Below are 57,098 nucleotides of genomic sequence, written 5' to 3'. Positions count from 1 at the left end.
CGGCGGTCGGTCATGGACTGGCTTCTGGGTAATTAGCGGTTGGCCAATGGCTTGGCGGCTTTTTGCACCTGGTCCCACACCCGCAGGAAGTTGCCTCCCCACAGCTTGGCGATGTCGGCCTCGGAGTAACCGCGCTGGATCAGTTCGGCGGTGACATTGCGCACCTCGCCGACGTTCTCCCAGCCCTGGATGCCGCCGCCGTCGTTGAAGTCCGAGGCGATGCCGACGTGGTCGATGCCGATCTTGCGCACGGTGTAGTCGATGGCATCGCCCCAATCCTTGAGGGTGGCCTTGGGTTCTTCTTCAAGAATGGCGTACAGCCCCTGGGCGTACTGGCCGAATTTCTGCTCGGACCAGGCGGCGATGATGGCGTCGCCGGGCATCAAGGCCATGGCCAGGTTGGGCAGCGGCGGCAAATCGAAGCGCGCACGCAAGGTGTTGAGCTTGTCCTGGGTGGGTTGGCTCAATGGGCGCAAATAGGCCGGGAAGCCCACCACCTGCACCACGCCGCCGCTGTTTTTGATCAGTTGCAGTTCTTTGTCGCTGAGGTTGCGCGGGATATCCACCGAGGCACGCGGCGCCGAGTGCGAGGCAATCATCGGGGTGCGGCTCAATTGCGCGACTTGTTCCAGCGCCTTGGTCGACATCTGCGACACATCGATGATCACGCCCAGGTCATTGAGGCGGTGCACGGCTTGTTGGCCGATGGGTGACAGCCCTTCAAGTGCGTCGGTGGTGTCATTGAAAAACGGCAGCGGGCGTGACGAGTCGGACCAGGCGTTGTTGCCGATATAGCTGAAGCCGAACATGCGCATGCCGCGTGCGGCCCACAGGTCCAGCTGGTTGAGGTCGTCGCCCAGCGGGTAGGCGTTGAGCATGCTGATAAAGATCGCAAACTTGCCTTCGCCATGCAGGCGCCGCATATCGTCCGGGGTGTAGGCGATGCCGACCTGGTTGGGGAAGTCGCGCACCATGCCGGAGATGATCTTGTAGCGCACCTCCTGCTCGTGACGGGCCTCCTCGACAAAGCCGTCGGTGGGTTTGTGTGGTGCATTGGGGCCATTCCAGATTTCCGGCCAGCCGAAAATCGTCAGGGCCGCGCCCGACAAGCGCCCGCGTGCCGCCTTGGCGAGGTCAAACTGGCCGCTGCCATCCTTGTCGGCTTCGTTGCCGGCCGTGCCGAAATCCATGGGCACGGTGATATGGCTGTCGAACGACAACAAGCGGTCCTGCATTTCATTGGCCTGCTTGATCACCTCCAGCGGGTAGCCGGCATTGCCTTTGAACCAGTGATCCCAGACCAGGAAACCGGCCCCGGCGCCGATGGCCAGTGCCAGCGGCAGGCCGATATACAGCGCCTTTTTCGAACGTGGTTTTGTCATTGCCATCTCAGTCAGTTGAGGCCTTTGCTATCAGGGAAGAACGAGCCATAGCCGGGGAAATTTAGGCCTGGGCGCGGTACCGCTAAATTTCTCGCGGCCGTCAACGTTCTAGCTCTGATCAAGCTGTTTCCTAAGGTAGACAATGACCCTCTCTCGACGTGGCTTCGTCGCCGGCCTGGCGCTGACCGGCGCTGCCGTGCCCGCGGCCCTTTATGCCCACCGCGAGCTGACGCGTGAAGCATTCCCGATCACGCCGGGCGAGGCCACGGTGGACCTGGCCGACACCGCCGGCCAACACCTGGCCGATACCCTGCGCGGCGTGTGGAGCTTGCGCCTGGAAGGCCGCGATGCGGGCCTTAAGGGCTTGCCGCTGCAGGGCCTGCAGCTGTTGCTCGACATCGCCCCGCGCGGCCGTGGCTTGCGCGGCTATCTGGACACCGCTGAAAACCTGCGTGCCGAGGGCGAACCGCGTTACCGCGTGCTCGGTGATCTGCTGACGGGCGAGGGCGCCGTACTCTACTGGCGCCTGATCGACCGCGATGCTGCGCAGGGCGCACCGGCCTATGAGTTCAAGATGACCCTCGACGAAGTCTGGGCCGACTTCGCCAATGCCGGCAGCAGCACACTGAGCGGGCAGGTTCTCGACCTTGAACGCCCCCTTGCCCTGACCGAGCGCGACAACCGCTTTATCGCCCACAAGCAACTGTTCCCCGAAGCGCGCCAGCGTATCGGCCTTAACCCGACCTTGCTGGCCTGGCTGATCGCGCCTGAGCACCGCCTGTTCCACCAGCTGTGGCACGCCACCCGCGACCAATGGCACAAGCTGTCCGAGGAAAAACGTGATGCCCTGCGCGGTATCGGCTGGCAACCAGGCCCACGCGGCCAGGAGCGCGACGCACGGGGCAAACGCAAAGACCGCAACGGTTCGGGTATCGACTTCTTTTTCATGCACCGGCATATGCTCGGCACTGCGCGCTCCCTGCAAGAGCTGCCATCCTGGCCGCAATTTCCGGAGCCACAGCCGGCGCTGGAGCGCGACCGCCTGGGGTTTTTGCGTTATTTCGACAACCACGACGGCTTTGCGCTGCCGCCCTGTTGGTCGGCACCCGATGACAGCGACTACACCCAATGGGTCAGCGATATCAAGGCAGCCGAGACCTACCACAGCAACTTCCAGGTGTGGGAGTCGCAGTACCGTGACCCGCGTTACCTGGCCAAGCTGACCTTGGGCCAGTTGGGCTCCGAGATGGAGCTGGGCCTGCACGACTGGTTGCACATGCGCTGGGCATCGGTGCCCCGCGACCCGTCCAACGGCGCGCCGGTGCCGTTCGCCCGTGACCCGGCGGACTTTGCCGCGCGTTGGTACGCGCCGGAGAACGACTTCCTGGGCGACCCGTTCTCATCCCATGTAAACCCGGTGTTCTGGCACTTTCACGGCTGGATCGATGATCGCATCGAGGACTGGTTTCGCGCCCATGAGCGGTTCAATCCAGGCGAGGTCAGCCGGCTGCAGGTCAACGGGGTCAACTGGTTTGCCCAGGGCCGCTGGGTGGAAGTCGCTGACCCGTGGCTGGGGCCGGACACCCACGGTTGCAGCACCACGCCGGGGCTGCAGATGGGGCGGTCGATGGAGATGGACCCGGAGACCATGAAGCTGGCGCTGCGCATCACCTTCGCCGAAGACGAAGGATTGCAGGCCTTGTTCAAGCGCGTGCCGAAACGGCCCTGGTATGCACGCCACTTGAAGCTCAAGTAATGCCCGGGACGTTTGGCCACAGGTCTGCAACGAGGAACAAACGTTCGGCTTCTTCCCAGTCTTCTCCCGTCTGCACCAGTCGCACCAGCAACTGGGCCGGTGCCATCGGGTCCAGGTCTGCCAGCCAGGCTTGCATCTGGTCCGCGCGCCACACTTGATCCGCCGGGTAATGCGCCGGCGCCAGCCAGGCATGCCGAGGCAGGGGTTGCCAGCGCCCTGGCGGGCTCTGGCTGACGAAATCGCGCCAGTCACGCTGATGCAGCCAGCGCCCGCGCAGGTGCTGTGGGTCGACGCCCAGCGGGGATTCGGCGGTGCCGGGCCATGGATAGAGCAAATACCCGCCCAGCCACAAATGTGCATCGAACTGCACAATATCCAGCGCCGCCAGGGCTTCGCGGCTTTCCGGGCGGGCCGAAATCGGCAATTGATGCTGGGCCAGGTGCGCGAGCTTGCGGTCCAGCCGGTCATGACAGCCGGGGCCGAGCCATTGCGCGGGGTCCTGGCCGTTGCCGTCCTGCGGCCCCAAATACAGTTTGATCGCCAGTTCCAGGTGGTGCACACCGTCGCGGTCGCGCACCAGCATGTCCAGCTCACCCAGCGTATGCCCGGCGCGGCGGATCGGCAGGTTGGCGGCCAGCAGCTCCACACCCGGCGCATGCTGCACCGCAAATTGCCACAGGCGTTCGTAGTACAGGCCCAGGCGCCGCGTGCGCGACAGGCTGAGCCAGTGCTGCAAGGCGCTGCTGTCCTGGTCGAGGGTGCGTAACCACTGTTCGAGCCGGTGCGGCGCCTGCACCCAGTCGCTGCCGGCCAGCGGATGGCGCTGGGGCCAGGGCGTTTGCGCAAGCATCGGCGGGGCGAGCATCACCCACGCCAGGTCGCGCACCTCGGGGTGCCGTAATTGGCGGGGCAGGTTGAGCAGGGCGGGGAACACAGTCATGGTCCGAGCATAGCCTTTTAGAGCGCCTACGGGTGGCTGAGAACCATTGTCATCAAGGCCTTGAGGCGACAAAGGGTTTTGCCTGACGCGGCCTTTCGCCCATAATCGTTCTTTTTGCCAGACCCCACATCCCGCAGGAGCCCCATGGAGCAATTTCGCAATATCGGCATTATCGGTCGCCTGGGCAGTACTCAGGTGCTGGACACCGTCCGCCGACTGAAAAAGTTCCTGCTGGAACGCCACCTGCATGTGATCCTCGAAGACACCATCGCCGAAATCCTCCCCGGCCACGGCCTGCAAACTTCCTCGCGCAAGATGCTCGGCGAAGTTTGTGACATGGTGATTGTGGTCGGCGGCGACGGCAGCCTGCTGGGCGCCGCCCGTGCTCTGGCGCGGCACAACGTGCCGGTGCTGGGGATCAACCGTGGCAGTTTGGGGTTTCTCACGGATATCCGTCCGGATGACCTGGAAGTCGAAGTCGCCAAGGTGCTCGACGGCCATTACCTGGTGGAAAACCGCTTCCTGCTGCAAGCCGAAGTGCGCCGCCATGGCGAGGCCATCGGCCAGGGCGACGCGCTCAATGACGTGGTGCTGCACCCCGGCAAATCCACGCGGATGATCGAGTTCGAGTTGTATATCGACGGCCAGTTCGTGTGCAGCCAGAAGGCCGACGGGCTGATCGTGGCCACGCCGACCGGCTCCACTGCGTACGCGCTGTCGGCCGGCGGCCCGATCATGCACCCCAAGCTCGACGCCATTGTGATCGTGCCGATGTACCCCCATATGTTGTCCAGCCGGCCTATTGTGGTCGATGGCAACAGTGAGCTGAAAATTGTGGTGTCCAAAGATATGCAGATCTACCCGCAAGTCTCCTGCGACGGGCAGAACCATTTCACCTGCGCCCCCGGTGACACCATCACCGTGAGCAAAAAGGCACAGAAGTTGCGGTTGATCCACCCGCTGGACCACAACTACTACGAAGTGTGCCGCACCAAGCTGGGCTGGGGCAGCCGCTTGGGGGGTGGAGGCGACTGATGCTCGATCCCGCGCGTAGCTATGACCTGATCGGTGACGTGCACGGTTGCGCTCATACCCTTGAGCACTTGCTCGACCGGCTGGGCTACCAAAAACAGGCTGGAACCTGGCGCCATCCGACGCGTATGGCGGTGTTCCTCGGCGATATCATCGACCGTGGGCCGCGCATCCGCGAGGCGCTGCATATCGTCCACGATATGACCGAGGCCGGCCAGGCGCTGTGCATCATGGGCAACCACGAGTTCAATGCGCTGGGCTGGACCACACCGGCGCCGCCGGGCAGTGGCAAGCAGTTCGTGCGCGAGCACAACCCACGCCATGCGCGGTTGATCCACGAAACCCTGACCCAGTTCGAACACCATCCGGCCGACTGGCACGACTTCCTCGGCTGGTTCTACGACATGCCGCTGTTTGTCGACGCCGGGCGGTTTCGCGTGGTGCATGCGTGCTGGGACGAAGGCTTTATCCAACCGCTGCGCGCCACCTTCCCGGATGGCTGCATCGACCAGCACTTTTTGCAGGCCGCCGCCGTGCCGGGCAGTTTTGCCTGCAACGCCTTCGACCGCCTGCTGCGCGGCACCGACATGCGCCTGCCGGACGGTCTCACGCTGACCGGCGGCGATGGCCTGACGCGCTCGTTTTTCCGCACCAAGTTCTGGGAAGACGACCCGAAAACCTACGGCGATATCGTGTTTCAACCCGATGCACTGCCGGAGCCGGTGGCGCGCACGCCGTTGTCGTCGACCGAAAAAAATGCCCTGCTGCGTTATGGCGTCGACGAACCGTTGCTGTTCGTCGGCCATTACTGGCGCAGCGGCAAACCGGCGCCGATCCGTGACAACCTGGCCTGCCTGGACTACAGCGCGGTGCTGTACGGCAAGCTGGTGGCGTACCGACTGGACCAGGAAACACGCCTGGATCCGCGTAAATTTGTATGGGTCGACGTTGAGCGGCCTGAGGTGATTGCATGAGTTCCGTAGCTGTATTGCGCTTGCCGCTGAGTGTCGACCTGGGCGGTTTCGTCAAACTGCTGCAACGCATGCAAGTGCCCCATCGCGTCAGTGAAGAAGCAGGCGAGCAAGTATTGTGGGTGCCCGAGAACATCAGTGCCGACGTACAAGTGTTGTATCAACGCTTTCCCGCCGGTGATCCGGACCAGCAACTGGATATTCCCGAGCAGGCGCCGGTTAAGCGGCCAAGCTTTGTTCAGCAAGTGCGTTTCAGCCCGGTGACGGCGCTGGTGCTGCTGGCGAGCATGATTGTCGGCGTAGTGACCTTGCTGGGTGAAAACCTGCAGACCATGAGCTGGCTGACCTTCCTGCCGTTTCACGTGATGGGCGACTACATCCAGTTCACCCCGTTTGCCGAGACCATGGCGTCGGGGCAGTGGTGGCGGCTGGTCACGCCGATGCTGATCCACTTCGGCATCCTGCACCTGGCCATGAACGGCATGTGGTACTGGGAGCTGGGGCGGCGCATTGAAGTGCGCCAGGGCAGTATCAACCTGCTGGGCCTGACCCTGTTGTTCAGCCTGGTGTCCAATTATGCGCAATACGCCTATGGCGGCCCGAGCCTGTTTGGCGGCCTGTCCGGCGTGTTGTATGGCTTGCTCGGACATTGCTGGATCTTCCAATTGTTGTCGCCCAACCCGGCTTATCGCCTGCCGCGCGGCGTGCTGGCGATGATGCTGATATGGCTGGTGCTGTGCATGTCGGGGCTGATCTCGATGATCGGTTTCGGCGAAATCGCCAACGCGGCTCACGTGAGTGGCTTGGTCATCGGTTGCCTGACGGGTTTGCTGGGTGGGTTGTACAACCGCCGCAAAGCCTCTATTTGATAAGGAAGAGCCTTATGTCCTCTTTTGCTGAAATGATTGAAAACATCACCCCGGACATCTACGAGAGCCTCAAGCTGGCCGTGGAAATCGGCAAGTGGTCCGATGGCCGCAAGCTCACCGCCGAACAGCGTGAGCTGTCCTTGCAAGCGGTGATCGCCTGGGAAATCCAGAACCTGCCCGAAGAGCAGCGTACCGGCTACATGGGCCCGCAGGAATGCGCGTCGAAGTCGGCGCCGGTGCCGAACATTCTGTTCAAGTCGGATGCGATCCATTGATTGAAATTGGTCGCGGTGCAGTCAGCAAAATGTCGGCGCAACTCGGTGAGCCGACTGTTCAATATGCGTTTCGCCTGGGCGACACCGAGGTGCCGGTCAACCCGTTGATCGGTACCCACGTGCGGCTGGAGTATCTCGGTGCCATCCATTGCAGCCATTGCGGCCGCAAGACCAAGACCAGTTTCAGCCAGGGTTATTGCTACCCGTGCATGACCAAACTGGCCCAGTGTGACCTGTGCATCATGAGCCCCGAGCGTTGCCATTACGACGCCGGCACCTGCCGTGATCCGGGCTGGGGCGAACAATTCTGCATGACCGACCACGTGGTGTATCTGGCCAATTCGTCGGGCATCAAGGTCGGCATCACCCGCGCTACCCAGTTGCCGACCCGCTGGCTCGACCAGGGCGCCAGCCAGGCGCTGCCGATCATGCGCGTGGCGACCCGTCAGCAATCCGGTTTCGTTGAGGACCTGTTTCGCAGCCAAGTGGCCGATAAAACCAACTGGCGTGCTTTACTCAAGGGCGATGCGCAATCGGTGGACCTCAAGCAGGTGCGCGATGAGCTGTTCGCCTCTTGCGCCGAGGGCTTGCTGGGGTTGCAGGAACGCTTTGGCCTGCAGGCCATCCAACCGGTGACCGACATCGATCCGATCGAAATCCGTTACCCGGTCGAGCAATACCCGGCCAAGATCGTCAGCTTCAACCTGGACAAGAACCCGATTGCCGAAGGCACGTTGCTGGGGATCAAGGGCCAATACCTGATCTTCGACACCGGCGTTATCAACATTCGTAAGTACACGGCCTACCAGCTCGCCGTGCACCAGTAAAAAGGATGCTATCCATGCGCACCGAACAACCGAAGATGATCTACCTGAAGGACTATCAGGCGCCGGACTACCTGATCGAAGAGACGCACCTGACCTTCGAGTTGTTCGAGGACCACAGCCTGGTCCATGCGCAGCTGGTGATGCGCCGCAACCCTGAGCGCGGGCCCGGCCTGCCGCCACTGGTGCTCGATGGCCAGCAGTTGGAGCTGCTGACGGTCAACCTGGGTGACAAAGAGCTGACCGAGGCCGACTATCAGTTGACCGACAGCCACCTGACCCTGCACCCGACCCGCGAAACCTTCACGGTCGACACCAGCGTGCGTATCCACCCGGAAACCAACACCGCCCTGGAAGGCCTGTACAAATCCGGCGGCATGTTCTGCACCCAGTGCGAGGCCGAAGGTTTCCGCAAGATCACGTACTACCTCGACCGCCCGGACGTAATGAGCACCTTCACCACCACGGTGATCGCCGAGCAACACCGCTACCCGGTGCTGCTGTCCAACGGCAACCCGATTGCCAGCGGCCCTGGTGAAGACGGCCGCCACTGGGCGACCTGGGAAGACCCGTTCAAGAAACCGGCCTATCTGTTCGCGTTGGTGGCCGGCGATTTGTGGTGCGTTGAAGACAGCTTCACCACCATGACCAACCGCGAAGTGGCACTGCGCATCTACGTCGAGCCGGAAAACATCGACAAGTGCCAGCACGCCATGACCAGCCTGAAAAAATCCATGCGCTGGGACGAAGAAACCTACGGCCGCGAGTATGACCTCGATATCTTCATGATCGTCGCCGTGAATGACTTCAACATGGGCGCCATGGAGAACAAGGGCCTCAATATCTTCAACTCCAGCGCCGTGCTGGCCCGCGCCGAAACCGCCACCGACGCCGCGCACCAGCGCGTCGAGGCGATTGTTGCCCACGAATATTTCCACAACTGGTCGGGCAACCGCGTGACCTGCCGCGACTGGTTCCAGCTGTCGCTCAAGGAAGGCTTCACCGTGTTCCGTGACTCGGGCTTCTCCGCCGACATGAACTCGGCCACGGTCAAGCGCATCCAGGATGTGGCGTACCTGCGCACCCATCAGTTCGCCGAAGACGCCGGCCCGATGGCCCACGCGGTACGCCCGGAAAGCTTTATCGAAATCTCCAACTTCTACACCCTGACCGTGTACGAAAAGGGCTCGGAAGTGGTCGGCATGATCCACACCTTGCTCGGCGCTGAAGGCTTCCGTAAAGGCAGCGACCTGTACTTCGAGCGCCATGACGGCCAGGCCGTGACCTGCGACGACTTCATCAAGGCCATGGAAGACGCCAATGGCGCCGACCTCAGCCAGTTCAAACGCTGGTACAGCCAGGCCGGTACGCCGCGTCTGGCGGTGAGCGAGTCGTTTGATGCCGCCGCCAAGACCTACAGCCTGACGTTCCGTCAAAGCTGCCCGGAAACGCCGGACAAGGTTGAGAAACTGCCGTTCGTGATTCCGGTGGAGTTGGGCTTGTTGGACGGGCAGGGCGCCGCTGTCGCCTTGCGCCTGGCCGGTGAAGCGGCAGCTGGCGGCACGTCACGGGTGATTTCGGTGACAGAGGCCGAGCAGACTTTCACCTTCGTCGATATCGCCGAAAAGCCGTTGCCTTCGCTGCTGCGTGGCTTCTCCGCGCCGGTGAAACTGAGCTTCCCGTACAACCGCGACCAGCTGATGTTCCTGATGCAGCACGACAGCGATGGTTTCAATCGCTGGGATGCCGGCCAGCAATTGTCGGTGCAAGTGTTGCAGGAGCTGATCGCCCAGCACCAGGCGGGGCAGGCGTTGAAGCTCGACCAGCGCCTGATCGACGCACTGCGCACGGTCTTGAGCGATGAAAGCCTGGACCAGGCCATGGTCGCCGAAATGCTCTCGCTGCCAAGCGAAGCCTACCTCACGGAAATCAGCGAAGTGGCGGATGTGGAGGCTATCCACGCCGCCCGTGAGTACGCCCGCAAGCAACTGGCCGACAACCTGTTCGAAGCGCTGTGGCTGCGTTACCAGGCCAATCGCGAGCTGTCCAAGCAGACGCCTTATGTGGCGGCGGCCGAGCACTTTGCCCGGCGCGCCTTGCAGAACATTGCGCTGTCGTACCTGATGCTCAGCGGCAAACCCGAAGTATTGGCCGCCACCCTGGATCAGTTCGACACCAGCGACAACATGACCGAGCGCCTCACGGCATTGGCGGTGTTGGTGAACTCGCCGTTCGAAGCGGAAAAAGCCCAGGCGCTGGCGGTGTTTGCCGAGAACTTCAAGGATAACCCGTTGGTGATGGACCAGTGGTTCAGCGTACAGGCGGGCAGCACGTTGCCGGGCGGGTTGGCGCGGGTCAAGGCGCTGATGGAGCATTCGGCGTTCAACATCAAGAATCCGAACAAGGTGCGTGCACTGGTGGGTGCCTTTGCCGGGCGGAACCTGATCAACTTCCATGCGGCGGACGGCTCGGGTTATCGCTTCCTGGCGGACCTGGTGATCCAGCTCAATGGCTTCAACCCGCAAATCGCTTCGCGCCAGTTGGCGCCGTTGACCCGCTGGCGTAAATACGACAGCGCCCGTCAGGCGCTGATGAAGGCGGAACTGGAGCGCATTCGCGCCTCCGGCGAGCTGTCGAGCGATGTGTTCGAGGTGGTCAGCAAGAGCCTTGCCTAAGCTGGGCGCATAAAAAAAACGGCCTGTTCAGGCCGTTTTTTTTGTCTCAAATAACCGGTGGTCGCGGTATGTCTGCGCCTTGGTCGAGTGCGAAGCGCTCCGAGATAAATACTGCTGACGTTTTCTGACAGGAGGCTCTGCTAAGCTGCGGCACTTTTGGCTGTTTCGGCGGGGTCCACGTGTCGCGCACTACTCGTTTACTGACCTTGTTGCAGGCCCTGCGGGGCAAGAAGCGCCCGGTAACTGCGGCCGTACTGGCTGAGCAACTGGAAGTGTCCGAGCGCACGCTGTATCGCGATATCGCTGAGTTGACGGCCCTCGGCGCGCCGATTTTTGGTGAGGCCGGGGTGGGCTATGTGTTGCGCAGTGGGCTGTTCCTGCCGCCATTGATGCTCAACGCCGAGGAAACCGAAGCCATCGTGCTGGGCTTGCGTTATGTGGACCAGCGCGGCGATGACGTGCTCAGCCGTGCGGCGGCCAATGCCTTGGCAAAAATTGCCGATGTGCTCGACCCGGCGGCGCAGGAAGCCTTGCGTAACCCCACGCTGCTGCCAGGGCCGCCGGGGTTTGGCTACCCGGAAAACCGCGTGCCGCTGAATGTGTTTCGTGAGGCGATTCGCAACCAGGCCAAGCTGCATATCGATTATGCCGACGCCAGCCAAACCCAGAGCCAGCGGCTGATCTGGCCGCTGGCATTGGGGTTTCTCAATGAGGTGCGTGTGATCGTGGCCTGGTGCGAGTTGCGTGGTGCCTATCGTACGTTTCGCACCGACCGGGTGGCCGCAGCTGACGCCCACGGTGAGCGTTACCCTGGCCGGCGCAGCGACCTGCTGCGCGGCTGGCGCAAGTTGATGGACCACAACGATTCAGGACCCTTTACTCCTGACAAAAACTGACACAGGGCTGGCTTAGCATGGCGCCATACATCACTAAAAAGGAGCTGTGCCATGTCTTTTTCAGCGTTGGCCCCTGCCATTGCAGCCTACATAACCGCGACCAATACCGGCGACATCTCAGCGATTGCCCAGTGTTTTGCCGACGATGCCAACGTGTTCGATGAGGGTCAACATCAGGTCGGCCCTGCAGCCATTGCTCGCTGGATGGAAGACACCGGGCGGCGTTATCAGCCGCGCGTCGAAGTGATCAACGTGCAGCAGCGCACCGGCAAGGTATTGGTCAGCAATAGGGTCTCCGGCAATTTCCCCGCAAGCCCGCTGGAGCTGCGCTATACCTTTCGCCTGAACCAGCAGGGCAAGATTTCACGGCTGGATATCTCGCTGTAAGTCATACTGGCAGGCATGACTTTCGACTCGCCGCTCGCCGCCTACCAACACGCCATCGCCCAGCAAGGCTTCGTGCCCGACGACGCCCAGCGCCGCGCGGTACAAGCCCTGCAAACCTGCTTTGAGGCCCTGCACCAAGGCCGCTCGCCGATTCCCGGGGTATACCTGTGGGGGCCGGTGGGCCGGGGCAAGACCTGGCTGATGGACCAGTTTTATCAGAGCCTGCGCGTTCCCGCGCGGCGCCAGCATTTTCATCACTTCATGGGCTGGGTGCATCAGCGGTCTTTCCAGCTCAGCGGCATCCAGGACCCCCTGCAGGCTTTGGCGCGGGAACTCAGCCGGGAGGTGCGCGTGCTGTGTTTCGACGAGCTGTTCGTCAACGACATTGGTGATGCGATCATTCTCGGCCGACTGTTCCAGGTGATGTTCGAGGAGGGCGTGGTCATGGTCTGCACCTCCAACCAACCGCCGGACGAGCTGTACGCGGGCGGCTTCAACCGCGAGCGATTCGTGCCGGGCATCGAGGCTATCAAGCGGCATATGCACGTGGTGGCGGTAGACGGCGGTGAAGATCACCGTTTGCACCCTGGTGTGGGGTTGCAGCGCTATTGGGTGAATCAACCGGAGGCACTCGCTTCGGTGTTCAAGCAATTGAGTCAAGGGCAGGTGGTCAGCAGCGGGGCGGTCGCCGTCGGTTTTCGCTCGATCACGGCGGTACAGTCCTGCGATTCGGTACTCTGGTGTCGTTACGCCGATCTGTGCGAGCAGCCTTTGGCGGCGATGGACTTCATGCTGCTGTGCGATCGCTACAAGGCGATCCTGCTGGGCGAGGTGCCCAACCTGAGCGCGCAAAAACGCCCGGCGCGGATTGCCCGTGGCACCGAGGATGCGGCTCAACGTGTGGTGGCGGGGGATCGAGAGCTGCCTGAGTTGTCGGTACACGATGACAGTGTGCGACGCTTCATCGCACTGGTTGATGAATGCTATGACCGCAAGGTGCCGTTGTTTATCGAGGCCCAGGTGCCGTTGGCAAGCCTTTACACCGAGGGTTATCTGGAGTTTGCGTTCCGGCGCACCCTGAGCCGTTTACAAGAAATGCAACTGCAGCGGTTCGGCGCCTAGGAAATATCCCAGGCCAGAAGCGCTTGTTGGGCGGCACAAGCCTCGTCATTTCCGTCAGGTATTTGTAGCTAATCTCCTTCATCTGCGACTGGCTCCCCGCTTACAATCATCCTCTCAAAGGGAACAGACTCCCTTGTTGTCGTGATTGAGGAAGGAAATGGATACCCCAGACATCCTGGTGCTGCAAGCCAGCTACACCAACCCTGTGCACGCTGACGCCATTGGCTTGGTGCTCAACCATTACGCTGAAGACCCAATGGGCGGCGGCCACGCGCTGCCGGCCGACCTGTTGCTGCAACTGCCAGCCGAACTGGCCAAGCGCCCCCACGCATTCAGCGTATTGGCGTTTGTCGGCGGGGAGCCGGCGGGTCTGGTCAATTGCTTCGAAGGGTTCTCGACGTTTGCCTGCCGCCCGTTGATCAACGTGCACGATGTGGCGGTGATGAATCAGTTTCGTGGCCTGGGGCTTAGCCAGAAAATGCTGCTCAAGGTCGAGGAGATCGCCCGTCAGCGCGGTTGCTGCAAGATCACCCTGGAGGTGCTCGAAGGCAATGACGTGGCGCAAGCGGCCTATCGCAAGTTCGGTTTCGATGATTCGATTTTTGATCCCGCCCATGGCCGCATGCTGTTTTGGAGCAAAGCGCTTTAATCACGGCGATTAATATCGGCGGCATAAAAAAGGCGCCATTAACTGGCGCCAAATTAACCTTTGCCAAAGGAGCGGATTGGCACAGGGGCATGCGGATTAACTAAAGATTAACTCAGCTGTTAGGTTGTTGCTCCGCGCGGGACTGTTCGGTCTTAACACTCTTGCCGTCGGCCAGTGCGGTGTTATCCGTGGTGCCGTGAATTTGCTGCTGGGTGAATGCGAAGTTGTTGTAAAACTCCTTGGAGCGCTCTGAACCGCCCTCTGCGAAGGCTGCTACGGAGGTCAGGCTCATCAGGCCGGCAAGCATCAAGGTCGAAAGTTTCATGGCAGTATTCCCATTAAGAGTGATTGGTGTCTGATCGCTCCGTGATCCGATTCATGGCGCGACTATGCCGCCATCTTATTAAGTGGGAATTAACATGGAACTGCCCCGAAGTTAACGTTTTTGTTAACTTCGGGGGTTGCAGTTTACAGCTGCCAATCCAGTGCCAGAGTGATGGAGCGTGGGTCTCCCCAATACACACCGTTATAAAAGCCGACGCGCTCGTAATATTTTTTATCAAATAGATTATTGACGTTAACTGATGCGGAAACATGCTCGTCGAATTGATAGCGCGACATCAGGTTGACCACGGTGTAGGCCTGCTGGGTGATCCTGGCTCGTGTGGTGATCAGGTTGCCCTTGTCGTCCCGGGCGCCCGTCGGCCGATTGCTGAGGCCGTAGAAATCGCTCTGCCAGTTCACCGCACCACCCACGGTAAGGTTGCGCCATTCGCCTGGCAGCCGGTAGGCGCTGGAGACTTTCAGCAGGTTGAGGGGCTGTTCGGTATTGTTGCGTTTGCCCGTGCCGTACGTTGAGTGGGTGTAGGTGTAGCCGGCTGTCACATTCCAATCGGGCATGATTTCACCGGCGGCCTCCAGTTCGAAGCCCTTGACCTTGTTACCTTTTCCACCGGTTTTGTAGTACTCCTCACCCGTGACTGGATTGGGTGGCACCGAGTCGTCCAGCTCTGCGACATTGTCCTGACTGCTCCAGAAATACGCCGCCGCCAGGTTCAAGCGTTCGTCCAGCACGCTGCCTTTGAGTCCCACCTCATAGTTGCTGCCCACCACAGGCTCGAGGTATTTCTTGTTGGCATCCCGGTTGCTTTGTGGCTTGAATATATCCGTGTAGCTGGCGTAGACCGTGTAGTGCGGCGTCAGGTCATAAAGCAGCCCGGCGTAGGGGGTCCACATATCATTGTGGGTCTGGCGGGTTTTGTTGGCAGCAGTCAGTTGATCATTGGCGTTGTAGGCCGGTTCTGCGCTTTCCAGCGACCAGCTGCCGTAGCGGCTGCCAAGTACGGCGTGCAAACGATCTGTCAGGCTCAGGCGCGTGGCCAGGTAGCCAGCTTTCTGTTCCTTACTGCTGTGCTCACCCTTGAGGCCCGTGACGGTGTCGGGAAATTTGCCGATTCCGCCCATGTATTTCCAATCTGGAATAGTTTCGTAACCCGCAGGGTTTTGGCCTCTACGCAGAAAGGGTGATACATCGCGTTGGGCGGCTTCGCCATACCCCACCATCAGCGCGTGTTCGCGGCCCAATAGCGTGTAGCTGCCGGCGAGATTGAGGTCGATGGCTTCCATGGTTGATTTGCCGAGCATATGGCTGGACCAGGAATACATGCCGCTGCGATCTTCATTCGGGAAGCCCGCACCGCCGTAGTAAACCTTGCCGTCAGTGTCGCTTTGCCGATGGGTGTAGGCCGCCTTCAAATGCCAGTCACCGGCGAACCGATGGTCCAGTGTCGCGAAGGCGGTTTTGTCCGTCAGCGGCCACGAACTCCAGTCTGCCGCCATGTTGGTTGAGCGCGAGAGACCGGCCTTGCCGCCCTGGCTGTTCCAGTAGGGCACAGTGCCCCAGGAGGTGCCTTGCACATGCTTGTCCTGGTAATCAAACCCTACAGCCAGCACGGTATCGTCTGAAAGGTCGCCTTCCAGAATGCCGTAGCCCACCGACCGTTGCAGCCCGTAGTTGTCTCGGAACGATTTGCTGTCGCGGTAAGCCAGTACGGTGCGTCCGCGCAATCGCCCGTCAAATGCCAGCGGCCCGCCGACATCCACGTAGCTGTAATAGTTGTGATGGCTGCCGCCGCTCACGCCGGTTCGCGCCTGCCATTGGGCGGTGGGGCGCTTGCGCACCATATTGACGGTGGCCGAAGGGTCGCCTGCACCCGTGGTCAACCCCGTGGCGCCGCGTACCACTTCAATGTGGTCGTAAATGATGGTGTCCGAATCCGACTTCATGTAGCCGAAGGTATTGAGCATCCCGTCAATCTGGTAGTTATTGATGCCGTAGCCACGGGCGGAATAGTAGACACGGTCTGAATCATAATGCTGGACGTTGACACCTGTGGTCTGGCGCAGCACTTCGGTGAGGGTATTGAGGTTGAAGTCATCCATCTGCTGACGGGTAATCACCGAAACCGACTGCGGGGTTTCCTTGATGGACAGGTTCAGCTTGGTGGCCGTGTTCATCGAACCGGTGGTGTAGGCGCCAGTGTGTTCGGTGGTCGCGCCCAGGCCTTCGGCGGTGATGCTGGTGGCACCCAGCTCAAGGGCGCGTGGCGGGGCACGCTCGGGGTCGGTTTCAGCCAGCAGGTCCGGGCTCAGCGCGACGCTGAACAGGCCAATGGTTAGAGTCATGGAACGGGTAAAGGGCGCGAACATCGCAGCAGACTCCTTGTCGTCTTTGCGGCCTTCCAAAAGGGAAGGCCATGGCTCAAAGACGAAAGGAGGCGCGGGACTTTAGGCTTAAACGAGAATGATTGTTATCTTTCTGTTACAAGGCTCAGTCTATTTGGCAACCACTTCGGCGGTGTCCGACTTCTTCGGTTTGATCAGGCTGAAATCAATCAAACCCTTTTTCTGGCCGATGTAAGGGTCACCAATCAGTAACGGGCGCGGCTTGAAGCTGTCGTTGACCAGGCTCTTGCTGCGGTCCCATTCATCGAAGCTCAGCCCGGCCAGGTCGGCCCAGGTGTGGATCAACTGCGAACTGCTGTAAGGCCGTTGCAGGTCGCCGGCAAAGCTCCAGTCGTGGGTTTGACGCCACTTCGGCGAGGCGTAGGCCATGAACGGGATGGTGTACATCGGCGCCGTCGGCTTGCCTTCGTTACGGCCCAAGGTACTGTGGCCGGCCGAGTCGAACACATCTTCGCCGTGGTCCGAGAGGTACAGCAAAAAGCCGTTCGGGTCGGTCTTGGCGTAATCCTTGATCAGGCTCGACACCACGAAATCGTTGTACAGCACCGCATTGTCGTAGCTGTTGTAGGTCGGCAACTGATCATCGCTGATGCCGGCCGGTACGCCCTGGCGATCGGTGAATTTGTCGAAGGTCGGCGGGTAACGGTACTGGTAGCTCATGTGAGTGCCCAGCAGGTGCACCACGATGAACTTGCGCTCGGCGGGCTCGGCCAGGGCCTTGGCGAACGGCGCCAGCACATCACCGTCGTATTGGCGGGCGTTCTGGTTGCGGTTGTTGTTGAGGTACACCTGCTCGTCAGCCTGCTCGGAAAAGGTCGTGAGCATGGTGTTGCGCTTGGTCATGGTCTGCTGGTTGGTGATCCAGTAGGTCTTGTAGCCGGCCTGTTTCATTACGCTGACGATCGACGGCGTCTTCAAGTACAGGTCCGGGTTTTCTTCGTCGGCAAACGTCAGCACCTGTTGCAGCGCTTCGATGGTGTAGGGGCGCGGGGTGATGACGTTGTCGAACACCGCCAACTGGTCGCGCAGCTTGTCCAGTTCCGGCGTGGTGTTACGCGGGTAGCCGTAGAGGCTCATGCGCTGACGGTTGGTGGATTCGCCGATCACCAGCACCAGGGTCGACGGCTGGTCGACCATGGTGTCCTTGAGGTTCTTCAAGGGCGGAATTTTGCTGGCGCTGGTGAGCATGCCCTGCATGCTGTTGAGCTGTTCGGTGTAGCGGCGGTAGGCAACGATCATCTGCCATGGCACGGCCGGTTCGACGCGGCTTTCGAAGCCGTCGATGGCCAGTTCCATGGTCGGGTTGGTCGCAATCTGCTTGACCAGCGGGTAACCGACCACCGCCAGCACAATCGCGGTGGCTGCCAGCAGCGCCTGGCCACGCGGCAGGTAAACCGGGCGCAGGCGGGTCCACAGGAAAATGGCCACGGCGGTATGGGCGATGAACGCCAGCACGATCCACCACGCGAAGTACTGGGTCGCGTATTCGCCCGCTTCAGAGATGTTCGACTCGAACATAATGAAGATGACGCTTTGTGAAAATTCCTGCTGGTAGATAAAGAAATAACCCAGGCTGGCCATCGAGCAGGCCCATAGCACCACGCCGATCAAGCCCGCGAGCAAGCGTGTACGCTTTGGGAACAGCAGCATCGGCGCGAGCCAGAACGCACTCAGGAAGAAGGCTTGGCGAAAGCCACTGAAACCGGAGGTGCCGGTCAGTTGGATCAGGAGTTGGGTAATACCCGAGAAATACCAGAAAAACAGGAACAACCAGCCAAGACCGGCCCAATCAAAGCCTTTCGCAGACTTGGTGCTGCGTTTGAACATCGCCATCCAGTACTCCAACCCGATAATTGCTCAGTCGCTGCGCAGGAATGCACGCGACAGTGGGCCGCCGCGTGTGCGTGGCCCTATTCGGCGGGAGTATCGGGAGGAGGATGTGAAAACTTTGTGAGTTATTTCTGAAGGCTTCGTTCAGCTCAGGTTCAGCAAAGCGCAGGATGGGTGCCGGATGCCTGATTGACCTGTGCTTGAAGGTGTGCGCGCAGACGCAGAACCTCCTGCTGCAGTTGATCGCGTTCTTCTTTTAATTGGCGCAACTCATCGCGACGGACGCTGACGTAGAGGGTCTGTGGCGGTCGGGTCATCTGTGCTGTGCTCATTGCTTACCTCGCAAATAGCCGGTAGATCGCGGTGCCGGAACGCGTCAATCGAAGTTCTCGGCAACAGTCGGAAGCAATTCTGAATTCTTTTTAAGGTCAATGGAACTTTTTTATTTTTGGTGGTCGCTGTGACTTTTTCGGCGGTGATGCTGAAACGATGGCATTTTTTTGTCATGAAACTACACGGATCCGCTCTGGACTAACCCTCATTAGCCTCATTGCGCTATAAACTATGTCACACATTTATTTAGTAGTTAGGAGCATCAGCACATGCAACTGGGGATTATCGGACTAGGCCGCATGGGCGGTAACATTGCGCGGCGCCTGATGCTCAATGGGCATACCACCGTTGTATACGACCGTAACGAAGCATTCGTCAAAGGCCTGAGCGAGGAGGGCGCCACCGGCGTCGCCGACCTTAAGGCCCTGGTAGCCGGCCTGCAAAAGCCGCGCGCTGTTTGGGTGATGTTGCCGGCTGGCGCGCCCACCGAAGACACCATCAATACACTCAGTGAGTTGCTCGAAGACGGTGACGTGATCATCGACGGCGGCAACACCATGTATAAAGATGACATCCGTCGTGCCAAGGCTCTATTGGAAAAAGGCCTGCACTACGTCGACGTCGGCACCTCCGGCGGCGTCTGGGGCCTGGAGCGCGGCTACTGCATGATGATCGGCGGCGACGTCGAGACCGTGCAGCGCCTCGACCCGATTTTCGCCAGCCTGGCACCGGGCCTGGGCAGCATCCCGCGCACCAAGGACCGTTCGGCCTCTGCCGACAGCCGCGCCGAACACGGTTACATCCATGCAGGCCCAGCCGGTTCCGGGCACTTTGTGAAGATGATCCACAACGGCATCGAGTACGGAATGATGCAGGCCTTTGCTGAAGGCTTCGACATCCTCAAGACCAAAAACTCGGAGAACCTGCCGGAGCACGAGCGCTTCGATCTCAATGTTGCCGATATTGCCGAAGTCTGGCGCCGTGGCAGCGTGGTCTCGTCCTGGTTGCTGGACCTGACCGCCGACGCATTGGCTACCGACCCGAAACTGGACGGTTACTCCGGCTCCGTGGCCGACAGTGGCGAAGGCCGCTGGACCATCGAAGCCGCCATGGAGCAGGCCGTGCCGGTACCGGTGCTGTCCACCTCGTTGTTCGCCCGCTTCCGTTCCCGTCAGCAGAGCACCTACGGTGACAAAATGCTGTCTGCCATGCGCTTCGGCTTTGGTGGCCATGTGGAGACTTCCAAAAAATGACCGCTAACGGCAAGAAACCCAAGGCCGAACCCGCTCCACCCACTACCTTGTTTCTGTTTGGCGCCCATGGCGACCTGGTCAAGCGCCTGCTCATGCCGGCGCTGTACAACCTCAGTCGTGACGGGCTGCTGGGCGACGGCCTGCGTATTGTCGGGGTTGACCACAACGCCATCAGTGATGCCGATTTCGCCAAGAAACTTGAGGACTTCATCCGCACCGAGGCCGCCAGCAAAGTCCGGGGCAATGCCGAAAACGCCCTGGACCCCGAGTTGTGGGCGCAGTTGGCCAAAGGCATCAGCTACGTTGAGGGCGATTTTCTCGACGACAGCACCTACGCCGACATCGGCAAGAAGATCGCCGACAGCGGCACCGGTAACGCGGTGTTCTATCTGGCCACGGCACCGCGCTTCTTCGGTGAAGTGGCGCAGCGCCTGGGCAGTGCCGGTTTGCTTAACGAAACCGATGACGGTTTCCGTCGTGTGGTGATCGAGAAACCGTTCGGGTCGGACCTTGCCACCGCCGAAGCGCTGAACGCGTGCCTGCTCAAGGTGATGAGCGAGAAGCAGATCTATCGCATCGACCATTACCTGGGCAAGGAGACGGTGCAGAACATCCTGATCAGCCGTTTCTCCAACGTGCTGTTCGAAGCGTTCTGGAACAACCATTACATCGACCACGTGCAAATCACTGCGGCGGAAACCGTCGGTGTCGAGACGCGGGGTAATTTCTTCGAGAAAACCGGCACCCTGCGCGACATGGTCCCCAACCACCTGTTCCAGCTCCTGGCGATGGTAGCCATGGAGCCGCCGGCGGCGTTTGGCGCCGATGCGGTGCGCGGTGAAAAGGCCAAGGTCGTGGGGGCTATCCGCCCGTGGTCGTTGGAAGATGCGCGCGCCAACTCGGTACGCGGCCAGTACAGCGCTGGCGAAATCGGCGGCAAGTCGTTGCCCGGTTATCGTGAAGAAGCCAACGTTGCGCCCGACAGCAGCACCGAGACGTTTGTCGCCCTCAAGGTGATGATCGACAACTGGCGTTGGGTCGGCGTGCCGTTCTACCTGCGTACTGGCAAGCGCATGAGCATTCGCGACACCGAAATCGTGATCTGCTTCAAGCACGCGCCGTATGCGCAGTTTCGCGACACGGACGTGGATGAGCTCAAGCCTACTTACCTTAAAATCCAGATCCAGCCGAACGAAGGCATGTGGTTCGACCTGTTGGCCAAAAAGCCCGGGCCGGCCCTGGAAATGGCCAATATCGAATTGGGTTTCGACTACAAGGACTTCTTCGAAATGCAGCCGTCGACCGGGTATGAAACCCTGATCTACGACTGCATGACCGGTGACCAGACCTTGTTCCAGCGCGCCGACAACATTGAAAATGGCTGGCGTGCGGTGCAGCCGTTCCTGGATGCCTGGAAGCAGGATGACGCGATCCAGACCTACAAGGCCGGTGAAGACGGCCCGGCGGCCGCCGACGAATTGCTGGCCCGCGATGGCCGCAGCTGGCATAGCCTCGGATGAGTGATGCAGCGATTCATCCCATCCAGTTGGTGCTCAGTGATGTAGACGGGACCTTGTTGCATCCTGACCACAGTCTTAGTCAGCGCACCGCCGATACGGTCCGGGCGTTGCGTGACGCCGGGGTGTTTTTCAGCCTGGCCAGCGGGCGCCCGCCCAAAGCCATGCTGCACCTTATCGAAACGTTCGGTATTGATGTGCCGGTCGCAGGTTTTAATGGCGGTACGTTGATCAACCCGGATGGCAGCATCCTGGTTGCTCATCACCTGCCGGCAGAAGCCGCGCTGGTGGCCCTGGCGCTGTTTTCGGCCGAGCCGGACGTGGAAGTCTGGGTGTTCGCCGATGGCGATTGGCTGCGCCGTGACCCGCCTGGGCCGATGATGCAGCGCGAAGCCGATGGCCTGGGCTACGGGCCAGTGGTGGTGGAGAGTTTTGAGCCGTACCTGGACCGGGTCGACAAGATTGTCGCGGCGAGCAACAACACGCAGTTGTTGATCGAGCTGGAAGCGCAGTTGCAGCCCAAGGTGCAAGGGCTCGCACAGGTATCGCGGTCGCAGCCGGTGTACCTGGACGTCACGGCCATGCTCGCCAACAAGGGCGAGGCCTTGAAAACCCTGGCTGCGCACCTCGGCGTGCCGATGCAGCAAACGGCGGCCATCGGTGATGGCGGCAATGATCCGGCGATGTTTGCCGTGGCGGGTTTGTCGATCGCGATGGGGCAGGCGGAAGAAACCGTCAAGCGCCAAGCCAGTGTGGTCACCGGCAGCAATGTCGAGGACGGCGCAGCCGAAGCGATCGAGCGCTTTATTCTTGCGCCGCGATAAGTCGCTTAAGTTGTGATGCTCAACTTCCGATCATTGTCAGGCAATGATCGGAAGTTACTGCCGCCTCTTACTTGGGCATGGCCCACGACAACAACTGATGGCCATCTTTGTCGAGTTCGGCGCGCGCCTGCAACAACAAATCTTCCAGTTGAGCCGGATCGGTGTAGGTACTCGAAGACAGCTGTTTGCTGCCGATACGGGTGTTGGTACGGTCGATGACGCTCAGGCTCAGGGCGCCATTGCCATCGTGCCAGGCCACGCACTGAAAGGGCTGGAAGGCACGGTCTGCAATCAAAAGAGCTTCGTTGATGCGCAGCGGGGCGTTCATGTGGGTCTTCTCTCTAAATGCCCAGTCAGTTAAGTCCCGTCGGTTGGGCGAGCCAGACGGTGAGTTACTTGTACTGATGCACGATGGCAGGGTACGGGTCACATCTTAGAGCAAGAAATTTCAACTTTTGGTGATTGGCGTCATGTAAGCGGCTGTTTTGAAAGCGCATTGAGTGTGCGGGTGGTTGCGGATTTTTTTGTCCGCAGCGACGCCGAGGTGGCTTTGTGCCCAGACTTATAGCGAAACGATACAAAGGCTGCGTCAATAACTTGCTAGTGTGAGCGACAGGCTGCACAAACCGTTGTTTATAAATAACTTTAATAATTTGGCGCCAAGGAATAGTCATGGTTGTTACACCTGTCCAACGACGCTTGCTCGTAGTCGACCCGTGCGACGACTGCCACCAGCTATTGCCTGGGCTGCACGGTGCAGGGTGGGAAGTGGACAGCTGCGCGCTCGGCGCCGTGGGCGACAGATCGTGTGATGTGGGCTTGTTGCGCCTGCAGCCTTATCATCTGGAGCGCCCTGAGGCGGTGAAGGAGTTGATCAGCCGCAGCGGCACCGAATGGATTGCCGTGCTCAGCCAGGACGTTTTACGCCTGCAAAATGTCGGTGATTTTGTCTGCGAATGGTTTTTTGACTTCCACACGTTGCCGTTTGATGTGGCTCGCGTGCAGGTCACCCTGGGCCGTGCATTCGGCATGGCGCGTTTGCGCGGCAAAGGCCATGCGCTGATCGACGCGCAGGAACATGAACTGCTGGGCGACAGCCGGCCCATTCGTGAACTGCGTAAATTGCTCGCCAAGCTGGCCCCTACAGAGTCGCCGGTGCTGATTCGCGGCGACAGCGGCACCGGCAAAGAGTTGGTGGCCAAGACCCTGCATCGCCAATCCCAGCGTCATGCCAAGCCCTTTGTTGCGATCAACTGCGGCGCCATTCCCGAGCACCTGATCCAGTCCGAGCTGTTCGGCCATGAAAAAGGCGCCTTCACTGGCGCTCACCAGCGCAAGGTCGGGCGTATCGAGGCGGCCCACGGTGGCACGCTGTTTCTCGATGAGATCGGCGACTTGCCCATGGAACTGCAAGCCAACCTGCTGCGTTTCCTGCAGGAAAAGCAGATCGAGCGCGTCGGTGGTAGCCAGCCCATCCCGGTGGATGTGCGGGTGCTGGCGGCGACACACGTGGACCTTGAAGCGGCGGTTGAGAAGGGCACGTTTCGCGAAGACTTGTATTACCGGCTGAATGTCCTGCAGGTGATCACCGCGCCACTGCGCGAGCGGCATGGCGACGTGGCGATGCTGGCCAACCATTTCTCGCGCTTCTACAGCCAGGAAACCGGGCGCAGGCCGCGCAGCTTCAGCGAGGATGCACTGGTTGCCCTGGGCCAACACCCGTGGCCGGGCAATGTGCGCGAATTGGCGAACCGCGTGCGACGAGGCCTGGTGCTGGCAGAAGGGCGCCAGATCGAAGCCGGTGACCTGGGGTTGCAGGGGCAGCAGGCAATTGCGCCGCCAATGGCTACACTGGAAGATTACAAGCACCGCGCCGAACGTCAGGCGCTGTGCGATGTGCTCAACCGGCACAGCGATAACCTGAGTATCGCGGCCCGCGTGCTGGGCGTGTCCCGGCCGACCTTCTACCGGTTGCTGCACAAACACCAGATCCGCTAGGGCGGGTAAACCGAAAAGCCCCGCAACGACCCTTATCGTTGCGGGGCTGATCGTTCCCACGCTCCGCGTGGTAATGCCTCCAGGGACGCTCCGCGTCCCCATACCACTAAAAGTAATACGGGAATTTCAAGCTGAACGTAAAGTCCGGCGCATCATCCGTCATCCCAATCGACAGGTTCGGCACGATCGTCAGGTTATCCGACGCCGCAATCGTCATGCCCACGTTGAAATACCCGGCGTTGGCATCGCTGGACACCACCGATTGCCAGTCCTGGCCGCTCTGCTTGACCTTGCTTTTGCGTTGCACCAGATCGGACACCGAGAACGACATACTCATCTTCTCGTTGAGCGCGAAGGCCACCCCGACACCAAGCTGGAAGCTGTCACCCAGGCTGACTTTGCCAGGGATCTTCTGATTGAGGTTGGGGCTGATATCGCTGAACGAGTCTTCGAAGTTGTGGGTGTAGGAGAGCGAGCCGAACAGCACCGCCGGGTCGAAGGTCTTGACCAGGGAAATACCTGGCGTTACCGACCACACCCCATTACCGGTCGGCAGGCTTTCCGGCACGGCGAGGTTGTTGTTGCTGGCTTGCTCGATCAGCTTGATGCCGTAGGGTTCCTTGCCGGTGGGTGCCTTGACCCGCAGCGACACCACCGCATCCGGCAGGCTGGCGCTCTCATCGAGGAACTTGTAGGCGATGCCGAAGTTGACATCACCAATGGTCGGGTCGCGGCTGACGGAGGCTTCCGACGTATTCTTGGCATCGCCGCCGGCACCACCGGATTGGTACGTCGCTTCGCGATACACCACCGGCACGTTCAGGTCGAACTGCCAACGGTTGTCCAGGTTATAGCGGCCGGTGAGGTCCAGGGTCCAGCTGTCCGACTTGATCCGGTCCAGGTTGATATTGCCGAGGAAGATCGAGTCCAGCGCCAGAAAGCCGTTAAGTGACAATTGCCGCGCGTCGTAGCGGGCGTAGGTGAGCCCGGTTTCAAAGCTGAACTTGCCATTGCCGAAAAAGCCACTGGCTTCGTTGTACAAGTTGCTCACACTTTGGGCCGGAGCGGAATCGTCCTTCAGGCTTTGCCCGTAGGAGCTGCTACCCGCCGCACCACCGGACGCGGCGGCTGCACCGACGCCGGCCACCGCCGTACCGCCTTTTTGGAAGTCGGCAGGGGATTTGGCCAGGCGTTTGGGCGTTGGTGTTGCGGGCTGATCTTCGACTTGCCTTACACGTTGCTCCAAGACGGCCAGTGCTTTTTGCTGCACTTCATAACGTTGCTTGAGCTCCAGCAGTTCCTGTTTCAGTGTTTCGATATCGGCATCCGGCGCGGCGTACAGCACCGACGCGGGCAGGAGTGTACTCAAACAAATCACGGCACGTAACGATAAAGATCGATGCATGAAATAAGCCGTCCCTTTCTAATGCGTAAGTGTCGAGGCTCAGCGTAGTTCAATAACCGGAGGGGCGTAGGCCTTTGAGTTGATCCAGGTTGAGGTTCTGCGTGATGTTGTTCAAACCGTTGTTGCCCATGACCACATTAAGTTGGGTCATGTTGTTCACGAAGTTGCTGTTGCCTTGAATAACCGTGCCTTGCAGCACATTGCCGGCACCGATTTGCTGCACCACATTGCCTTGATTGTTATTGGCCTGGAGGGCCATTTGCAGTCCGCCGTTTTTAGCCGTGACCGTGACCTGGCCGGCGGCTGTGCCCCCCGTGATCGGCTGGCCGGCAATCAGTGCCTGGCCGGACTGCACGTAATTGGCCGGTGCCAGGCCGTTTTTCGTCACGTTGATATCCACGCCGTTGTTGGCCGTGTTGCCATCGCCCGCTGCGCGCACGCTTTGCGTCACACCCTGGCCGGTGCCGAGGCCGGCGCCGCCGACGACGGTGCCCTTGCCGTCAGGCTGTTTGATCACCCCGGTGCCGTCGTTACCGGTGATTTGCACGTAAAACTGTGGGGTGACGGTGGACGCGTTGACTTGCATGTTGGCGCTGCCGGTTACCGTCGCGCCGGCGGCATTGGTCCAGGTGCTGCTCATCACAATGCCAAAGCTGATAATCCGCCCGGGCATCACATAGCGCCCGCGCAACTCGGCCATTTCCGCGTCCTTGAGCTCGATCGGCTTGAATGCCGAAGAAGCATAGGCAGGTGCTGCGGCTGCCAGGCATATCACCGTCAGCCAGCGTCGAGTGTTCATCGTTTGCTCCTGGAGCGTCCTGCTCCTTATTGCGCTTCTAGAAGAAGTCGCTCTGGATAAAACCGAAGTCCATCAATTCACTGTCGCGTACCGGGCTGAACTCGTTGAACTGGTTCTTGGCCGTCAGCGGCGCGCGGGGTGTGAGCAAGGCGTTGGCCTTGTCGTAACCCTCACCAATCACCGCGAACACGATGCCGTTCCAGCCCTTGACGAAATCGTCCTTGGCATAGCGCTTGTTGCCCAGTACGGGGTCGCCGATATACACCCAGTCGTTGTCGGCCCGTTGCAGCACCACGAAGTGCTTGTAGCCGCGAATGTCCAGCAGCACCACCACCGGCACTTTCACGGTGACCAGCACTTCAGGCGTAATCCGGTAGCCCTTGGCGCGCATGTGGATGCTTTCCAGGTAGCGCTTCATGTCGAGCATCGAGAAGCCTTGGGTGCGCACCAGGTCCTGGTTGGCGTTGACCAGCATGCCCTTGATCACGTGGTCTTCATCCACGTCCATCCAATAGGCTTGGCGCAGGATGGTCGCCAGCGCGGCGGCGCCGCAGCTGAAATCGGTTTTCTGTTCCACCAGGTTGGCGAATTTGCGCTCGCGGATGCTTTCGACCTTCTTGTACACCACCGCGCCGTTTGGCATGACAACGGCCATTTGCGCCGCCCAGGTTGGGCCGGTGAGTGCGAACAAGAGGAGGGCAGCTGTGAGGCGCATGATCGTATGACCTGCTGGACTCTGGAAATAAAAAGGGCCTTGTTGCCAAGGCCCGATCTGGATCAGAAGCGAGTGATTGCTACGTTGTTCTGACCCTGGTTGTTGCTGCCCGACAGAACGTTGGAGTTCGAGACCCCGGAGCTGTAGTTCATCGAGTTGTTCACGCTGGCGTTGTTGACCACCGGTTTGGTGCTGCCCCAGCCGTGGCCGCTGGCCAGGTTGAGGGTCAGGTTGCCCGACACATCCTGCACGCCAGTGACGGCAGCAGCACCGCTGTCGCCATTCCCCGAAGCAATTGCAACGCTGTTGCTGCCTTGGTTGGAGGTGCCCGATGCGGCGTTCAACTGAATCACGCCTGAAGCGTGGTTGCCGCTGTCGTTAAGGGACGCGTTGTTTTTAGTGCCGCTGTTGGCCACAAAGTTACCGGTGTTCGATTGAGCGGTGCCGGTGGTGGCGAACACGAAATCCGCATCCCCGGAAACGATGGCAACGTCGTTTTTGCCTTGGTTGTTGTCGCCGCTCAGCACGTTGCCGTTGGCCACGCCACTGATGTTGTTGTAGGAGTCATTAGCCGAGGCGTTGTTTTTGGTTTTGTCATTGAGCACCACGTTGCCATGGTTGCTTTGACCGTCCAGTGTGGTCGCGGCAGCTGTGGTAGGCGCGTGATAACCGCCCGCTTGAGCAGCAACAGCCATGAGCGCAGCCAGAGCAAAAGCCAGTGGTTTAAGAGCCATTGAAGTTTTCATGGTGTATCTCCTTGCTTCTAATTAGTTGGTTAAGTGTTGGTACGGTCTAGCTATGGACTCAGCTCCATCAGTTGAGTCGTAAGTTCAGGGTGTTAGCCACTCGGTTCCCCACCCCGGCGCTCTGGTTGACCTGAACCACTCCACGGCTGCCGGTGAAGGCCTGGTCGCTGGTAACGACCTGGCGGCTGCCAGTGGTAGGGGTCAACCCTGAGTCGGTTGCAAGCGCAACGTTCTGTTGCGACATGACGCTGTCGTCGATGCTTTGCGGGCCAGCATTCACGCTGATGCGCACGGCATTGATCATCTGGTTCTGGGCCCCGGCGGACTGGTTGACACTCAGTGCACCGTTGCCATTAGTGAAGGAGTTGCCCTGGATCGCCGCGTTGGCGTTCAGGGAACGGTCGGCGGGCGTGCCGCTGATTTTTTGCGTGACGGCGATGTTTGCCTGGGCGTTGTGGCCCACTGCGATGGCAACGTTGTTGCTCAGTTGTTGCTGGTCACCGGCGGCCTGGTTGATCGTCACTACACCGTTGTACTGCTGGCCCGAGTTCTCAAGGGTTGCGTTGTTGCTGTCGGCCATCGCCGCGGTGCAACCGAACGCTGCAAGCAACATCCAGGAGTGGTTCATTTCATTGCCCCCCCGACCATGCCGCTGATGTTGTTCAGCGGCGCGAGGCCGCTGGAGATCGCGCCGTTGACCGTGCCGGCGATGCTGCTGCCGCTGCTGCCGTGGCCGGCTGCACCCGCTGCGCCGAGGTTGTTGGCGCCACCGAGATTGTTCAGCCCGGGAACGCCGCCATTGGGCATGATGCTGCGAGTAATGCTTAAGCCACTGCTGATACCGGCGATGTCGTTGTCGCTGAGCTCATTGTTCATGGCGCGGTTGACTTGAGCCGACGGGTTGGCATTCACCGTGGTGGGGTAAGGGTCGACGCCGCGTGGGCGACCTATTGCATAAGGTTGAACCTGGCGTTCAACCACGATCACGCCATCACCTGCCGCGAACACCGGAGCGCTCACGCTGGCACTCAGTGCACAGCCGATCAGCAGGAGGCTCAGTGAGCCTGGATTGTGTGTGTCCATGGCAGTGTTCCTTATTCTTAACGCTGACCCTAAACAGCGTTGTCAGGAACAGAGCAGAACGCGTGCCGCTTTTTATTTATTGTTTGTATTCAGAGGGTTGAAGTTAAATCGAGGCAAAGTGCTGGCGATACTGTTTCATGGTTGAAACAGTGCCGCCATCAAGGGACATGCCCGGCCCCGCCTCAAGGCTGTCTCAGCGATGAAACACTGCGCATGACAAACTCATGAATGCGCACCCGGCGGGCGATTCAGGCGAGGGCGGTGTTTCAAAAATGGACACATTGAGCGCGAGCGAACCTGCTGTTGCAGGCAGGCTCAGCCCTTGGGCGTTTTACGCGGGATGGAATTGAGTACCGGGTTGCCGTCCTGGTTCTGGGTCAGGTAGACCGGCAGCACCTTGGGCAGGGAAGGCACGAGGTTGTTGACCTCGTTGATGTTGTAGATGCCGCCGATGCGAATCGCGCCGGTGCTGGCATCTGCCAGCATCACCGGTTTGCTCAGGTAGCGGTTGATCAGCGGCAACGCGTCGGTCAATGCCAGGTTGTCGAGTACCAGTTTGCCCTGGCGCCAGGCCAGGGCCGAGTCATTGGGGTTAATCGCAGCGACTCGCGGGGTGGCGTCGCCCAGGTTGTAACTGGCCTGCATGCCTGGGGTCAGGGGCACGCTGGCGTGCTCCTTGTCGCTGGAAATCTGCACCGAGCCTTCCAGCAACATCACCCGCACCTGGTCTTCGTATTTCCAGACGTTGAACTGAGTGCCGGTGACCCGAACCTGGCCTTCGCCCGCCTTGACGATAAACGGGTGAAGGCTGTCATGGCTGACCTTGAAAAACGCTTCGCCCTTGTTCAAGGTCACGCGGCGCTGGTCCTTGTAACGGCTGTAGACCAGTTCGGTGCCCAGGTTCAATTCAACCTGGCTGCCGTCGCCGAGGGTGACCTTGCGCAAGCCAGTGCCGGCTTCGAAATGCTCATAGGCGCTGGGCAACCAGCCCGCTTCCCAGCCGGTAAAGGCGGCCAGCGGCAGGGCGGCGAGGCATATCGCGGCGGCCACCGCGTAAGTGCGCAAGCGGCTGCGCGGTTTGAACGGCAGCACCACCGCAGCAGGCTCACTGCGCGGCAGGTGGTCGGCCACGTCCCAGATTTCCAGCATGGCCGCATACTCAAAGGCATGCAGCGGATGGGCGTCGTGCCATTGTTCAAAAGCCCGACGTTCGCCCGCCGTGCAATCACTGGCGTGCAGACGCATGCACCAATGCGCGGCGGCATCGGTGATCGCGTCATATTCGTCTTCTGAAAGGGGCTGTTGAGTCATTAAACCGTCCTGATTTCCAACATTCTAACCTCCCGAGGCGGATGACGAGAACAGTCGTCATGGCGATTGCACATCAATTGGAACTTATTCTCGTTTGAAAACATCAGAAACCACAGGACACGAGTCCGTCATTCCCACAATGGAGAACGAATATGTTGAAGAAAACCTTAGCCGCCCTGTGTGCAACCACCGCGCTGCTCAGCGCCGGCGCCGCCCTGGCCGACAAGCCGGGTGCGGGCTGGATCACCATCGAAAAGGCCATTGAAACCGCCAAGACCAAGGCCGGCTATGTCGAGGTCTACAGCGCCGAAGCCGATGACAATGGTTACTGGGAAGTCAAAGGGCGCAAGTCCGATGGCATCGTGTATGAAGCGCGTATCGACGGCGCTTCCGGCAACGTTTTGCGCGATCAGAAAGACTGATGCACCTGACGGGGGCTGCTCAAGCCCCCGTATCCAAAACACGGCCCAGCTGCGTAATCAAGTAAGTCACCGAGTCGGCATTGGCCAAAATCGTGTCAATGCGTTTGTCGGCGTTACTCATGAAGACGTCGCGGGCATCCTTGAGGTCCTTGGTGCCGGTGGTGTTCAGGACTTTTTGTCGCACGTGAGCCGTTGCAGTGTCAGGCCCGTAGTCTTCCCATTGCGCCGAGTAATCATCCCAGGTCTTGAACAACATCGTTGCGGGCGTCAGGGTGGAGAGCGCCGTACTTTGCAGGTCCTCCAGGGTTGTTTTGAGGATACGGGCGCCCGGTTTGGCCGCGTTGATCAGGTCATGGAAAGGCCGCATCGAATCGAGGTAGGCGATGTCCTCGGTATCGAGCTTCAAGTGGGTCAATTCGTGGATAAGGGTACTGGCTCTGGCGTGGGCCGATATGTCGAAGGGGGAGTTCAAGCGGTTCTGGTAGTTATCCATACACGGGTCGAAGAACCGGTTGAGCAGATACAGCTTGCGCTCCCTGTCTTCAGGAATGATAAAGGCGTACTGGCGCGCTGCGCTGATACGGCTGGTCCCGCTGACAAAACGTTTGGAGTCGGGACTGGTCAGGGTGGGGTCGCTTAACTCATCCAATATCAGGTCGACTATTCTCTCGATTTTGCTTACGTGACCCGGCGTCAAACGGATGACCCCGAACAGCTCACCCAAAAACCGGCCGACTCGGCTATCGGGAGCGCGCTGTTTTGCAAACTCAACGATGTTGCGCTTGCACGTGACGGTGTAATACGTCGCAACATTCAGCGCTTCGTTGATAACCTGCGCTTTCCAGCTGGACAGTGCGGCAATTTCCCTTATGCCCGTTGCCTCAATGTTGATCGCCTCCCGTTCGCCGGCCCGCGTCTGCATGCGCGACATGACTTTACCAAACCGCGGGTTGTGCAGGCTGAGGTCCAGCACCCATTTGCCCTGTGTGTTACGGCCCACGTAGGCGCCCACGTGTTCATCCTTGGCCAGTCGCCAGCGATCGCGGGTTTTCTTCACTGAGTACACCTTGCCTGCCAGCGGCACATAGTCTTTCAAGGTCGTCTTGTCCGTGTAAACATGGCTGAAAGTACCTCGCTGCAAGTCCTTCAGCGCGACATCATGCTCTTCGAAAGCCTGCAAACGAGTGCGCGAGGGCGCGGTGATATCCAGGGCAGCCAGGCTCCTGGCGGCAGGCAAAGTCTCATCTGAAAGGTCAGCCTCCGGCACTTCGGTTTCGGTAGGTGGCGCGGCTTCGGTGCCCTCAAGCTCACTGCGCAACGCGGCCATTTGCGCCACGCCCTTGATAAAGTGCTTCAGACCGGCCTTCCATTGGTGCAACTGCAATTCATCGGCTGAGCGCTTGAACAGCGTGTAGCTGCGCCACACCATCAGCGGGTACGCGAGTTTTCCGGCCATGAACTGCACAGCCGTAGGGATGCCCTCGCCCAAAAGAACCCTGATTCGGTCCCAGAGTGATTTGGCGCCTTCCTCGAACTGCCCGGCCAGCATCTTGAGCAATAGCAGGGTGTTGTCATTGAACAAGAAGTGAAGGGCATTGCCGGTGACGGCGTTAAAGGCTGTGCGGATATCGACGGGGCGATGACGGTTGTCTTGCAGTAGATTGCGGTAGGTAGCTTGATGCGGCGCCTCCAGGTGCAGGATGATCCACTCCTGAAGCGCTCCCGGCCTGCCCAATTCATCCAGCAAGGCTTGCTCGTTCGTGTACTCCTTGAGGGCATGGTTGTCGCTATAAGGTGCATACATCACCAACGGGCCAGCGTTGCCGGTCGTTGGACCTATCAGGTAAACGCCCGGCACCCTGGCGGGCGTGGCGCCTTCGGTTGCAATCAACTCCAAAGGTCGAAGCGTGGCCGCTGCACTGTCCAGCTCAGCTCGGGCCAGGGCGTCGGGCATGTCAAACACCTGTTGCACGTAACTCAGCCCTTGGGCTGTCAGACGTTCCTGCAGCCTTTGCTCATGGGCAAATTGCAACGTTTGCCAGGGCAGCTGTCGGCAAAACAAACGCCGGCGCTTGAGGCCCTCATCCGTGTTGGTGTCCAGCTGCGTTTGCAACAGCTTTTGGTAAGCCGTTTTCAGGTCCAGCTGGCGGACCATTTGCACCACGGCGCTGGCATCGAGTGCAGCTGGCAGGGCGGTGGCGGTCCGTGAGCGTAAACGGATGTTTTCGGCATCCAGATCCGGCCAATGCCGCAAGGCAAAATCGGTCAGGCTGAAGACGTGCACGTCGAGGGCCTGATGCACCGGGATCAGCACGTTATCGGGGTCCAGCGTGTGATCGGGGAAGCGCGCCTTAAGCAATTTCAGCAGTGCCGCGTGCGTGTGTGCGCGCATCGACGTGATGCCATGCAGGTAGTCTTCTGTGTCTGGGGCGCTGTTGTGATATTGCTCAAGCAGTTCGGCTTGATGGATCTGCTCCTTGGGCGACGCCATGCCCAGCCAGACCGGCAGCGCCTGTTGATGGGCCATGGCACTCGCCACCGCCGTGGCGCGTGCCAGGTTGGTGGGGGCAGGCTGCTCCAGGGCCGTTTCAATGCAGTCTTGCAGGGGGCGAGCGGCCAATGGGGTCGAAAGCAACTGATCGATACTGTGCATGACCTGGTCGTTGTAAGTTTTCAGGCGATTGTCCAGCAGGTTGTCGTCAATGCGTTGCAGGGGGCCAAGCCGATATGCCTGGTGGGGCGCGCGCAACGAAATCGGCAGGTTTTCCAGCAGGACCAGGCGTTTGATCGGGTGCTGCAGGCGCCCGGTCATCGCCTTGTGCAAGGCCTGCACCGAAGCAAATACCTCATACCCGCGCCGCGGCGTCCAGAGCACGGCCTGCCCCGAACGCTGCGGGTCGATACCACCGCGCTCAGTCAGTACAAACAGGTTGGCAAGGGGTTGGGCGGTGTCGCAGGTGCCGAGGTTCAGGGTCAAGGCGTAGGCATCCGGCAGAAAGCCGTTGAGGCCATGTCGGGTCAGGCGCACAAGGCTCTCGGTGCGTAGCAGGGTATCCACCACCGCGTGGCTGCCGGACAACAGTGTTTTCCCTAACAGCCTCAGTTCGGCTTCACTGCGCAGGCCGAGCAGCATCGAGTGCGCCTGTTTGTTGCTCATGTTGCTGAGGAACAGCCTTGGAAGCCGGCGCATCTCGTGGTTGGCAAATACCTTCAAGACCTGGTTATTGATCATATTGAAGGTACTTAAGGTCATGCTGGGCAACTTCAGGGCCACGTGTGGTTCGAGCTTCCTGTAAAACCCGGTTGTGGGGACGTGGGGAGCGGGAGGTGCTTCACCGCTCAGGCGCTCGATGAAGTGGTCAACCATGCTCACCGACCTCAATGGCGGGCGCTCTTCACGCTCCTGGGCATGCGTTGGGTAAGTGTTGATATAGACCTCTTCGGCCTTGAGCGGCAGGCGCTGTGATTGCAGCTCTGCATTCAAGGCGACAGCGACCATTGAGCGCAATGTCGGCTGGTGCTTGCGCTCGTTGGCCAGCGCATCCTCGGCGGCGCGCAAGCGCTTGAGATGTAGTTTTGCGTGTTCGGCCTGCACGGTGGAGGGCCTGTCGTTGCCGCTGGTGACGAGGTGCGTCGTCCAGCGCCCGGCGGTTTCCATTGCCGCCAGGCGACTGTCGAGCATCGTGCGTATGTCCAGGGCGCAATCGAGCAGCGCGTCCAGGTTGATCTGGCCATCACTGCGCCGGTAAAGGTCCAGTGCGTGGTTCATATTGCTGATTTGCTTGGTCGCAATGCCTTCGAGCATGCCGCCGAAAACCTTGCCCGTAACGGGCAGGGCGGTGATGTTTATCTGGTCCAGGCCTGTAAACGTGTCGCGCTCGTCCAGAGACAGAAAATTGAGCAGCTCATCTTCGTGGCCGGCGGCCTTGAGCATGCTCAACAACGTATCTTTGAGCGCCTGCATGTCCTTGAGCACCTGCACCCCACGCGATTGCGTGTACAGGTAGGCGTGGCTCTCGCTGATCAACAGTGTGCTGGCCAGTTCCACGTAGTGCTGATAGGGCGCATGCAGGCGTACGGTTTCCACGCTCAGTTTTCTGGCGTGAGCATTACGGGCGTGATGGTCTGGCAGGAACAAGGCTTGAAGGGTGTGGCTTTCGTCGGCACTGAGGATTTGCTCCTGGCGCTTGAGCAACACATCCAGGCGAAATTTATCCGCCATCACCTGGGTAAAGAGTTCCAGGCGTGAGGTTTCATTGCCGATGTCTTCGTTCCAATAGGTTTTCAGCAGGCTGTCCAGCAGTTTCGAGAGGCTACCGGAGGTTTCCTTGATCAGGGTTTCCCAATACTGCTGATCTTGTTCGCGTTCTGCCGAGGTGAAGGTACTGGTGGCGTGTTTCGGATTGAAATACTCACGGGTCTGGTCCTTGGGCCAGGCATGTTTCACATAAAACTGCAGCAACGCCTCGCTCAGCGGCAGGGAATTGGCCCAGCGTCGCTGACCGCCCGCCGGGTCCTGGATAAAAAAATTCACCCGTGTATCGCGTTGATCCAGGTTGGGGAAATACGAGCGCGCCATGATGCCGAGCAGCGTGTCGAGCATGCCGTACAACGTCGGGGTCTTTTGCAGGTGCTCGAGTACGGTGCGCACGTTATCCAGCTGGCAGGCCTCAAGGGCTTGCTCCTGGTCTTGCATGACGGCGCCTTCGACAACCGTGGTGGTCAGCGTTATCGGCGTGCCGGCGGGCAAGGCGTTGCGCTGCGCAACCGACAGAAAGCTCATCAATTGGACACGCTGCACCGTATCCGCCAATTGCTCGGCGACATCGACAAGCAGGCTGGCAGGGTCGTCAAACACCTGAATACCGCCATAAGGCGTGTAAAGCAGTGCTTTGCCGGCGTCCGGGGTGGGGCTCATCACAAAGGCGCCGGCCAGTGGAAAGGGCGCCTGGCCCGGCACATTGATCATTAGCCTTTCGACACTCATGGGGTAGGTTTGCCGTTCGGGGTCCTTACGCGCGGCATCGTTGGCCTGATACACCGTATGCAGCCAATCAAGGTCTTTGACGGTCAGCCCCAGCGCACGCTCGCGTGCGCTCGGCGAGTTTCTTTTAATCGGCAGTAAAAATTCGTCAAAAAAATACGCCGGGGTAACGCCGGTCATGGGCTTGCTCCAAAGGGCAGGGGAATGACAGGCTAAGGCCATATGAGCGGCGGGCGGGGTAACTATTGAGGCCCGTCGCAAGTTGACAGCAGGCACAGTGCGTGGTGTTTAATCGGGCACTTGAATGTCCATTCGTTGCCTCTCCTAATCATAAAAACGGAGCTTCAAATGTCTGCGCAGTCTCCGACAGTTGCCAAGGCTTCAACCGCAATCGGCTTCACCGAGTTAGTCGCGCTGCTGCAACAGGTCTTTGTGCGGCACGGCACATCCGCGCAGGTGGCGGCGATCCTTGCGCACAACTGCGCCAGCGCCGAACGTGACGGCGCCCATAGTCACGGCGTGTTCCGCATTCCGGGGTATGTATCGACGCTCAACAGCGGCTGGGTCAATGGCAAGGCTGTGCCCGTGGTCGAGGACGTCGCCGCAGGCTTTGTACGTGTAGATGCCGATAACGGGTTTGCCCAACCGGCGCTCGACGCCGCGCGCTCGCTGTTGGTAGAGAAGGCGCGCAGCGCCGGGATCGCGCTACTGGCGATTCGCAATTCTCATCACTTTGCGGCGTTATGGCCTGATGTCGAGCCCTTCGCCGAAGAAGGCCTGGTGGCCTTGAGCGTGGTCAACAGCATGACCTGCGTGGTGCCCCACGGTGCGGACCGCCCCTTGTTCGGCACCAACCCCATTGCCTTTGCCGCGCCGCGTGCCGATGGGCCGCCCATCGTGTTTGACCTGGCTACCAGCGCGATCGCCCATGGCGACGTGCAAATCGCGGCGCGCAAGGGCGAGCGCCTGCCACCGGGCATGGGCGTGGACAGCCTGGGCCAACCGACCCAGGACCCCAAAGCGATTCTTGAAGGGGGCGCACTGCTGCCATTTGGCGGGCACAAGGGCTCAGCGCTGTCGATGATGGTCGAGTTGCTGGCGGCGGCACTCACGGGCGGCAATTTCTCATTCGAGTTCAATTGGGCCGATCATCCAGGGGCGCGCACACCCTGGACCGGCCAATTGCTGATCGTGATCGACCCGAGCAAAACCGCCGGGCAAGGCTTTGCCGAGCGCAGCCAGGAACTGGTGCGGCAGATGCATGCGGCGGGGTTGCGGCGGTTGCCGGGGGATCGGCGCCATCGCACGCGGGTAAAGTCGCAGGAAACCGGCATCGAGATCGATGCGCAGGAGCTCAAGCAGTTACAGGCACTGGCCGAAGGGTAAAAGAAAAGGCTGCGCCAGTGGCGCAGCCTTTATCACGCAGCCTCGATGGGTTGGTCTCGATGGCGTAATCTCGATGCGCAGTCTCGATGGTTTAGTTACGACGACCCAGCAACAGGCCGACCACCAGGCCAAAACCTGCAGAAATCGCCACGGTCTGCCATGGGTGGCCACCGATATAGTTTTCGGTGGCATCCACCACCGGCTTGCTGCGTTCACGCACGTTCGACACCGAGTCCAGCGCTTGCTTGAGCTTGATTGCAACCTGCTCGCGCAGCGTCTCACCTTCTTCGCCTACCAGCGAAGCGCTGCTTTTGAGCAGCTTGTCCGACTCTTCGATCAAGGCCGTCAGTTCACTGAAAGCTTGATCCTTGATTTGATCTTCGACAGCTTGGGCGGCAGTTTTGCGGGCCATTGTGTGACTCCTTGCGAGTGAATGTGACAGTGAACAATGGAGTGTCGGGCTTGGCTAAAAGTTGCAGTTTTTTTGCCGTGAGCGGTTTGCAGGTAAAATCCGGATCAGGATGGTTCGACCTACAGTGTAAGATGTCACCTATTTGTGCAGCAGGAAATTCAACATGAGCTTCAATCTGGCCAACAAAACCCTCGCCGAACGCGCCGAGCTGGAAGATGAAAAGTCCCGCCTCTACGACCTGTGGCAAACCAATCTGGGCAAGGCCAAGGGCGAAGCGGCGCGTTTGTTCGGCGAGCGTGCCAAGCGCAAAGGCAAGTGGGCTGAGTGGGTACGTGCCGAGCTTGATGGCATGTCGCCGCCGGAGTTTTCCAACATGGTGCGCAGCGAAGTCAACAAACTGATGGCCGCTGCTAAGTAAAGCTGGCCACAATGGCTTCGCGCACTCTGAGCAACAGCGGATCCAGCTGCGCCTGGGTGCGCCAGCCCAACTCCACCGGGTAGCGCGGCAGCGCCAGTGGGCAGGGCAACACACGCAAGCCGGTCATCTGCGCAATCGCTTCGGCGGCATGCCCGGGAATCGTCGCCACTGCCGCGCTGCCCTTGAGCAAAAACGGCAGCCCGGCAAAGTGACTGGTGGACGCACACACCTGGCGGCTCAACCCGTGCGCCGCCAACCCTTCATCGGTAATCCCGATAAACCCGCCCGACGACACCAACACATGCTCGCGTGCCACGAACTCCGCAAGGCTGATGCCGTGTTGCCCCGGCGCCAGGCTGTGCGGGTCGACCAGGCAGCGGTAGTCGCCTTCGCCCAGCACGTGCCGGCTCAACCTGCGCTCGGCAAAGCCGCCGGCGGTGATCGCCAGGTCCAGGCTGCGCTCGAGCAGGGCGCCTGCCACGATCTGGCTGTGGGTCTGGCGGAAGATCACCCGCAGTTTCGGCGCGCGCCGGGCAATTTCTGCCATCAGCCGCCGGCCATGGGCAATCTCGAAGTCATCGGACAAGCCCAGCACCACCGAGCGGCCCTGATAGTTCGGGTTGGCCGGGTTGATCATTTCCAGGCTCTGCCGACAACGGTCCAGCGCCTCGCTGATCACCGGTTTCAACTGATTGGCGCGCAAGGTCGGCGCCAGCCCACGCCCGGTGCGCACAAACAGTGGGTCGTCGTACACGTCACGTAAACGTCGCAGGCCGGCGCTGATCGCCGATTGCGTGACGCCCAGGCGCAAGGCTGCGCGGCTGGCGCTGGACTCGTCGTGCAAGGCTTCGAAGGTTTTCAGCAGGTTCAGGTCAACCTGGGCGATATTCATTTGGCTCATATCATTTAGCACTGAAGTGGGCTTTATTCATGATTGCCCCTCGCCGGAGAATGGGCAACCCCCTTTCTCTGGAGAGAACCTGATGCCCATTTCTACCGTAGCGGCGTTACAGATCGGAGCCTTGCCGGGTGGCAAGGCTGACACCCTGGCCCAGATCCTCACCTACGAGGAGGCGATTGTGCGCAGTGGCGCGCAATTGGTGGTGATGCCCGAAGCGTTGCTCGGCGGGTATCCGAAGGGTGAGACCTTCGGCACGCAGTTGGGCTACCGCTTGCCGGAAGGCCGTGAAGCCTTTGCGCGCTATTTTGCCAATGCCATCGATGTACCGGGCGCCGAGACCGAGGCGCTGGCGGGGCTATCCGCGCGCACCGGTGCCAGCCTGGTACTCGGCGTGATCGAGCGCAGTGCCAGCACGTTGTATTGCACCGTGTTGTATTTCGAACCCACCGGCGGCCTGGTGGCCAAGCACCGCAAACTGATGCCCACCGGCACTGAACGACTTATATGGGGCACGGGCGATGGCTCGACCTTGCCGGTGATCGACGCTGCTGTCGGGCGCTTGGGCGGCGCGGTGTGCTGGGAAAACATGATGCCGCTGCTGCGCACGGCGATGTACGCCAAAGGTGTGCAAGTGTGGTGCGCGCCGACGGTGGATGAGCGCGAGATGTGGCAAGTGAGCATGCGCCACATCGCCCATGAAGGCCGCTGCTTTGTGGTGAGCGCCTGCCAGGTGCAGGCTTCGCCGGCGGCGTTGGGCACGCAGGTTGCCAATTGGCCGTCAGAGCGCCCGTTGATCGCGGGCGGCAGTGTGATTGTCGGGCCGATGGGTGACATCCTGGCCGGGCCGCTGGTGGGGGAAGAAGGGTTGCTGACTGCGCAGATCAACACCGATGATCTGGTGCGGGCGCGCTATGACTATGACGTGGTGGGGCATTACGCGCGGCCGGACATATTCGAGTTGGTGGTGGATGAACGCGCCAAACCGGGTGTGCGCACACTGACAGATTAAACACGGTAAAAATGTGGGAGCGGGCTTTCACTGTTTGGGAGATCTGAATGCCAACCACTCCTGGCGGGTAATCTCCCAAATGTCGCGTGGGAAGGTGCCTTCTACAAACTCACCCATCTGCGTGCGGATCCAGCGCATCCCCGTGCGCTCGGAGATCCGCCGCGATGCCAGATTGGGCGCAGCCTTGGGCACGCGCATCCGCGGGCGCTTGAGCACTTCGAACCAGTAGTGCGTCACCGCCGCACTGGCTTCGGTCATAAAGCCCTGGCCTTGCCATTGCGGGCCCAGCCAGAAGCCTCGGTTATCGTCTTCCTCGTCCGTGAGGTTGATATTGCCGATCATCGGTTGCGGCGCACTTTTAAGGCGGATCGACCAATGCCATTGGTCGCCACGGGCCATGCCCGGCAAGGCTACCTGTTCCAGGTAGCGGCGCGCGCCATCGGCCGGGTACGGCCAGGGCACCTCGGCAGTCAGGTAACGCACCACATCCCAATGCGCGAATTGCGCCTGGATGTCCTCGGCATCGTCCAGGGTCAGCGGGCGCAGGATCAGTCTTTGGGTAAACAACGTCGGTTGCATGGCCATTACCAGGTTGCGGTGTTGGGCAGGTTCAGGGTGCCACGCTCCACAAAGCGCATGGTGCCGAACAGGCCACCCGCCAGTTTGCCGCGCAGTGTGTAGGGCAGGTTGTTCAGGCTTTGAGTCTGGCTCAGCCCCAAGGTTTGACGCAACACGGAGAACGCCGAAACACTCACCGGCACCATCAGCACCCTCTCGGAAAACCGTGGGATGCTGCCGGCCTGGTCGCTTACCCCGGACGCCAAGGGGCGCCCATTGACGTCCAGGTCCAGGGCCACACCACTGTAGTCGATCGCCGTTTCATTGGGGTTTTGTACCCGCAACTTTACGGCGAAACGCACTTCCAGGTCCTGGCTTTGCAGCGGTTCGATGCCCACCACGCTGATATTGACCGGGTCGCGATTGGGGAACAGCGCGCAGGCGCTCAAGGTCAGCAACAGCAGCGATAGAACCATGAGCTTGCGCATACCAAAGGTGCTCCTATTTCGTGACGTCCGGATCCTGCATGACCTTGAGAGTAGAGGACTCCGGATCAAATTCATCCTCTTCCAGCTCTAAGAACTCCTCGGGCAGGAAAATGTTCAGCACGATTGCACAGAACGCGCCCACGGTGATCGGCGATTCAAAGATGTTGTGCAGCGCCTTGGGCAGGTCGCGCAGCACTTCCGGTACGGCGGCCACACCCAGGCCCATGCCCAAGGAGATCGCCACGATCAGCACATTGCGGCGGTGCAGCCCGGCTTCGGCGAGGATCTTGATCCCGGCCACGGCCACGGTGCCGAACATGATCAGCGTGGCGCCGCCCAATACCGGCTTGGGCATCAGTTGCAGCACTGCGCCGATCATCGGGAACAGCCCCAGCAACACCAGCAGGCCGGCGATAAAATATGCGACGTAGCGGCTGGCCACACCGGTCAGCTGGATCACGCCGTTGTTTTGAGCGAAGGTCACCATGGGCAGGCTGTTGAACGTCGCCGCCATCGCCGAGTTGAGGCCGTCGGCCAGCAGGCCGGACTTGATGCGCTTGATGTACAGCGGGCCCTTGACCGGTTGCTGGGAAATCATCGAGTTGGCCGTCAGGTCACCGGCCGCTTCCAGCGGTGAAATCAGGAAGATCACCGCCACCGGGATAAACGCCACCCAGTCGAACGAAAAACCATACTTGAACGGCACCGGCACACTGATCAGCGGCACCTGGGGCAGCGCGGCCATGTCGACGCGGCCCATCCACCAGGCCACCACAAAACCCAGGGTCAGGCCGATCACGATCGAACCCAGGCGCACGAACGGGTTACTGAAGCGGTTGAGCACCACGATGGTCAACAGCACCAGCGCGGCCAGCCCCATATTGCCCGCGGCACCCAGGTCGCTGGCCCCGAAGCCGCCGGCCATGTCGGTGACCGCTACCTTGATCAGCGACAAACCCATCAAGGTAATGATGGTGCCGGTGACCACCGGAGTGATCAGCTTGCGCAGTTTGCCGATGAACTGGCTGAGCACCACCTCGATAAACGCGGCGAAAAAGCAGATGCCGAAAATCGTCGAGAGGATCTCATCGGTACCGCCGCCCCGGGCCTTGACCATGAACCCGGCGCTGAGGATCACGCTGATAAACGAAAAGCTCGTCCCCTGCAGGCACAACAGGCCGGAACCGATCGGGCCGAAGGTACGCGCCTGCACAAAGGTGCCGAGCCCGGACACGAACAGCGCCATGCTTACCAGGTAAGGCACCTCGCTTTCCAGGCCGAGCACGCCGCCGACGATCAAGGTCGGGGTGATGATGCCGACGAAGCTGGCAAGCACATGTTGCAGCGCGGCAAAGATCGCTGCGGTGAAATGCGGGCGGTCTTCCAGGCCATAGATCAGGTCGGATTTATAGCGCGGGCGGGGGGCTTGAGCGTCAGACAAACTACGGGCTCGGGTCAGAAAATGGAGGCGCAGGATGCCAGAAAGTGCCAGCCCTCAGAAGTGTAAAAAAATATTTATAAAAGCCCTGCGCAAAACCTCAGGATCTGCCGATATCTCGTATAGGCCCACATTCCAACCATAACAGTGGTGACCAAAGATCAGAGCGGCGCGTTGACGCCCACTGATCGTTTCGCGGCATGGACGCTCGCAAACACTCCTTCTGAGAGCAACCCCTATGTCCCTACGTCATTTGAATATTGCCCCTCGCGCGTTTCTCGGTTTCGCATTCATTGCGTTGTTAGTGGTGGTGTTGGGGGTGTTTGCGGTCAGCCGCATGACGCAGATCCGTCAGTCGTCGGTGGAGATGACCTCCACGCAACTGCCCAGCGTCACGTACCTGGGCAACATCACCGAAAACGTGCTGCGCTTGCGCATCCTCTCTTTTCGCGTGTTGGTCAACCGCGAGCCTGTCGGCCTGCAGGAAGCCGAAACCCGCATGGGCGTCCTGACCGACAAAGTAAAAACCGCCCAGGCCGGGTATGCGCCGCTGCCGGCGGGGCCGGAGGAAGCAGCGTTGTACAAGGCATTTGTGAGTACGCTGGACAACTACCTCAAGGCACAGGCCGAAATGCTGGCCTTGTCCAAACAAAACAAAGTCGAGGAGATGCGTGCGTTAATTAACACGCGTATCAAGGACGGTACTGACCAGATGGGTGAGCAGCTCAACAAGCTGATCGCCATCAATGCCGCCGATGCCAGGGATGCCGACACCTTGGCCGGGTCGAGTTATCAAGGCGCGATTACCGGCGTAATTGTCTTCTCAGTCGCTGCCGCCGTGCTGACGGTCCTGCTCGCCTGGCTGCTGACCCGCAGCATCGTCACGCCGCTGCGCAAAGCGTTGGAAGTGGCCCAGACCATTGCCGGCGGTAACCTGACAACCGTTATCGAAGACGCCGGCAAGGATGAGCCTGCGCGCCTGCTGGGCGCCTTGTCGGCGATGCAAACCAACCTGCGCCAGACCATCCAGCACATCGCCGGCTCGGCCACACAACTGGCCTCGGCCGCCGAAGAATTGAGCGCGGTGACCGAAGAAGCCTCCAAAGGCCTGCAACAGCAGAACAACGAAATCGACCAGGCCGCCACGGCCGTCAACGAAATGACCGCCGCCGTCGAAGAAGTGGCGCGTAATGCAGTGTCTACTTCAGAAGCTTCCAGCCAGTCCAACCAGGCGGCGCGGGAAGGGCGTGACCGTGTGGTGGAAACCGTCGGCGCCATTCAGACCATGACCCAGGATGTGCAAAACACCGCACGGATGATTGAAGGCCTGGCGACCCAGGGCCGTGATATCGGCAAGGTCCTCGACGTGATCCGCGCGATTGCCGAACAGACCAACCTGCTGGCACTTAATGCTGCGATTGAAGCCGCACGCGCCGGTGAAGCCGGGCGTGGGTTTGCCGTGGTGGCCGATGAAGTCCGCGCCCTGGCGCACCGCACCGCGCAATCGACCCAGGAAATTGAAAAAATGGTCGCCGGCATCCAGAGTGGCACCGGCGACGCCGTGCAGTCGATGCAGCAGAGCAACCAGCGCACCCAGACCACCCTGGAACTGGCGCGCGCTGCCGGTGTGGCCCTGGAACAGATCACCGAATCGATCAGCCTGATCAACGAGCGCAACCTGGTGATCGCCAGCGCCTCGGAAGAACAGGCCCAGGTGTCCCGTGAAGTGGATCGCAACCTGGTCAATATCCGCGACCTCGCGACTCAATCGGCGGCAGGCGCCAACCAGACCAGCGCGGCCAGCCATGAACTGTCGCGCCTGGCAGTGGATTTGAATGGGATGGTCGCGCGGTTCGTTATCTGAGTTGAGCACACGGGGGAGCGCGCCGCTCCCCTTGATCAGACCTCACCTACGTTGACCCAGCGCTCCTCGCGGGCGGCCAGACGAATCGCCGTGGCCAGCCGCTCGACCGCCCACGCGGCTTCAAAGTCAGTACCCGCAGCGCCTTGCCCCGCCAGCGCCATGACCAGCTCCTGAACTTCCAGGGTCTTCAACTCGTTGTATCCCAACTGATGCCCGGCGGCAGGGCTGAATGCGGCATAGCCGGGCAGGGCGGGACCGGCGAGCACACGCTGGAAACCGTCCTGACCGGCGCGGCATACGCGCAGTTCATTCAAACGTTCCTGATCGAATGCCAAGGTGCCTTGAGTGCCGCTGATTTCAAAATTCAAGTGATTCTTGTAGCCCTGCTTGAGCCAACTGCTGCTCACGGTGCCACGGGCGCCGTTGGCAAAGCGCAGCAGGGCATGCACCTGGTCGTCCACCGCGATCGATTTCAGGTCGCTGCCGCCTTTGACGGCCGGGCGTTGCGCATGCACGGTGTGGGTGTCGGCACACACGCTCACCACATCGCCCACCAGATAACGCGCCATCGACAGCAAGTGGCTGCCCAGATCCGCCAGTGCGCCGCCGGCATGTTCCACTTCACAGCGCCACGACCAGGGCGAGGCCGGGTCGGCCATGAAGTCTTCGCTGAATTCGCCCTGGAAGCTGATGATCTCGCCCAGTTCGCCGTCGATAATCATCTGCCTGGCCAGGCCAATCATCGGGTTGTGCTGGTAGTTGTAACCGACACGCGTGACTACGCCGGCCGCATGTGCGGCGCGGCGCATGGCGTCGGCCTGCTCCAGGCTGACCGCCAAGGGTTTTTCGCAATACACCGCTTTGCCCGCCGCAATGGCCGCCATGGCCATGGGGTAGTGCAAGTGATTGGGCGTGGTGATGGCCACTACATCGACATTAGGGTCATTGACCAGCGCCTGCCAGTCACCGTGGGCCTGGGCAAAGCCCCAGGCCGTGGCGCAACGCTTGGCGCGTTCGGTGTCGACATCGGCCAGCGCTGCCAGCTTGAGGTGTACCGGCAGTTCGAATACTGCGCGGGCATTGTTGAACGCCAACGCATGGGCGCGGCCCATGAAGCCTGTGCCGATCAAGCCGATTCCGAGTTCACGCATCGCCGTGGTCCTTTGGATTATTGTTGTCAGGAAGGTTATTAATGGAATAAAAATTCGCTAAATTCAATAGATAGAATAAAAATTCATTAAGCTCGCTCGTTCCCACGCTCCGCGTGGGAACGCAGCCAAGGACGCTCTGCGTTCGCTCTTGAAGTCGTGACGCGGAGCGTCACAGGCCGCATTCCCACGCGGAGCGTGGGAACGAGCATCAAACGGGCATCAGTCTGCGTAATGCAGACATATTCAGGCCAACGCCAAACACCCTCAGTTAACAAAAGATAACGTAGCGCCGATTGTCAGACGATTCCAAAGCCCGATAGGATGGCCCCTGCTTCCTCCAGGCGCTCTAGATTGCAGGTTTCAGAGCCCGGGAAGGCGAGACCACCTAACAATAATAAATGGGGAGAAAGGTCTATGAGTGAGCCTGTCATGGGTTGGGCTGTTTGCCGCCCGCGCGCCGCACGCAAGGTTGCGATGCTGGCCACAGCGCTCTCGCTGCTTGGGGTGTTGTCGACACCCGCGCTGGCAGCCGGCGACACCAGCGGCGCACAGCCGGTATTTGCAATTGAATCCCCCAAGGCCGCCAAGGGCCTGATGATCGATGTGGTGCATGCCGGCAAGCGCCTGGTGGCGGTCGGCGATCGCGGGCACATCCTGTATTCCGATGACCAGGGCCGTTCCTGGGCCCAAGCCAAAGTGCCGACCCGGCAACTGCTCACGGCGGTGTATTTCGTCGACGATAAACACGGTTGGGCGGTGGGCCATGACGCGCAGATCCTCGCCACCACCGACGGTGGCGCCACCTGGGCCCAGCAGTTTCAGGACCTCAAGCGCGAAGCGCCATTGCTCGATGTGTGGTTCAAGGACGCCGAGCATGGCCTGGCCGTGGGTGCCTACGGTGCGCTGATCGAAACCACCGACGGCGGCAAAACCTGGGACGATGTGAGCGATCGCCTCGACAACGAAGACCAGTTTCACCTCAATGCCATCGCCTCCATCAAGGGGGCCGGGCTGTTTATCGTCGGCGAGCAGGGCAGCATGTTTCGTTCCCGCGACGACGGCCAGACCTGGGAAAAACTCGAAGGCCCGTATGAAGGCTCGCTGTTCGGTGTGATCGGCACCGCCCAGCCGCAGACGCTGTTGGCCTATGGCCTGCGCGGCAATCTGTACCGCTCCAGCGATTTTGGCAGCACATGGGAGCAGGTCCAGTTGAATGCGGCCCGTGGTGCCCTGGAATTTGGCTTGTCGGGCGCGGCGTTGCTCGATGACGGCGCCATCGTGGTGGTCGGCAACGGCGGCAGCGTGGTGGTCAGCCACGACGACGGCCAGACCTTCAGCGTGTTCAACCGCCCGGACCGCATTTCGCTCTCCTCGGTCACGGCGGCGGGCAATGGCAACTTGATTCTGGCGGGGCAGGGCGGCGTTCGTGTTGCCAAGCCGACCGGCGCTGAACTCGAAAAACAATAAGAAGGCGGGGAAAGAATGAGCAGTCATCACAACGATAAAGCGACCTTTCTTGAGCGCCTGATCTTCAACAACCGCCCGGCAGTGATCGTTATCTGCCTGCTGGTGAGTATTTTCCTGTTCTGGCAGGCGACCTTGATCCGCCCGTCCACCAGCTTTGAAAAGATGATCCCGCTCAAGCACCCCTTCATCGAAAAGATGATGGAGCACCGTAACGACCTGGCCAACCTGGGCAACACGGTGCGTATCTCGGTGGAGGCCAAGGACGGCGACATCTTCTCGAAGGAATACATGGAGACCCTGCGGCAGATCAACGACGAGGTGTTCTACATCTCCGGCGTTGACCGCTCGGGCCTCAAGTCGCTGTGGAGCCCCAGCGTGCGCTGGACCGAAGTCACCGAAGAGGGCTTTGCCGGCGGTGAAGTGATCCCGCAAAGCTACAACGGCTCGCCGCAAAGCCTCGACCAACTGCGCAACAACGTGCTCAAGTCCGGCCAGGTCGGGCGTCTGGTGGCCAACGATTTCAAGTCGAGCATCGTCGATATTCCGTTGTTGGAGTCCTACCCGGACCCGCAGGACCAAGGCAAGTTGCTGGCCCTGGACTACCGCAAGTTCTCCCATGAACTCGAAGACAAGATCCGCGACAAATTCGAAGCCCAGAACCCCAACGTCAAAATCCACATCGTCGGGTTTGCCAAGAAAGTCGGTGACCTGATCGACGGCCTGGTGATGGTGGTGATGTTCTTCGGCATCGCGTTTGTCATCACCTTGATTCTGCTGCTGTGGTTCACCAACTGCCTGCGCAGCACCATCGCGGTGTTGAGTACCACCCTGGTGGCGGTGATCTGGCAATTGGGGCTGATGCACTTTTTCGGCTTCGGCCTCGATCCGTATTCGATGCTGGTGCCGTTCCTGATCTTTGCCATCGGTATTTCCCACGGCGTGCAGAAGATCAACGGTATCGCCCTGCAATCGAGTGAGGCGGACAACGCACTGACCGCGGCGCGGCGCACCTTCCGGCAATTATTCCTGCCCGGCATGATTGCGATCCTCGCCGACGCCGTGGGCTTTATCACGCTGCTGATCATCGACATCGGCGTGATCCGCGAGCTGGCCATCGGCGCGTCCATCGGCGTGGCGGTGATTGTGTTCACCAACCTGATCCTGCTGCCGGTGGCGATCTCCTATGTCGGCATCAGCAAGCGTGCCATCGCCAGGAGCAAGAAGGACGCGCACCGCGAACACCCGTTCTGGCGCCTGCTGTCCAAATTCGCCAGCGCGAAGGTTGCGCCCGTCTCGATCCTGCTCGCGCTGGTCGCCTTCGGCGGCGGCCTCTGGTACAGCCAGAACCTCAAGATCGGCGACCTGGACCAGGGCGCACCGGAACTGCGCCCGGATTCGCGCTACAACAAAGACAACAACTTCATCATCAGCAACTACTCCACCAGCTCCGATGTGCTGGTGGTGATGGTCAAGACCAAGGCCGAGGGCTGTTCGCGTTATGAAGCCATGGCGCCCATCGACCAGTTGATGTGGAAGATGCAGAACACCGAGGGCGTGCAGTCGGCGATTTCGCTGGTGACCGTGTCCAAGCAGATGATCAAGGGCATGAACGAGGGCAACCTCAAATGGGAAACCCTGTCGCGTAACCCCGACGTGCTGAACAACTCCATTGCCCGCGCCGACGGCCTGTACAACAACAATTGCTCACTGGCGCCGGTGCTGGTGTTCCTCAACGACCACAAGGCCGAAACCCTCGACCGCGCCGTGCATGCGGTGCAGGACTTCGCCAAGGAAAACAACCGGGACGGCCTGGAATTTATCCTCGCCGCCGGTAATGCCGGGATCGAGGCCGCCACCAACGAGGTAATCAAGGAGTCGGAGCTGACCATCCTGATTCTGGTGTACCTGTGCGTGGCGACCATGTGCATGATCACCTTCCGCTCCTGGGCGGCGACCCTGTGCATCGTGTTGCCGCTGGTGCTGACCTCGGTGCTGGGCAACGCCCTGATGGCCTTCATGGGCATCGGCGTCAAGGTCGCGACCTTGCCGGTGGTGGCGCTGGGTGTGGGGATAGGCGTGGACTATGGCATCTACATCTACAGCCGTCTGGAAAGCTTCCTGCGCGCCGGCCTGCCGTTGCAAGAAGCCTACTACCAGACGCTCAAGTCCACCGGTAAGGCCGTGCTGTTCACCGGTTTGTGCCTGGCCATCGGTGTGTGCACCTGGATCTTCTCGGCCATCAAGTTCCAGGCCGACATGGGCCTGATGCTCACCTTCATGCTGCTCTGGAACATGTTTGGTGCGCTGTGGCTGTTGCCGGCACTGGCGCGGTTCCTGATCAAGCCCGAGAAGCTGGCGGGGCAGAAGGGCAATTCGTTGTTTGCACACTAACGGTTTTACTCGGTTAACCGGTGGGAGCGGGCTTGCTCGCGAATGCGGTGTATCAGTCGCCAGATGCATAGACTGAACGACCGCTTTCGCGAGCAAGCCCGCTCCCGCATTAATTCCAGGTCCAACCTATAGGTTACAGCGTGGGCTATCATGGGCACTTTCCCCAAATGATTGACTGCCATGACTGCCGACACCGCTACCTTGCTCGATGCTTTTAAAGACTGCCAGATGGTCGAAATCGATGGGCTGCACACCTTCGATTTCAGCCTGGATGACCAGAAACTGTTGATCATTTGCATGGACGGTCGCGCCGAAAAGCGCTGGAGTTTCAGCCTGGAGCAAGTCAACGCGGCGGTGTTTGATCCAACCTTGCAAAGCTGGACCCTTACCGGTGACTCGGGCGAGCATCGCCTGGTGTGCATGAGTGGCATCACCGGCAACAATAACGACGAGGACGAAGCGGATGATGATGCGTAAATTCTGGCCCCTGCTGATGGCGGGCAGTGTTGGTGCGATGTCGGTGCAAGCCGCGCCGGCCGACACCTATGAACTGTTGGTGGGCAGCTACACCGCCGGCACCAGCGAAGGTATTTACCGCCTGCAATTTGACAGCCGCACCGGCCAGTTCAGTGGCAAGCCCGTGCTGGCGGCCAAGGCGGCCAACCCGTCGTGGCTGACGATATCGAAAGACCAGAAGCACCTTTTTGTGGTCAACGAAAACGGCCCAGGGCAAAAAGACCCGGTCGGCCGCGTCAGCAGTTACAGCATCAACCCGCAGAATCATCAGCTCAGCCTGATCAACCAGGTCCAAAGCCTGGGCAACGAACCGACCCATTCCAGCCTGGCCGCTGATGGCCGTTACCTGTTTGTCGCCAACTATTCGGTGCTGGAAGATCCGGGCGGCAGCCTGGCGGTTTTGCCGGTTGATGCCAATGGCAAGCTCTCGGCGCCGGTGCAACTGAGCGGGCACCCGGCCAGCCGCGTGAACCCGGAGCGTCAGGCCTCCAACCACGTACACTCGGTGGTGTCGTCGCCGGACGGCAAGTATGTGTTTGTGCAGGACCTGGGCGCCGACAAGGTGTTTGCCTACCACTACGACCCCAAGGCCAACCACGAACTGCCCTTGACCCCGGCCGATCCCGCCTTTGTGCAATTGCCACCGGGCAGCGGCCCGCGCCACCTGTTGTTCAGCGCCGATGGCAAGCATGCCTGGCTGACCACCGAAATGAGCGCCCAGATCGCGGTGTTCGATTACAACGACGGCAAACTCAGCCAGACCCAGTTGGTCGATTTTGCCGCCGGGCAGCCGGTGTCCGACAAGGCCGGAGCAGCGGTACATGCCTCAAGCGACGGCAAATTCCTGTATGTGAGCAACCGCGGCACGGCCAACCAGATGCTGGTGTTCAGCGTCGACCCGGCCACCGCGCACCTCAAGGAACTGCAACGGCGTTCCGTTGAAGGCGACCACCCGCGCGAGTTCAGCCTGGACCCGAGCGGCAAGTTTTTGCTGATCGCCAACCAGAAAAGCAATGAAATCGTGGTGGTCGAGCGTGACCCCAAGACCGGCCTGCTGGGTAAAACCGTGCAGAAACAGTCGATCGATGCGCCCAGCGACCTCAAGTTCCTGGTGCGTCAATAAGCCACAGGCCCCGCAGTGCGGGGCCTGACCCTTTGTATTAATTCTATTGATAGCGGCTACTGTTTCAAAGCATTTCTAAGGTTCAACCCTCGGGCGTAAGTTTGGTTCCAAGGCCTTCCCGGCCACCTGACCAAACGAACACAAGGGTTACCGCCATGAACTTGAACCTCTTCTCCATCATCGCCGCTTCCGCCGTTTCCGCCACCGTGGCCCTGCCAGCTGCCGCCAGCGTGGAAGTCTCCGGCAAAAAATCCAACACCACCGCCTACACCCAGAAATACCTGCAACAAAGCGCCAACTTCTATGCCGCACTGGATCACAAAGCCCAGCACTGAGCTTGAGCCAAGCGACGGTCAAATGTGGGAGCTGGCTTGCCTGCGATGAAATCAACTCGGTGTATCAGTTGGACCGAGTCGTCGGCATCGCAGGCAAGCCAGCTCCCACATTTGATTGTGTGGATCTCAGGGTTTTGCCATTACCGCCACAAAAAGCGGCGATTCCAGAAAGCGCTGCAACCAATGCTGCAAGCGCTTGTACGGCGTCTGAGCAAACCACTCGCGATCCACATGCGCAAACTGGCGCACAAATGGCGCCAGTGCCGCATCTGCCAGGCTCAAATGCTCGGCCAGCAAGTAGTCATTTCCCGCCAGCAAACCTTCCAGCTTCTGCAAAAACACCTCGCCCTCGGCCCGATAGTGTTCCATCGGCTGCTCCGGGTAGCGCTCGGCGTACTTGTATCGATTCAAATGATGTTTGAACACCTGGTCGTTCTCAGCAATCAGTGCCTGAACCCTCGGGTCGCCCTGTAGCAACCAGTTATCAGGGTCGTGCTGCGCCAGCGCCCATTGCATGATCTCCAGGCTTTCCTCGATCACCCGGCCGTTCACGCAAAGCACCGGCACCGTGCCCTTGGGCGACAGCGCGAGCATCTCGGCCGGCTTGGCCTTGAGGCTCACTTCGATGATGTGCACGGGCACGCCCGAGTAGCGCAAGGCCAGGCGTGCCCGCATCGCATACGGGCAGCGCCGAAACGAATAGAGCAGCGCCTCGCTCACTTGACCTCCAGCGTACTCAAACCATTGCCCTGGCGCTTGACCTGGATCTGCACCGGGATGCGCTCATGCATTTCCTGCACGTGGGAGATCACCGCCACCTTGCGGCCCTGGGCCTGCAAACCGTCCAGCGCGTCCATTGCCAATTGCAGCGACTCGGGGTCGAGGCTGCCAAAGCCTTCGTCGATAAACAGCGACTCGATCTTCAAAGTGCTCGACGCCATCGACGCCAGCCCCAACGCCAGCGCCAGCGACACCAGGAACGTCTCACCACCCGACAGCGAATGCACCGAGCGCAATTCGTCGCCCATCTCCGTGTCCATCACCAACAGCCCCAACATGCTGCCGCCACGCTTGAGGCGATAGCGGCGCACCAGTTGGCGCAGTTGCACGTTGGCGTGGTGCACCAGCAGGTCGAGGTTGTAGGCCTGGGCGATCTTGCGGAACGTGTCGCCGGTGGCCGAGCCAATCAGCGCATTCAGGCGTGCCCAGCGCTGCCATTCGTCATAGGCCTTGGCGATATGCTCGCCCAGGACATGGTTGGCGTCCTGGCGACGCTGGTCTTCAGACTGGCGCGCACGCAATTCGGCGCAGCGGCTGTCGCCCTCGGCCAGTTGCTGATTCAGCGCGGCCAGACTGCTGTCCAGCTGTTCGGCGTCCAGGTTGCCATTGTGCAAGGCCTGGTGTTCGGCCAGGCGCTGTTCGCGCTCTTGCAGCAACACCTTGGCTTGCTCCACGGCTTTTTCGCTGTGTTGCAACTGCTGGCGCAAGGCGCTGACCTGGCTGTCATCAAAGGCCAGCAAACGCGTCAGCCCGTCGTTATCGAGTTCTGGATGAAGCGCGCGCCATTCACCCAGGCGCGCGGCGAGGGTGTGCTGCTCGGCGGTCAGCGCCTGTTGGCGTTCCTGCAGGGCCTTGAGGTCGGCGGCCAATTGGATCAGAGCATCGCGGCTGTCTTGCAGCTGTTGGCTGGCGTCGCTGTCGCTGCGGCGTGATTGCGCCACGGCCTGATCCAGCTGCTGTTGCCACTGTTCGGCAGTGGCGTGCTCGCCCAGCAATGCGCTGAGCTGTGCCTGGGCGGCCTGTTGCTGCGTGGTCAGCTCGCTGACTTGCTGCTGCAAGGCTTCCAGCTGCTGCTGGCGATGCTGCTGATGGGTCTGTTCTTTCTCGATGGCCTGCTGGCGCTCTTGCTGTTCGGCCAACTCATCGCGCTGATGGCCCAACTGTTCCAGGCGCTGGCTGACGTGCTGGTCCAGTTGCATAAAGGTCGCTGCCGGTTCACGGCGCAAACCCTCGAGGGTGTCGGCCGGTAGCAGGCCGGCGAAGGCATGCAGTTCTTCGTCCAGGCGCTCACGGTCATTGGACAGTTCGCGCTGCTGGTCCACCAGCAACTGGCGGGCTTGCTGGCTGGCATCCTGGGCGGCTTGCAGTTGTTGCTGCAAACGCCCGGCATTTTGCTGCAGGTTGAGCAGGGCGCTTTGGCGTTGCTCATCCTGGGCAATGTTCTGCGTCAGCTGACTCAGCTGCTGGCCCAGCCAGGCGCTGCGTTTGGCGGCATCCTGGTTGAACAGCGAGGCGGACAACGGGTGCGCTTGCAGGCTCGGCGTCAGGCTCTGCTGTTGCGCCGCCAACTGCTCCTGCTGGAGCAGGAATTCCTTTTGCTGGGCGATCAAGCCGCCCACTACGCCACGCAGTTCGGTGAGTTTTTCCTTGAGGGTGTCGACGGCCTTCTGCGCCGTGGCTTCTTCATTTTCATCATGGCGGCCAAGGCTTTGCAGCAAGGCTTCGGGTTGATGGTACGGATGCTCGTGGCTGCCGCACACCGGGCACGGCTGGTCGTCCTGCAACTGCTCGCGCAACTCCTCGACACTGGCACTGCGCGCCAGGCGCTGGCGTTCCAGCAGCTGCTTGGTGACCGACAGGGTTTGTTCGGCTACGGTCAGTTCGGCCTTGGTTTGCAGGCCGGTCTGGTTCAGCTGTTCGCGTTGTTGCTGCGCGTCTGCGAGTTTTTGCGTCAGCGCGGCGCTGTGTAGATCCAGCTGCTGTTGGCTGTCCCACAAACGGGTGAGGTCTTCAAAGGCGCGTTGCTGCTTGCGGTTGTCTTGCAAGAGGCCGGCGAGCAATTGGATTTGTTCGGCCACGGCGTGCGGTTCGGCACCGGCTTCCTGGTACAGCAGGTCCAGTGCCTCGCGTTGCTGGGTGAATTTTTCGGCCGCGGTGGTGGCTTTGTGTTCAAGCTGCGGCAGTTCGGCCTGGCCCTTGTTCAGGCGGTTGCCGATCTGCATCAGTTGCTGCAGGCGGTCGCGGTAGGCGGCCCAGGCGTCGCTGAGCGGTGCCAACGCGGCGCTGCGCTCAAGTTCAGCGGCCAGGCGTTGCAGGCGCCCGGTAACCTGGGCCTGCTTCTCCAGCAAGCCATTGAGCAACGATTGCCCTTCGGCGCAGGCGGTGTCCTGTTGCTGCTTGTCGTCGTTGCGTTTGGCCAGGTCTTTGCTCAGGTGGGCGAGGGTGCTCTGCTGTTCGAACGCCTGGCGCAGCAAGGGCACGGCGTCGGCCTGGTGTTTCAAGGCGTCAGCCAAGGCAACCTGGGCGGCGGCCTGCTGCTGTTGCGCCTGCTCCTGGTGCGTTTGCAACGTGGTTTGCTGCTCAAGGTGCTGTTGAATCTGCACCGCCAGTGGCGTCAGCAGGGTGTCGAGTTCAGCCAGGCGCGCGAACTGATGGCGTTGTGGTGCTAACTGCTCCAGGCGGCTCAGGTCCTGACGTTGTGGGGCTTGGCTGTCCCAGACCTGTTGGGCTTGTTGCAACTGTTCGGTGGCACTGAGCTGGCGCTCCTGCCACTCACGCAGCTCCTTGAGCCAGGTGTGCTGCAATTCCAACTGCTTGAGTTGAGCCTGTTGGGTCTTGAGGTGCAGCTGCGCCTCGGCCAATTGCTGGTCGAGTTCGGCGCGGGCCTCAGGCGCCAGCGGCACCAGGCCGGTGGCCTGGTCTTGCAGCTGTTTATGCGCGTCCCGGGCATCCTTGGCCTTGTCGAAGGCGCGGCGGCCGAGCTGGGTGTACAGCGCGGTGTCGGTGAGCTTTTCCAGCAGTTCGCTGCGCTCATTGTCGTTGGCTTTGAGGAACGCGCTGAACTCACTTTGCGCCAGCAATACGGCACGGGTGAACTGCTCGAAGTTCAAGCCCAGGGCCAGTTCCAGCTGGGTTTTGTATTCGGTTTTCTGGCTGGCCAGCAGTTGGTCGCTGTCCAGGTCGATCAGGCTTTGGCGGCTGCTTTGCAACTTGCCGCTGGCCTTGTCGCGGGCGCGGTTGGCTTCCCAGCGCGCGCGGTAGCGGCGGCCGTTGACGCCGACAAAATCCACCTCGGCATACCCGCCGCCGGTGCCGCGGCGGATCAGGGTGCGCGGGTCGCCGATGGAAATATCGCTGTCGGCATCCGGCATCTTCGCCTGGCCGGTATCGCCCAGGCGCGGCACGGCGCCAAACAGGGCCAGGCACAAGGCATCCAGCAGGGTACTTTTACCCGCGCCGGTGGGGCCGGTAATTGCAAACAACCCGGCACTGGCCAGGGGCTCGGCGGTAAAGTCGATTTCAAACGGGCCGGCCAGTGAGGCGAGGTTTTTCAGGCGGATGGCGAGGATCTTCATGGCTGTTCGCCCTCCTGTTGCACTTCCTGGAGCAGCACGGCGAAGTCCTTCAAGGTCTGTTCATCCACCTCACTGCCGTAGTTGTCCTGCCAGGCGCGGCTGAACAGTTCCTGGGGCGTGAGCTGGTCCAGTTCGACCAGGCGCTCGTCGTCGGTGTCGTCGCTGCCGCGTTTGCCGGCGTATTCGGCGGCGATGCGCACCAGGCGCACGGCCTTGCCTTGCAGGGCGGTTTCGATTTGCTGGCGCAGGTCCGGTTGCGGCTCGTCGAGGCGCACACGCACTTCCAGCCAGGGGTGGCGCTGGGTTTCGGCGAGCAGGTCGATATCGGGCAGGTCGGCCAACTGCGCGAGGATATCCGCCAGTGGTGCGGCGTCCAGGCGTTGCAGGTTGACCGAACGCGGGATCAGGCGTGGTTCCACGCCCACCAGCCGTTGGCCCTGGAAGGTCACATCGAGTATTTGGTGCTTGTAGCCGATTTCGGAAAACGACAGGGGAATGGGCGAGCCGCTGTAGCGAATACGCTCTTCGCCGTTGACCTGCTGCGGCTTGTGCAAATGGCCCAGTGCCACATAGCTCACACTGGCGTCGAACAGGCTGGCAGGCAGGGCTTCGGCATTGCCGATAATCAGGCTGCGCTCGGAATCCTCGGACACCGAACCGCCGGCCATGTGCGCATGGCTGATGGCAATCAGCGCCTGGCCTTTTTTGCGCTTGGCATTGGCGGCCGCGATCAGCCATTCGTGTACCTGGCCGATGCCGCGCAAATAATCATCACCCAAGTGCGCACCGGTCACTTCCGCCGGGCGCAAAAACGGCAGCGCCAGGCACCAGGCGGCGATCTTGCCTTTGGCGTCGGGCAGCGGGATCAGCAGGCGCTCGGCGTCCAATTGGCCGTCATCCAGCCACAGCACGCGGCCCAGCGCGTGGGTGCGCAAACGGCGCATCAACGGCGCGGGCAGCTCGATCCGCGAGCCGGAATCGTGGTTGCCGGCGATCATCACAATGGTCAGTTTGGGGTTTTGTTCGTGAGCGCTGATGATGAAGTCATACAGGCGCTCCTGGGCCTTGAGCGGCGGGTTGACCGTGTCGAAGATATCGCCGGCGATCAGCAGCGCATCCGGTTGCTCGGCTTTGAGTTGGCCCAGCAGCCACTCGAGAAAACACGCGTGTTCGTAGTCGCGTTCCTGGCCGTGCAGGTTTTGGCCAAGGTGCCAGTCGGAGGTGTGGAACAGACGCAAGGCGAACTCCGTGGAGAAGATGAAAAGGAGGGGAGTTTACCTGTAAATCACCAACTCGGTGCTCGCGGGTGACCCAGGTCAAATGTGGGAGCGGGCTTGCTCGCGAATGCGGTGGTTCAGTCAGTACATGTGTGACTGACACACCGCATTCGCGAGCAAGCCCGCTCCCACAGGGGTTACGCGGCGTGCAGGCACTCCAGTGCGCGGTCGGCAAGGGTTTTGGCCTGGTTGATCAAGTGCTCGGTGGCGCCGGCCATGTGGTGTTCATCGCCTGTCAGCGTTTGGCGCGTGCCTGCGGCAGTGGC

General features: G+C 60.6%; 50 protein-coding genes (1 of these 50 only partly in view). 25 read left to right on the top strand and 25 right to left on the bottom strand.

Annotation, left to right across the window (positions count from 1 at the left end; translation table 11 throughout):
- Nucleotides 1-14, bottom strand: partial view of a pyoverdine-tailoring periplasmic protein PvdN gene (gene pvdN, locus BLV67_RS28420; RefSeq protein ID WP_069787260.1) — the 5' portion only. 1,267 nt of this gene lie to the left of the window's left edge; the window shows 14 of its 1,281 coding nt (coding positions 1-14); it begins with the start codon at nt 12-14; the stop codon falls past the left edge of the window.
- A gap of 18 nt (nt 15-32) precedes the next feature.
- Nucleotides 33-1,382, bottom strand: coding sequence for a pyoverdine-tailoring dipeptidase-like protein PvdM (pvdM, locus tag BLV67_RS28415; RefSeq protein ID WP_065931288.1), 1,350 nt, complete (start codon nt 1,380-1,382; stop codon nt 33-35).
- A 142-nt stretch (nt 1,383-1,524) separates the two neighbouring features.
- Here pvdM and pvdP point away from each other — a divergent pair, with 142 nt between their 5' ends.
- Nucleotides 1,525-3,138, top strand: a complete 1,614-nt coding sequence (pvdP, locus tag BLV67_RS28410; RefSeq protein WP_069787261.1) for a pyoverdine maturation tyrosinase PvdP — start codon at nt 1,525-1,527, stop codon at nt 3,136-3,138.
- Here pvdP and BLV67_RS28405 read toward each other — a convergent pair.
- Nucleotides 3,131-4,078 (bottom strand): DUF1853 family protein, encoded by a 948-nt coding sequence (locus BLV67_RS28405; protein ID WP_069787262.1) that lies wholly within the window; start codon nt 4,076-4,078, stop codon nt 3,131-3,133. The genes pvdP and BLV67_RS28405 overlap by 8 nt on opposite strands.
- A 144-nt stretch (nt 4,079-4,222) precedes the next feature.
- On the opposite strand from BLV67_RS28405, the gene BLV67_RS28400 reads away from it, so the two are divergent.
- From BLV67_RS28400 to BLV67_RS28355, 10 genes are all read left to right on the top strand, one after another.
- Complete coding sequence (locus BLV67_RS28400) at nt 4,223-5,113, top strand: NAD(+) kinase (RefSeq protein WP_010210870.1); 891 nt, start codon at nt 4,223-4,225, stop codon at nt 5,111-5,113.
- Nucleotides 5,113-6,084 carry a metallophosphoesterase gene (locus BLV67_RS28395; RefSeq protein WP_065931285.1) on the top strand — a complete coding sequence of 324 codons (972 nt, stop codon included), beginning with the start codon at nt 5,113-5,115 and terminating at the stop codon, nt 6,082-6,084. Before BLV67_RS28400 ends, BLV67_RS28395 begins: the two co-directional genes overlap by 1 nt.
- Nucleotides 6,081-6,950: a rhomboid family intramembrane serine protease gene (locus BLV67_RS28390; RefSeq protein WP_069787263.1), complete on the top strand. Its 870-nt coding sequence runs from the start codon at nt 6,081-6,083 to the stop codon at nt 6,948-6,950. The genes BLV67_RS28395 and BLV67_RS28390 overlap by 4 nt, the downstream gene beginning before the upstream one ends.
- Before the next feature lie 14 nt (nt 6,951-6,964).
- On the top strand, nt 6,965-7,225 hold the full coding sequence (locus tag BLV67_RS28385; RefSeq protein WP_017138108.1) for a YeaC family protein: 261 nt from the start codon (nt 6,965-6,967) through the stop codon (nt 7,223-7,225).
- A complete protein-coding gene (locus BLV67_RS28380) occupies nt 7,222-8,052 on the top strand; it encodes a DUF2797 domain-containing protein (protein ID WP_069787264.1) in 831 nt (276 codons plus the stop codon). The genes BLV67_RS28385 and BLV67_RS28380 overlap by 4 nt, the downstream gene beginning before the upstream one ends.
- Nucleotides 8,053-8,066: 14 nt before the next feature.
- Nucleotides 8,067-10,724, top strand: a complete 2,658-nt coding sequence (gene pepN / locus BLV67_RS28375; RefSeq protein WP_069787265.1) for an aminopeptidase N — start codon at nt 8,067-8,069, stop codon at nt 10,722-10,724.
- A 179-nt stretch (nt 10,725-10,903) separates the two neighbouring features.
- Nucleotides 10,904-11,620 carry a helix-turn-helix transcriptional regulator gene (locus BLV67_RS28370; RefSeq protein WP_069787266.1) on the top strand — a complete coding sequence of 239 codons (717 nt, stop codon included), beginning with the start codon at nt 10,904-10,906 and terminating at the stop codon, nt 11,618-11,620.
- Nucleotides 11,621-11,671: 51 nt separating this feature from the next.
- Nucleotides 11,672-12,007 (top strand): nuclear transport factor 2 family protein, encoded by a 336-nt coding sequence (locus BLV67_RS28365; protein WP_069787267.1) that lies wholly within the window; start codon nt 11,672-11,674, stop codon nt 12,005-12,007.
- Nucleotides 12,008-12,022: 15 nt separating this feature from the next.
- On the top strand, nt 12,023-13,129 hold the full coding sequence (gene zapE / locus BLV67_RS28360; RefSeq protein WP_065931279.1) for a cell division protein ZapE: 1,107 nt from the start codon (nt 12,023-12,025) through the stop codon (nt 13,127-13,129).
- A 157-nt stretch (nt 13,130-13,286) separates the two neighbouring features.
- The gene (locus BLV67_RS28355; protein WP_065931278.1) at nt 13,287-13,778 is read left to right on the top strand and encodes a GNAT family N-acetyltransferase; all 492 of its coding nucleotides are present in this window, start codon (nt 13,287-13,289) and stop codon (nt 13,776-13,778) included.
- Between the two features lie 112 nt (nt 13,779-13,890).
- Here BLV67_RS28355 and BLV67_RS28350 read toward each other — a convergent pair whose 3' ends face one another.
- The 4 genes from BLV67_RS28350 to BLV67_RS33050 form a co-directional block, all read right to left on the bottom strand.
- A complete protein-coding gene (locus BLV67_RS28350; protein ID WP_069787268.1) occupies nt 13,891-14,103 on the bottom strand; it encodes a hypothetical protein in 213 nt (70 codons plus the stop codon).
- Between the two features lie 143 nt (nt 14,104-14,246).
- Nucleotides 14,247-16,487 carry a TonB-dependent siderophore receptor gene (locus tag BLV67_RS28345; RefSeq protein WP_069787269.1) on the bottom strand — a complete coding sequence of 747 codons (2,241 nt, stop codon included), beginning with the start codon at nt 16,485-16,487 and terminating at the stop codon, nt 14,247-14,249.
- Between the two features lie 126 nt (nt 16,488-16,613).
- Complete coding sequence (locus BLV67_RS28340; RefSeq protein WP_065931275.1) at nt 16,614-18,356, bottom strand: phosphoethanolamine transferase CptA; 1,743 nt, start codon at nt 18,354-18,356, stop codon at nt 16,614-16,616.
- A gap of 152 nt (nt 18,357-18,508) precedes the next feature.
- Nucleotides 18,509-18,685: a DUF6026 family protein gene (locus BLV67_RS33050; RefSeq protein WP_256122271.1), complete on the bottom strand. Its 177-nt coding sequence runs from the start codon at nt 18,683-18,685 to the stop codon at nt 18,509-18,511.
- Between the two features lie 270 nt (nt 18,686-18,955).
- Here BLV67_RS33050 and gnd point away from each other — a divergent pair, with 270 nt between their 5' ends.
- The 3 genes from gnd to BLV67_RS28325 are packed head-to-tail and all read left to right on the top strand — an operon-like array spanning nt 18,956 to nt 22,280.
- Nucleotides 18,956-19,939, top strand: a complete 984-nt coding sequence (gnd, locus tag BLV67_RS28335) for a phosphogluconate dehydrogenase (NAD(+)-dependent, decarboxylating) (RefSeq protein WP_069787270.1) — start codon at nt 18,956-18,958, stop codon at nt 19,937-19,939.
- Complete coding sequence (gene zwf, locus BLV67_RS28330; RefSeq protein ID WP_056860297.1) at nt 19,936-21,459, top strand: glucose-6-phosphate dehydrogenase; 1,524 nt, start codon at nt 19,936-19,938, stop codon at nt 21,457-21,459. Before gnd ends, zwf begins: the two co-directional genes overlap by 4 nt.
- Nucleotides 21,456-22,280 carry a Cof-type HAD-IIB family hydrolase gene (locus BLV67_RS28325; protein ID WP_065931273.1) on the top strand — a complete coding sequence of 275 codons (825 nt, stop codon included), beginning with the start codon at nt 21,456-21,458 and terminating at the stop codon, nt 22,278-22,280. The genes zwf and BLV67_RS28325 overlap by 4 nt, the downstream gene beginning before the upstream one ends.
- Nucleotides 22,281-22,347: 67 nt before the next feature.
- On the opposite strand, the gene BLV67_RS28320 is transcribed toward BLV67_RS28325, so the two are convergent.
- On the bottom strand, nt 22,348-22,608 hold the full coding sequence (locus tag BLV67_RS28320; RefSeq protein WP_056860295.1) for a hypothetical protein: 261 nt from the start codon (nt 22,606-22,608) through the stop codon (nt 22,348-22,350).
- Nucleotides 22,609-22,952: 344 nt separating this feature from the next.
- Between BLV67_RS28320 and BLV67_RS28315 the strand changes: the two genes are divergently transcribed.
- Nucleotides 22,953-24,278 carry a sigma-54 dependent transcriptional regulator gene (locus tag BLV67_RS28315; protein WP_065931272.1) on the top strand — a complete coding sequence of 442 codons (1,326 nt, stop codon included), beginning with the start codon at nt 22,953-22,955 and terminating at the stop codon, nt 24,276-24,278.
- A 106-nt stretch (nt 24,279-24,384) separates the two neighbouring features.
- Here BLV67_RS28315 and BLV67_RS28310 read toward each other — a convergent pair whose 3' ends face one another.
- The 7 genes from BLV67_RS28310 to BLV67_RS28280 all read right to left on the bottom strand — a co-directional run bounded on the left by BLV67_RS28310 (nt 24,385) and on the right by BLV67_RS28280 (nt 30,337).
- Nucleotides 24,385-25,683 carry a transporter gene (locus tag BLV67_RS28310; RefSeq protein WP_065931271.1) on the bottom strand — a complete coding sequence of 433 codons (1,299 nt, stop codon included), beginning with the start codon at nt 25,681-25,683 and terminating at the stop codon, nt 24,385-24,387.
- Nucleotides 25,684-25,732: 49 nt separating this feature from the next.
- A complete protein-coding gene (locus tag BLV67_RS28305) occupies nt 25,733-26,482 on the bottom strand; it encodes a hypothetical protein (protein ID WP_069787271.1) in 750 nt (249 codons plus the stop codon).
- 37 nt (nt 26,483-26,519) lie between these two features.
- On the bottom strand, nt 26,520-27,197 hold the full coding sequence (locus BLV67_RS28300) for a C39 family peptidase (protein WP_065931269.1): 678 nt from the start codon (nt 27,195-27,197) through the stop codon (nt 26,520-26,522).
- A gap of 62 nt (nt 27,198-27,259) precedes the next feature.
- Nucleotides 27,260-27,943 carry a heme utilization protein gene (locus BLV67_RS28295; protein ID WP_065931268.1) on the bottom strand — a complete coding sequence of 228 codons (684 nt, stop codon included), beginning with the start codon at nt 27,941-27,943 and terminating at the stop codon, nt 27,260-27,262.
- Between the two features lie 67 nt (nt 27,944-28,010).
- Nucleotides 28,011-28,571, bottom strand: a complete 561-nt coding sequence (locus BLV67_RS28290) for an adhesin (protein ID WP_069787272.1) — start codon at nt 28,569-28,571, stop codon at nt 28,011-28,013.
- Complete coding sequence (locus BLV67_RS28285) at nt 28,568-29,026, bottom strand: hypothetical protein (protein WP_065931266.1); 459 nt, start codon at nt 29,024-29,026, stop codon at nt 28,568-28,570. The genes BLV67_RS28290 and BLV67_RS28285 overlap by 4 nt, the downstream gene beginning before the upstream one ends.
- 315 nt (nt 29,027-29,341) lie before the next feature.
- On the bottom strand, nt 29,342-30,337 hold the full coding sequence (locus BLV67_RS28280; protein ID WP_065931265.1) for a FecR family protein: 996 nt from the start codon (nt 30,335-30,337) through the stop codon (nt 29,342-29,344).
- A 152-nt stretch (nt 30,338-30,489) separates the two neighbouring features.
- Between BLV67_RS28280 and BLV67_RS28275 the strand changes: the two genes are divergently transcribed.
- On the top strand, nt 30,490-30,759 hold the full coding sequence (locus BLV67_RS28275) for a PepSY domain-containing protein (protein ID WP_065931264.1): 270 nt from the start codon (nt 30,490-30,492) through the stop codon (nt 30,757-30,759).
- Nucleotides 30,760-30,778: 19 nt separating this feature from the next.
- Here BLV67_RS28275 and BLV67_RS28270 read toward each other — a convergent pair whose 3' ends face one another.
- Nucleotides 30,779-35,923, bottom strand: a complete 5,145-nt coding sequence (locus tag BLV67_RS28270) for a dermonecrotic toxin domain-containing protein (protein WP_069787273.1) — start codon at nt 35,921-35,923, stop codon at nt 30,779-30,781.
- A gap of 168 nt (nt 35,924-36,091) precedes the next feature.
- Here BLV67_RS28270 and BLV67_RS28265 point away from each other — a divergent pair, with 168 nt between their 5' ends.
- Nucleotides 36,092-37,129, top strand: a complete 1,038-nt coding sequence (locus BLV67_RS28265) for an Ldh family oxidoreductase (RefSeq protein ID WP_065931262.1) — start codon at nt 36,092-36,094, stop codon at nt 37,127-37,129.
- A 91-nt stretch (nt 37,130-37,220) separates the two neighbouring features.
- Here BLV67_RS28265 and BLV67_RS28260 read toward each other — a convergent pair whose 3' ends face one another.
- The gene (locus BLV67_RS28260) at nt 37,221-37,541 is read right to left on the bottom strand and encodes an ElaB/YgaM/YqjD family protein (RefSeq protein ID WP_056860283.1); all 321 of its coding nucleotides are present in this window, start codon (nt 37,539-37,541) and stop codon (nt 37,221-37,223) included.
- A 163-nt stretch (nt 37,542-37,704) separates the two neighbouring features.
- Between BLV67_RS28260 and BLV67_RS28255 the strand changes: the two genes are divergently transcribed.
- Nucleotides 37,705-37,959 (top strand): hypothetical protein, encoded by a 255-nt coding sequence (locus BLV67_RS28255; RefSeq protein ID WP_003190904.1) that lies wholly within the window; start codon nt 37,705-37,707, stop codon nt 37,957-37,959.
- On the opposite strand, the gene BLV67_RS28250 is transcribed toward BLV67_RS28255, so the two are convergent.
- Entirely contained in the window at nt 37,952-38,851 is a 900-nt protein-coding gene (locus tag BLV67_RS28250; RefSeq protein WP_069787274.1) for a LysR family transcriptional regulator, read from the bottom strand. The genes BLV67_RS28255 and BLV67_RS28250 overlap by 8 nt on opposite strands.
- Nucleotides 38,852-38,942: 91 nt before the next feature.
- On the opposite strand from BLV67_RS28250, the gene BLV67_RS28245 reads away from it, so the two are divergent.
- A complete protein-coding gene (locus BLV67_RS28245; RefSeq protein ID WP_069787275.1) occupies nt 38,943-39,869 on the top strand; it encodes a carbon-nitrogen hydrolase family protein in 927 nt (308 codons plus the stop codon).
- A gap of 27 nt (nt 39,870-39,896) precedes the next feature.
- On the opposite strand, the gene BLV67_RS28240 is transcribed toward BLV67_RS28245, so the two are convergent.
- The 3 genes from BLV67_RS28240 to BLV67_RS28230 are packed head-to-tail and all read right to left on the bottom strand — an operon-like array spanning nt 39,897 to nt 42,356.
- Nucleotides 39,897-40,454, bottom strand: coding sequence for a GNAT family N-acetyltransferase (locus BLV67_RS28240; protein WP_065931259.1), 558 nt, complete (start codon nt 40,452-40,454; stop codon nt 39,897-39,899).
- Entirely contained in the window at nt 40,454-40,915 is a 462-nt protein-coding gene (locus tag BLV67_RS28235) for an LEA/WHy family protein (RefSeq protein ID WP_065931258.1), read from the bottom strand. Before BLV67_RS28235 ends, BLV67_RS28240 begins: the two co-directional genes overlap by 1 nt.
- 13 nt (nt 40,916-40,928) lie before the next feature.
- On the bottom strand, nt 40,929-42,356 hold the full coding sequence (locus BLV67_RS28230; protein ID WP_065931257.1) for a nucleobase:cation symporter-2 family protein: 1,428 nt from the start codon (nt 42,354-42,356) through the stop codon (nt 40,929-40,931).
- 235 nt (nt 42,357-42,591) lie between these two features.
- Here BLV67_RS28230 and BLV67_RS28225 point away from each other — a divergent pair, with 235 nt between their 5' ends.
- A complete protein-coding gene (locus BLV67_RS28225) occupies nt 42,592-44,217 on the top strand; it encodes a methyl-accepting chemotaxis protein (RefSeq protein WP_065931256.1) in 1,626 nt (541 codons plus the stop codon).
- Between the two features lie 35 nt (nt 44,218-44,252).
- On the opposite strand, the gene BLV67_RS28220 is transcribed toward BLV67_RS28225, so the two are convergent.
- Nucleotides 44,253-45,368 (bottom strand): Gfo/Idh/MocA family protein, encoded by a 1,116-nt coding sequence (locus BLV67_RS28220; RefSeq protein ID WP_069787276.1) that lies wholly within the window; start codon nt 45,366-45,368, stop codon nt 44,253-44,255.
- Between the two features lie 429 nt (nt 45,369-45,797).
- On the opposite strand from BLV67_RS28220, the gene BLV67_RS28215 reads away from it, so the two are divergent.
- The 5 genes from BLV67_RS28215 to BLV67_RS28195 all read left to right on the top strand — a co-directional run bounded on the left by BLV67_RS28215 (nt 45,798) and on the right by BLV67_RS28195 (nt 51,200).
- Nucleotides 45,798-46,835, top strand: coding sequence for a WD40/YVTN/BNR-like repeat-containing protein (locus BLV67_RS28215; protein ID WP_176727926.1), 1,038 nt, complete (start codon nt 45,798-45,800; stop codon nt 46,833-46,835).
- A gap of 15 nt (nt 46,836-46,850) precedes the next feature.
- Nucleotides 46,851-49,226 (top strand): efflux RND transporter permease subunit, encoded by a 2,376-nt coding sequence (locus BLV67_RS28210; RefSeq protein ID WP_069787278.1) that lies wholly within the window; start codon nt 46,851-46,853, stop codon nt 49,224-49,226.
- 180 nt (nt 49,227-49,406) lie between these two features.
- Nucleotides 49,407-49,703 (top strand): DUF5629 family protein, encoded by a 297-nt coding sequence (locus tag BLV67_RS28205; protein WP_069787279.1) that lies wholly within the window; start codon nt 49,407-49,409, stop codon nt 49,701-49,703.
- Nucleotides 49,690-50,865, top strand: a complete 1,176-nt coding sequence (locus BLV67_RS28200; RefSeq protein WP_069787280.1) for a lactonase family protein — start codon at nt 49,690-49,692, stop codon at nt 50,863-50,865. The genes BLV67_RS28205 and BLV67_RS28200 overlap by 14 nt, the downstream gene beginning before the upstream one ends.
- A 155-nt stretch (nt 50,866-51,020) precedes the next feature.
- The gene (locus BLV67_RS28195) at nt 51,021-51,200 is read left to right on the top strand and encodes a hypothetical protein (protein ID WP_065931250.1); all 180 of its coding nucleotides are present in this window, start codon (nt 51,021-51,023) and stop codon (nt 51,198-51,200) included.
- Nucleotides 51,201-51,326: 126 nt separating this feature from the next.
- Here BLV67_RS28195 and BLV67_RS28190 read toward each other — a convergent pair whose 3' ends face one another.
- Genes BLV67_RS28190 through BLV67_RS28180 form a run of 3 tightly spaced genes read right to left on the bottom strand, consistent with a single transcriptional unit; the run spans nt 51,327 to nt 56,793 of the window.
- On the bottom strand, nt 51,327-51,920 hold the full coding sequence (locus tag BLV67_RS28190; protein WP_065931249.1) for a glutathione S-transferase: 594 nt from the start codon (nt 51,918-51,920) through the stop codon (nt 51,327-51,329).
- Complete coding sequence (locus BLV67_RS28185; protein WP_069787281.1) at nt 51,917-55,555, bottom strand: AAA family ATPase; 3,639 nt, start codon at nt 55,553-55,555, stop codon at nt 51,917-51,919. The genes BLV67_RS28190 and BLV67_RS28185 overlap by 4 nt, the downstream gene beginning before the upstream one ends.
- Nucleotides 55,552-56,793: an exonuclease SbcCD subunit D C-terminal domain-containing protein gene (locus BLV67_RS28180; protein WP_065931247.1), complete on the bottom strand. Its 1,242-nt coding sequence runs from the start codon at nt 56,791-56,793 to the stop codon at nt 55,552-55,554. The genes BLV67_RS28185 and BLV67_RS28180 overlap by 4 nt, the downstream gene beginning before the upstream one ends.
- Nucleotides 56,794-57,098: the final 305 nt, after the last annotated feature.

It is taken from the genome of Pseudomonas salomonii, from assembly GCF_900107155.1.
Taxonomy (GTDB): Bacteria; Pseudomonadota; Gammaproteobacteria; order Pseudomonadales; family Pseudomonadaceae; genus Aquipseudomonas; species Aquipseudomonas salomonii.
This window is presented reverse-complemented; position numbering and strand designations above follow the sequence as displayed.

Bases quoted from the DNA above. Each gene is read 5' to 3' on its own strand.
- BLV67_RS28350 (WP_069787268.1), bottom strand. From the start codon at position 14,103: ATGAAACTTTCGACCTTGATGCTTGCCGGCCTGATGAGCCTGACCTCC.
- BLV67_RS28405 (WP_069787262.1), bottom strand. From the start codon at position 4,078: ATGACTGTGTTCCCCGCCCTGCTCAACCTGCCCCGCCAATTACGGCAC.
- BLV67_RS28400 (WP_010210870.1), top strand. From the start codon at position 4,223: ATGGAGCAATTTCGCAATATCGGCATTATCGGTCGCCTGGGCAGTACT.
- BLV67_RS28215 (WP_176727926.1), top strand. From the start codon at position 45,798: ATGGGTTGGGCTGTTTGCCGCCCGCGCGCCGCACGCAAGGTTGCGATG.
- pvdM (WP_065931288.1), bottom strand. From the start codon at position 1,382: ATGACAAAACCACGTTCGAAAAAGGCGCTGTATATCGGCCTGCCGCTG.
- gnd (WP_069787270.1), top strand. From the start codon at position 18,956: ATGCAACTGGGGATTATCGGACTAGGCCGCATGGGCGGTAACATTGCG.
- BLV67_RS28325 (WP_065931273.1), top strand. From the start codon at position 21,456: ATGAGTGATGCAGCGATTCATCCCATCCAGTTGGTGCTCAGTGATGTA.
- BLV67_RS28210 (WP_069787278.1), top strand. From the start codon at position 46,851: ATGAGCAGTCATCACAACGATAAAGCGACCTTTCTTGAGCGCCTGATC.
- BLV67_RS28395 (WP_065931285.1), top strand. From the start codon at position 5,113: ATGCTCGATCCCGCGCGTAGCTATGACCTGATCGGTGACGTGCACGGT.
- BLV67_RS28285 (WP_065931266.1), bottom strand. From the start codon at position 29,026: ATGGACACACACAATCCAGGCTCACTGAGCCTCCTGCTGATCGGCTGT.
- BLV67_RS28265 (WP_065931262.1), top strand. From the start codon at position 36,092: ATGTCTGCGCAGTCTCCGACAGTTGCCAAGGCTTCAACCGCAATCGGC.
- BLV67_RS28365 (WP_069787267.1), top strand. From the start codon at position 11,672: ATGTCTTTTTCAGCGTTGGCCCCTGCCATTGCAGCCTACATAACCGCG.
- pepN (WP_069787265.1), top strand. From the start codon at position 8,067: ATGCGCACCGAACAACCGAAGATGATCTACCTGAAGGACTATCAGGCG.
- BLV67_RS28290 (WP_069787272.1), bottom strand. From the start codon at position 28,571: ATGAACCACTCCTGGATGTTGCTTGCAGCGTTCGGTTGCACCGCGGCG.
- BLV67_RS28320 (WP_056860295.1), bottom strand. From the start codon at position 22,608: ATGAACGCCCCGCTGCGCATCAACGAAGCTCTTTTGATTGCAGACCGT.
- BLV67_RS28220 (WP_069787276.1), bottom strand. From the start codon at position 45,368: ATGCGTGAACTCGGAATCGGCTTGATCGGCACAGGCTTCATGGGCCGC.
- zwf (WP_056860297.1), top strand. From the start codon at position 19,936: ATGACCGCTAACGGCAAGAAACCCAAGGCCGAACCCGCTCCACCCACT.
- BLV67_RS28195 (WP_065931250.1), top strand. From the start codon at position 51,021: ATGAACTTGAACCTCTTCTCCATCATCGCCGCTTCCGCCGTTTCCGCC.
- BLV67_RS28390 (WP_069787263.1), top strand. From the start codon at position 6,081: ATGAGTTCCGTAGCTGTATTGCGCTTGCCGCTGAGTGTCGACCTGGGC.
- BLV67_RS28185 (WP_069787281.1), bottom strand. From the start codon at position 55,555: ATGAAGATCCTCGCCATCCGCCTGAAAAACCTCGCCTCACTGGCCGGC.
- BLV67_RS28260 (WP_056860283.1), bottom strand. From the start codon at position 37,541: ATGGCCCGCAAAACTGCCGCCCAAGCTGTCGAAGATCAAATCAAGGAT.
- BLV67_RS28355 (WP_065931278.1), top strand. From the start codon at position 13,287: ATGGATACCCCAGACATCCTGGTGCTGCAAGCCAGCTACACCAACCCT.
- BLV67_RS28245 (WP_069787275.1), top strand. From the start codon at position 38,943: ATGCCCATTTCTACCGTAGCGGCGTTACAGATCGGAGCCTTGCCGGGT.
- BLV67_RS28240 (WP_065931259.1), bottom strand. From the start codon at position 40,454: ATGGCCATGCAACCGACGTTGTTTACCCAAAGACTGATCCTGCGCCCG.
- BLV67_RS28255 (WP_003190904.1), top strand. From the start codon at position 37,705: ATGAGCTTCAATCTGGCCAACAAAACCCTCGCCGAACGCGCCGAGCTG.
- BLV67_RS28250 (WP_069787274.1), bottom strand. From the start codon at position 38,851: ATGAATATCGCCCAGGTTGACCTGAACCTGCTGAAAACCTTCGAAGCC.
- BLV67_RS28305 (WP_069787271.1), bottom strand. From the start codon at position 26,482: ATGAACACTCGACGCTGGCTGACGGTGATATGCCTGGCAGCCGCAGCA.
- BLV67_RS33050 (WP_256122271.1), bottom strand. From the start codon at position 18,685: ATGAGCACAGCACAGATGACCCGACCGCCACAGACCCTCTACGTCAGC.
- BLV67_RS28200 (WP_069787280.1), top strand. From the start codon at position 49,690: ATGATGATGCGTAAATTCTGGCCCCTGCTGATGGCGGGCAGTGTTGGT.
- BLV67_RS28275 (WP_065931264.1), top strand. From the start codon at position 30,490: ATGTTGAAGAAAACCTTAGCCGCCCTGTGTGCAACCACCGCGCTGCTC.
- BLV67_RS28270 (WP_069787273.1), bottom strand. From the start codon at position 35,923: ATGACCGGCGTTACCCCGGCGTATTTTTTTGACGAATTTTTACTGCCG.
- zapE (WP_065931279.1), top strand. From the start codon at position 12,023: ATGACTTTCGACTCGCCGCTCGCCGCCTACCAACACGCCATCGCCCAG.
- BLV67_RS28340 (WP_065931275.1), bottom strand. From the start codon at position 18,356: ATGGCGATGTTCAAACGCAGCACCAAGTCTGCGAAAGGCTTTGATTGG.
- BLV67_RS28315 (WP_065931272.1), top strand. From the start codon at position 22,953: ATGGTTGTTACACCTGTCCAACGACGCTTGCTCGTAGTCGACCCGTGC.
- BLV67_RS28345 (WP_069787269.1), bottom strand. From the start codon at position 16,487: ATGTTCGCGCCCTTTACCCGTTCCATGACTCTAACCATTGGCCTGTTC.
- pvdP (WP_069787261.1), top strand. From the start codon at position 1,525: ATGACCCTCTCTCGACGTGGCTTCGTCGCCGGCCTGGCGCTGACCGGC.
- BLV67_RS28295 (WP_065931268.1), bottom strand. From the start codon at position 27,943: ATGAAAACTTCAATGGCTCTTAAACCACTGGCTTTTGCTCTGGCTGCG.
- BLV67_RS28300 (WP_065931269.1), bottom strand. From the start codon at position 27,197: ATGCGCCTCACAGCTGCCCTCCTCTTGTTCGCACTCACCGGCCCAACC.
- BLV67_RS28225 (WP_065931256.1), top strand. From the start codon at position 42,592: ATGTCCCTACGTCATTTGAATATTGCCCCTCGCGCGTTTCTCGGTTTC.
- BLV67_RS28310 (WP_065931271.1), bottom strand. From the start codon at position 25,683: ATGCATCGATCTTTATCGTTACGTGCCGTGATTTGTTTGAGTACACTC.
- BLV67_RS28385 (WP_017138108.1), top strand. From the start codon at position 6,965: ATGTCCTCTTTTGCTGAAATGATTGAAAACATCACCCCGGACATCTAC.
- BLV67_RS28280 (WP_065931265.1), bottom strand. From the start codon at position 30,337: ATGACTCAACAGCCCCTTTCAGAAGACGAATATGACGCGATCACCGAT.
- BLV67_RS28205 (WP_069787279.1), top strand. From the start codon at position 49,407: ATGACTGCCGACACCGCTACCTTGCTCGATGCTTTTAAAGACTGCCAG.
- BLV67_RS28235 (WP_065931258.1), bottom strand. From the start codon at position 40,915: ATGCGCAAGCTCATGGTTCTATCGCTGCTGTTGCTGACCTTGAGCGCC.